At 70.6% G+C, this 57,671-nt stretch carries 50 protein-coding genes and 3 pseudogenes (1 of these 53 only partly in view); 26 read left to right on the top strand and 27 right to left on the bottom strand.

What is annotated here, in order from left to right; genetic code table 11:
* On the top strand, positions 1-84 hold the 3' end of the coding sequence (locus tag FHU36_RS36955; protein ID WP_185088671.1) for a hypothetical protein. It extends 816 nt beyond the left edge of the window; 84 of the gene's 900 nt are visible here — the last part of the coding sequence; its start codon lies off the left edge, out of view; its stop codon occupies positions 82-84.
* 49 nt (positions 85-133) lie between these two features.
* Here FHU36_RS36955 and FHU36_RS36950 read toward each other — a convergent pair whose 3' ends face one another.
* Positions 134-718 (bottom strand): NUDIX hydrolase, encoded by a 585-nt coding sequence (locus FHU36_RS36950; protein ID WP_185088670.1) that lies wholly within the window; start codon positions 716-718, stop codon positions 134-136.
* Positions 719-847: 129 nt separating this feature from the next.
* Here FHU36_RS36950 and FHU36_RS46020 point away from each other — a divergent pair, with 129 nt between their 5' ends.
* The 9 genes from FHU36_RS46020 (at position 848) to FHU36_RS36905 (ending at position 14,772) form a co-directional block, all read left to right on the top strand.
* Positions 848-2,515, top strand: coding sequence for a hypothetical protein (locus tag FHU36_RS46020; RefSeq protein WP_185088669.1), 1,668 nt, complete (start codon positions 848-850; stop codon positions 2,513-2,515).
* Positions 2,516-2,761: 246 nt separating this feature from the next.
* Positions 2,762-4,003, top strand: coding sequence for an alanine racemase (locus tag FHU36_RS36940; RefSeq protein ID WP_185088668.1), 1,242 nt, complete (start codon positions 2,762-2,764; stop codon positions 4,001-4,003).
* An 89-nt stretch (positions 4,004-4,092) separates the two neighbouring features.
* On the top strand, positions 4,093-5,475 hold the full coding sequence (locus tag FHU36_RS36935) for a diaminobutyrate--2-oxoglutarate transaminase (RefSeq protein ID WP_185088667.1): 1,383 nt from the start codon (positions 4,093-4,095) through the stop codon (positions 5,473-5,475).
* A 107-nt stretch (positions 5,476-5,582) separates the two neighbouring features.
* On the top strand, positions 5,583-7,160 hold the full coding sequence (locus FHU36_RS36930; protein ID WP_312892089.1) for a pyridoxal-dependent decarboxylase: 1,578 nt from the start codon (positions 5,583-5,585) through the stop codon (positions 7,158-7,160).
* A complete protein-coding gene (locus FHU36_RS36925) occupies positions 7,157-8,959 on the top strand; it encodes an IucA/IucC family protein (RefSeq protein WP_185088665.1) in 1,803 nt (600 codons plus the stop codon). Before FHU36_RS36930 ends, FHU36_RS36925 begins: the two co-directional genes overlap by 4 nt.
* Positions 8,956-10,329, top strand: coding sequence for a lysine N(6)-hydroxylase/L-ornithine N(5)-oxygenase family protein (locus FHU36_RS36920; RefSeq protein WP_185088664.1), 1,374 nt, complete (start codon positions 8,956-8,958; stop codon positions 10,327-10,329). Before FHU36_RS36925 ends, FHU36_RS36920 begins: the two co-directional genes overlap by 4 nt.
* Positions 10,326-11,594: an MFS transporter gene (locus FHU36_RS36915; protein ID WP_185088663.1), complete on the top strand. Its 1,269-nt coding sequence runs from the start codon at positions 10,326-10,328 to the stop codon at positions 11,592-11,594. Before FHU36_RS36920 ends, FHU36_RS36915 begins: the two co-directional genes overlap by 4 nt.
* Positions 11,591-13,432 (top strand): IucA/IucC family protein, encoded by a 1,842-nt coding sequence (locus FHU36_RS36910; RefSeq protein WP_185088662.1) that lies wholly within the window; start codon positions 11,591-11,593, stop codon positions 13,430-13,432. Before FHU36_RS36915 ends, FHU36_RS36910 begins: the two co-directional genes overlap by 4 nt.
* Entirely contained in the window at positions 13,429-14,772 is a 1,344-nt protein-coding gene (locus tag FHU36_RS36905; protein ID WP_185088661.1) for a glutamine synthetase family protein, read from the top strand. The genes FHU36_RS36910 and FHU36_RS36905 overlap by 4 nt, the downstream gene beginning before the upstream one ends.
* A 21-nt stretch (positions 14,773-14,793) precedes the next feature.
* Here the strand turns inward: FHU36_RS36905 and FHU36_RS36900 are convergent, their stop codons facing one another.
* The 10 genes from FHU36_RS36900 to FHU36_RS36855 form a co-directional block, all read right to left on the bottom strand.
* A complete protein-coding gene (locus FHU36_RS36900) occupies positions 14,794-16,041 on the bottom strand; it encodes an FAD-dependent oxidoreductase (RefSeq protein ID WP_185088660.1) in 1,248 nt (415 codons plus the stop codon).
* A gap of 118 nt (positions 16,042-16,159) precedes the next feature.
* Entirely contained in the window at positions 16,160-17,521 is a 1,362-nt protein-coding gene (locus tag FHU36_RS36895; protein ID WP_185088659.1) for a hypothetical protein, read from the bottom strand.
* Positions 17,522-17,563: 42 nt separating this feature from the next.
* The gene (paaE, locus tag FHU36_RS36890) at positions 17,564-18,646 is read right to left on the bottom strand and encodes a 1,2-phenylacetyl-CoA epoxidase subunit PaaE (protein WP_185088940.1); all 1,083 of its coding nucleotides are present in this window, start codon (positions 18,644-18,646) and stop codon (positions 17,564-17,566) included.
* Positions 18,643-19,146 (bottom strand): 1,2-phenylacetyl-CoA epoxidase subunit PaaD, encoded by a 504-nt coding sequence (paaD, locus tag FHU36_RS36885; protein WP_185088658.1) that lies wholly within the window; start codon positions 19,144-19,146, stop codon positions 18,643-18,645. Before paaD ends, paaE begins: the two co-directional genes overlap by 4 nt.
* Complete coding sequence (paaC, locus tag FHU36_RS36880; RefSeq protein ID WP_185088657.1) at positions 19,140-20,048, bottom strand: 1,2-phenylacetyl-CoA epoxidase subunit PaaC; 909 nt, start codon at positions 20,046-20,048, stop codon at positions 19,140-19,142. Before paaC ends, paaD begins: the two co-directional genes overlap by 7 nt.
* An 8-nt stretch (positions 20,049-20,056) precedes the next feature.
* The gene (gene paaB / locus FHU36_RS36875; RefSeq protein WP_185088656.1) at positions 20,057-20,365 is read right to left on the bottom strand and encodes a 1,2-phenylacetyl-CoA epoxidase subunit PaaB; all 309 of its coding nucleotides are present in this window, start codon (positions 20,363-20,365) and stop codon (positions 20,057-20,059) included.
* Positions 20,362-21,321 (bottom strand): 1,2-phenylacetyl-CoA epoxidase subunit PaaA, encoded by a 960-nt coding sequence (gene paaA, locus FHU36_RS36870; protein WP_185088655.1) that lies wholly within the window; start codon positions 21,319-21,321, stop codon positions 20,362-20,364. The genes paaB and paaA overlap by 4 nt, the downstream gene beginning before the upstream one ends.
* Positions 21,322-21,449: 128 nt before the next feature.
* The gene (gene paaZ / locus FHU36_RS36865; RefSeq protein ID WP_185088654.1) at positions 21,450-23,483 is read right to left on the bottom strand and encodes a phenylacetic acid degradation bifunctional protein PaaZ; all 2,034 of its coding nucleotides are present in this window, start codon (positions 23,481-23,483) and stop codon (positions 21,450-21,452) included.
* A 38-nt stretch (positions 23,484-23,521) separates the two neighbouring features.
* Positions 23,522-24,364 carry a 3-hydroxyacyl-CoA dehydrogenase family protein gene (locus FHU36_RS36860; RefSeq protein ID WP_312892088.1) on the bottom strand — a complete coding sequence of 281 codons (843 nt, stop codon included), beginning with the start codon at positions 24,362-24,364 and terminating at the stop codon, positions 23,522-23,524.
* Positions 24,361-25,104, bottom strand: a complete 744-nt coding sequence (locus FHU36_RS36855; RefSeq protein WP_185088653.1) for an enoyl-CoA hydratase/isomerase family protein — start codon at positions 25,102-25,104, stop codon at positions 24,361-24,363. The genes FHU36_RS36860 and FHU36_RS36855 overlap by 4 nt, the downstream gene beginning before the upstream one ends.
* A 79-nt stretch (positions 25,105-25,183) precedes the next feature.
* Between FHU36_RS36855 and FHU36_RS36850 the strand changes: the two genes are divergently transcribed.
* The 3 genes from FHU36_RS36850 to FHU36_RS36840 all read left to right on the top strand — a co-directional run bounded on the left by FHU36_RS36850 (position 25,184) and on the right by FHU36_RS36840 (position 27,234).
* A complete protein-coding gene (locus tag FHU36_RS36850) occupies positions 25,184-25,798 on the top strand; it encodes a TetR/AcrR family transcriptional regulator (RefSeq protein ID WP_185088652.1) in 615 nt (204 codons plus the stop codon).
* 204 nt (positions 25,799-26,002) lie between these two features.
* Positions 26,003-26,821 carry a phosphoribosyltransferase gene (locus tag FHU36_RS36845; RefSeq protein WP_185088651.1) on the top strand — a complete coding sequence of 273 codons (819 nt, stop codon included), beginning with the start codon at positions 26,003-26,005 and terminating at the stop codon, positions 26,819-26,821.
* A 77-nt stretch (positions 26,822-26,898) separates the two neighbouring features.
* Complete coding sequence (locus FHU36_RS36840; protein ID WP_185088650.1) at positions 26,899-27,234, top strand: putative quinol monooxygenase; 336 nt, start codon at positions 26,899-26,901, stop codon at positions 27,232-27,234.
* A gap of 33 nt (positions 27,235-27,267) precedes the next feature.
* On the opposite strand, the gene FHU36_RS36835 is transcribed toward FHU36_RS36840, so the two are convergent.
* Positions 27,268-27,570 carry a 4a-hydroxytetrahydrobiopterin dehydratase gene (locus FHU36_RS36835; protein WP_185088649.1) on the bottom strand — a complete coding sequence of 101 codons (303 nt, stop codon included), beginning with the start codon at positions 27,568-27,570 and terminating at the stop codon, positions 27,268-27,270.
* Positions 27,571-27,656: 86 nt separating this feature from the next.
* Entirely contained in the window at positions 27,657-28,310 is a 654-nt protein-coding gene (locus tag FHU36_RS36830; RefSeq protein ID WP_185088648.1) for a class I SAM-dependent methyltransferase, read from the bottom strand.
* 196 nt (positions 28,311-28,506) lie between these two features.
* On the opposite strand from FHU36_RS36830, the gene FHU36_RS36825 reads away from it, so the two are divergent.
* Entirely contained in the window at positions 28,507-29,058 is a 552-nt protein-coding gene (locus FHU36_RS36825; RefSeq protein ID WP_185088647.1) for a DM13 domain-containing protein, read from the top strand.
* 19 nt (positions 29,059-29,077) lie between these two features.
* Here FHU36_RS36825 and FHU36_RS36820 read toward each other — a convergent pair whose 3' ends face one another.
* Positions 29,078-29,941 (bottom strand): universal stress protein, encoded by an 864-nt coding sequence (locus FHU36_RS36820; protein ID WP_185088646.1) that lies wholly within the window; start codon positions 29,939-29,941, stop codon positions 29,078-29,080.
* Between the two features lie 137 nt (positions 29,942-30,078).
* Here FHU36_RS36820 and FHU36_RS36815 point away from each other — a divergent pair, with 137 nt between their 5' ends.
* Positions 30,079-30,321 (top strand): hypothetical protein, encoded by a 243-nt coding sequence (locus FHU36_RS36815; protein ID WP_185088645.1) that lies wholly within the window; start codon positions 30,079-30,081, stop codon positions 30,319-30,321.
* A gap of 173 nt (positions 30,322-30,494) precedes the next feature.
* On the opposite strand, the gene FHU36_RS36810 is transcribed toward FHU36_RS36815, so the two are convergent.
* A complete protein-coding gene (locus FHU36_RS36810) occupies positions 30,495-31,085 on the bottom strand; it encodes a DUF6461 domain-containing protein (protein ID WP_185088644.1) in 591 nt (196 codons plus the stop codon).
* 233 nt (positions 31,086-31,318) lie between these two features.
* On the bottom strand, positions 31,319-31,828 hold the full coding sequence (locus tag FHU36_RS36805; protein ID WP_185088643.1) for a hypothetical protein: 510 nt from the start codon (positions 31,826-31,828) through the stop codon (positions 31,319-31,321).
* A gap of 463 nt (positions 31,829-32,291) precedes the next feature.
* Here FHU36_RS36805 and FHU36_RS36800 point away from each other — a divergent pair, with 463 nt between their 5' ends.
* Together FHU36_RS36800 and FHU36_RS36795 are read left to right on the top strand one after the other, a co-directional pair.
* A complete protein-coding gene (locus FHU36_RS36800) occupies positions 32,292-33,470 on the top strand; it encodes an NAD(P)/FAD-dependent oxidoreductase (protein WP_185088642.1) in 1,179 nt (392 codons plus the stop codon).
* Between the two features lie 69 nt (positions 33,471-33,539).
* A complete protein-coding gene (locus tag FHU36_RS36795; RefSeq protein ID WP_185088641.1) occupies positions 33,540-34,439 on the top strand; it encodes an RNA polymerase sigma-70 factor in 900 nt (299 codons plus the stop codon).
* A 144-nt stretch (positions 34,440-34,583) separates the two neighbouring features.
* Here the strand turns inward: FHU36_RS36795 and FHU36_RS36790 are convergent, their stop codons facing one another.
* On the bottom strand, positions 34,584-34,841 hold the full coding sequence (locus FHU36_RS36790; protein ID WP_185088640.1) for a hypothetical protein: 258 nt from the start codon (positions 34,839-34,841) through the stop codon (positions 34,584-34,586).
* A 314-nt stretch (positions 34,842-35,155) separates the two neighbouring features.
* On the opposite strand from FHU36_RS36790, the pseudogene FHU36_RS36785 reads away from it, so the two are divergent.
* Positions 35,156-35,571, top strand: a pseudogene (locus FHU36_RS36785) (YciI family protein).
* Complete coding sequence (locus FHU36_RS36780) at positions 35,571-36,785, top strand: RNA polymerase sigma factor (protein ID WP_185088638.1); 1,215 nt, start codon at positions 35,571-35,573, stop codon at positions 36,783-36,785. The pseudogene FHU36_RS36785 and the gene FHU36_RS36780 overlap by 1 nt, the downstream one beginning before the upstream one ends.
* A 327-nt stretch (positions 36,786-37,112) precedes the next feature.
* Here FHU36_RS36780 and FHU36_RS36775 read toward each other — a convergent pair whose 3' ends face one another.
* From FHU36_RS36775 to FHU36_RS36765, 3 genes are all read right to left on the bottom strand, one after another.
* Positions 37,113-37,775 (bottom strand): DNA alkylation repair protein, encoded by a 663-nt coding sequence (locus FHU36_RS36775; RefSeq protein WP_185088938.1) that lies wholly within the window; start codon positions 37,773-37,775, stop codon positions 37,113-37,115.
* A 135-nt stretch (positions 37,776-37,910) separates the two neighbouring features.
* On the bottom strand, positions 37,911-38,348 hold the full coding sequence (locus FHU36_RS36770) for a DUF998 domain-containing protein (protein WP_246503061.1): 438 nt from the start codon (positions 38,346-38,348) through the stop codon (positions 37,911-37,913).
* A gap of 191 nt (positions 38,349-38,539) precedes the next feature.
* Positions 38,540-38,869, bottom strand: a complete 330-nt coding sequence (locus tag FHU36_RS36765) for a hypothetical protein (RefSeq protein WP_185088636.1) — start codon at positions 38,867-38,869, stop codon at positions 38,540-38,542.
* A 278-nt stretch (positions 38,870-39,147) separates the two neighbouring features.
* On the opposite strand from FHU36_RS36765, the gene FHU36_RS36760 reads away from it, so the two are divergent.
* On the top strand, positions 39,148-41,271 hold the full coding sequence (locus tag FHU36_RS36760) for an NACHT domain-containing protein (RefSeq protein ID WP_185088635.1): 2,124 nt from the start codon (positions 39,148-39,150) through the stop codon (positions 41,269-41,271).
* A gap of 175 nt (positions 41,272-41,446) precedes the next feature.
* On the opposite strand, the pseudogene FHU36_RS46015 reads toward FHU36_RS36760, so the two are convergent.
* The 4 genes and pseudogenes from FHU36_RS46015 to FHU36_RS47100 form a co-directional block, all read right to left on the bottom strand.
* Positions 41,447-41,662 (bottom strand): annotated as a pseudogene (locus FHU36_RS46015) (helix-turn-helix domain-containing protein); the annotation flags it as partial.
* 48 nt (positions 41,663-41,710) lie between these two features.
* A complete protein-coding gene (locus tag FHU36_RS36750; protein ID WP_185088634.1) occupies positions 41,711-42,190 on the bottom strand; it encodes a hypothetical protein in 480 nt (159 codons plus the stop codon).
* Positions 42,191-42,998: 808 nt separating this feature from the next.
* On the bottom strand, positions 42,999-44,858 hold the full coding sequence (locus FHU36_RS45205; RefSeq protein WP_246503060.1) for a WD40 repeat domain-containing serine/threonine protein kinase: 1,860 nt from the start codon (positions 44,856-44,858) through the stop codon (positions 42,999-43,001).
* Complete coding sequence (locus tag FHU36_RS47100) at positions 44,827-45,318, bottom strand: recombinase family protein (protein WP_512699254.1); 492 nt, start codon at positions 45,316-45,318, stop codon at positions 44,827-44,829. Before FHU36_RS47100 ends, FHU36_RS45205 begins: the two co-directional genes overlap by 32 nt.
* 738 nt (positions 45,319-46,056) lie before the next feature.
* Between FHU36_RS47100 and FHU36_RS36725 the strand changes: the two genes are divergently transcribed.
* Positions 46,057-46,290: a hypothetical protein gene (locus FHU36_RS36725; RefSeq protein ID WP_185088633.1), complete on the top strand. Its 234-nt coding sequence runs from the start codon at positions 46,057-46,059 to the stop codon at positions 46,288-46,290.
* A gap of 34 nt (positions 46,291-46,324) precedes the next feature.
* Here the strand turns inward: FHU36_RS36725 and FHU36_RS36720 are convergent, their stop codons facing one another.
* Positions 46,325-46,516 (bottom strand): hypothetical protein, encoded by a 192-nt coding sequence (locus tag FHU36_RS36720; protein WP_221497107.1) that lies wholly within the window; start codon positions 46,514-46,516, stop codon positions 46,325-46,327.
* 8 nt (positions 46,517-46,524) lie between these two features.
* Between FHU36_RS36720 and FHU36_RS36715 the strand changes: the two genes are divergently transcribed.
* On the top strand, positions 46,525-46,779 hold the full coding sequence (locus tag FHU36_RS36715) for an ATP-binding protein (RefSeq protein ID WP_312892115.1): 255 nt from the start codon (positions 46,525-46,527) through the stop codon (positions 46,777-46,779).
* A 13-nt stretch (positions 46,780-46,792) separates the two neighbouring features.
* On the opposite strand, the gene FHU36_RS36710 is transcribed toward FHU36_RS36715, so the two are convergent.
* Together FHU36_RS36710 and FHU36_RS36705 are read right to left on the bottom strand one after the other, a co-directional pair.
* Positions 46,793-47,155, bottom strand: a complete 363-nt coding sequence (locus tag FHU36_RS36710; RefSeq protein WP_185088632.1) for a hypothetical protein — start codon at positions 47,153-47,155, stop codon at positions 46,793-46,795.
* A 158-nt stretch (positions 47,156-47,313) separates the two neighbouring features.
* Positions 47,314-48,543, bottom strand: a pseudogene (locus tag FHU36_RS36705) (IS3 family transposase).
* A gap of 163 nt (positions 48,544-48,706) precedes the next feature.
* On the opposite strand from FHU36_RS36705, the gene FHU36_RS43890 reads away from it, so the two are divergent.
* The 4 genes from FHU36_RS43890 (at position 48,707) to FHU36_RS36685 (ending at position 57,255) form a co-directional block, all read left to right on the top strand.
* Entirely contained in the window at positions 48,707-48,904 is a 198-nt protein-coding gene (locus FHU36_RS43890; protein WP_281394567.1) for a transposase, read from the top strand.
* Between the two features lie 1,091 nt (positions 48,905-49,995).
* Positions 49,996-51,189 (top strand): IS481 family transposase, encoded by a 1,194-nt coding sequence (locus tag FHU36_RS36695; protein ID WP_185088631.1) that lies wholly within the window; start codon positions 49,996-49,998, stop codon positions 51,187-51,189.
* A 229-nt stretch (positions 51,190-51,418) separates the two neighbouring features.
* Complete coding sequence (locus FHU36_RS36690; protein WP_185088630.1) at positions 51,419-51,685, top strand: hypothetical protein; 267 nt, start codon at positions 51,419-51,421, stop codon at positions 51,683-51,685.
* A gap of 647 nt (positions 51,686-52,332) precedes the next feature.
* Positions 52,333-57,255 (top strand): LamG-like jellyroll fold domain-containing protein, encoded by a 4,923-nt coding sequence (locus tag FHU36_RS36685; protein ID WP_185088629.1) that lies wholly within the window; start codon positions 52,333-52,335, stop codon positions 57,253-57,255.
* Positions 57,256-57,671 lie beyond the last annotated feature (416 nt).

The raw sequence follows: 57,671 nt of genomic DNA, 5'->3' as shown, positions 1-57,671 counted from the left end.
ATCTCGCCGGCGGGCGCCCTGGACTGGCGCGGCCACACCACCGTCCGCGCCGTCCAGACCCTCCTCCGCCACGGCCGCCTCTGACCGTCCGCGCCCTCCAGACCCTCCTCCGCCACGGCCGCCTCTGAGGGCCCTACTCCGTGGGCTCGGGGAGGTGCCAGGGCAGGGTGAGCGGGGTGGTGGGGAGGTCGCCGGCGAGCAGGGGCTCCAGGAGGTCGGCGAGGCCGAGGGGGATGACGCGGTCGGCGGTGCGCCGCAGGTCGGCGAGCGGCCACCAGCGGAAGGTGTCGAGCAGGGACCGTTCGAGCTGCTCCATCCCCGAGACGTCCACGGTCGCCTCGGGCACGCGGGCGAAGAAGTAGGAGTCGCGCGCGAAGAAGAGGCCGCCCTCGTCGCTGGTCCAGTGTCCGGAGGTGACGGCGACCACCGGTCCGAACGCCTCCGGCGGCAGCGTGATCCCGGTCTCCTCCAGCAGTTCGCGGGAGGCTGCGGCGGGCAGCGACTCGCCGGGGTGGACCCCGCCTCCCGGCGTGAACCAGGCGTAGGTGGAGTTCTTCACCGGGCCGAGGCCGCGGAACAGCAGGACGTGGTCCTGGGCGTCGGCGAGCAGGACGCGGGCGGTCGGGCGCGGTGTCGCCGCCGGACGCGGTGTCGCTTCCGGATCTGGCGTCGTCGTCAGGGGCGGTGGCTTCTCCGGGTGGGGAGTTGCTGCGGACATGGTCGTGATCATACGGGGCGCATATTCGGACATCCTGCGGCCGGGAATTCGGCCAACCCGGACAAAGAGTCGGTGCAGGGTGGCAAGATCTCCCCCGGGGGTATTCCGCACGAACTCGGGGGAACGTCGTTGTCAGCACTCCCTTCGGCCGCACCGGCGTGGCGCTCGCGCGCCCTGGCGTGGTGGTGGGCGGCCTTCGCGGTGGTGGCGGTGCGGTTGGCGGGGCCGCGTCTCCTGGCGGTCCTGCCCGGCAGGCAGGCGGGCGGCGGCGGATGCGCGTGGTTCGCGGGCGAGACGGCCGAGCCGTGGAAGTGGGAGCTGTCCGGCCTCCTCTCCGAGGTGCAGGCGTGGGTGGCCATGGGGCTGCCGGTCGTGGTGGCCCTCGGCGCGTGGCTGGTGGCGGCCCGGGGAGAGCGGGGCTGGGCCCGGATCTGGGCGGCGCTCGCCGTCGTCGGGGCGGTCGCGGTCGACTACGCGCTCCTGGTCGGGCAGCTCCGGCTGGGCTGGACGCCCGAGGGAGCGGACTGCACGGCGGCCCCCGACGCGGTCCACGCGGTGTCGGCGGGGCAGCTCGGCTGGACGTTCGCGCCCGCCGTGCTGGCCCTGGCCGGGGCGTGGGAGGCGGGCCGGGCGCCGCGGGAGCACTCGCCCGGGGTGTCGCCGTGGCCCGCGTCGCGGTGGTCCGCGTCGTGGTGGCCCGTCTCGACGGCGGCGGTCCTCGGGGTCGTCGCGGTGCTGGTCGCGGCGGGGACCCTGCGGTTACCGCCGGGCGAGCCGGAGCAGTCGCTCGCGCCGGACGGCACTCCCCGGCACACGCTGGCGATCATCGGGGACCGGCTGGCCGTGCTGGACCTGGTGGAGGGCGGCGGGCCGAGGATGCTGGCCGCCCCTGATCCGGCGTTCTTCCAGTACACCGCCATCACGCGCGACACCCGGCCGGGTGGTTACCTCGCCGCGGTGAGCACGGCGGGCGACGGGGCGTTCGGCGGCCGGTCGTCGCGCCTCTACCGGATCGTCATGGACGGGGACGGCGGCGCGGCCGTCGGGGAGCAGGTCGGCGGCGACCTGGCCGGGATGGTGCTCGACCTGGCCGTCTCCCCGCGGGGCGAGATCGCCTACAGCCGCGTCGTGGCCGTCCCGGGCGACACCCTGAGCGTGGCCACCACGTTCGTCGGGCTGGTCGCGCCCCGCCGCGAATGGTCCGCGACCGGCGCGCACGGCGCGGGACGCGCTCACACCGGACCGTTGGGCCTGCACTGGCGCGACGCGGGAACACTGGCTTTCCACGCGGTGCCGCCCCAGGACCGCGCCACGCAGAACCGGGCCGCACAGGACCGCGCCACGCAGGACGGGGCGGCTCAGGAGCAGGCGGCTCAGGCGGGAGTGGGGCGAGGCGGGGCGGGGCGGGTGTTGGCGCTTGACGTGACGCGGCCCGGATCCGACCTGCTCGCGGCCCGTGAGCTGCACGCCCTGGCGGCCGGTGGTGACGGCCTGGGCCTCGGTGTCCCGGGCAGCGCCGCGCTGGCCGTCTCGTGGGCCGGTGACCACACGTGGCACGACCACCGGATTGCGATCGTCGAGCCGGGTGCGCGGGAGCGCCCGGTGTTCGCCTCCGGCGGGGCCACGCTCCAGACCTTCACACTCGACCGGTCGGGCCGCCACCTGCTGGTCTCACTGGCCGGCGCGCGGGCGCGCGGGGCGTCGTACGAGCTCGTCCGGATCGATCTCCGGACCGCCGGCAGCGCGGCACGTGTCGTCTGGCAGAGCGAGCACTCGATGTCCACCCTCGCCTGGTAGGTCGTTTCCTGCTGATTTGTAGCGGCGTGTCCTTGTCACGGCCGCGGCGTCTTGCCAACCCTGGTGAAAAATATTAGGTTAGCCTTACCTAAGCTACGGGTCGTGCCCGCGCCTGGACCGCCGCTGTCGCATACCGCAAGGGGAACCGTGCCTCCTCCGCCCATCGGACCTTCGCCCGCTCCCCCCTTACCCGAGATCCTGACATCGACGCCTGTCGCCGTCGCGTCACCTCAGAGGCAGAATCTCATGACGATCCAGCTTCCGCCCTCAGCCGCCCCCCGCTCCGCCTACCCGGTGGACGTGCTGCCCCCCGAGCTGCGCAGGCTGCTCCGCTACCTGGCCAAGGCCGGCCCGCCCGTCTCGGCCTACGTCTACGACGGAGCCGTCGCCGCCGAACGGGCCCGCGAACTGCGCGCCGCGCTGCCGGACTGGGCAGCCGTCTACTACGCCGTCAAGGCCAACTCCTTCCCCGGCGTCGTCGCGGCCCTGGCCCCGCACGTGGACGGGTTCGAGGTGGCGTCCAGGGCCGAACTGGAGCTCGCCCTGCACGCCCGCCCCACGGACGACGGCCCGCCCGCGGTGGTCGCCGCCGGCCCGGCCAAGTCCGTCCCCGTGCTGACCGCGCTGGTCCGCGAGCAGGTCGAGGCCATCAACGCCGAGAGCCTGCTCGAACTCCACCGGATCAGCCGGATCGCGGTCGCCGAGGGCGTGACCGCCCGGGTGGCGCTCCGCGTCAACCCCGCCGCGATCCCTGTCACGGGCTCCCTGCACATGGGCGGGGTCCCGTCGCAGTTCGGCGTCGCCGAGCCGGACGTGCCCGGCGTGCTGCGCGCGGCCCGGGGGTTGCCCGGCCTCGACCTCGTCGGCTTCCACGTGCACGCCGCCTCGGGCAACCTCGACGCCGACGCCCACGCCGACTACCTGCGCTGGTGCGTCGAGTGGAGCACCCGCACCGCGCGCGAGCACGGCGTAGACCTGCGCCACATCGACATCGGCGGCGGCATCGGCGTCGCCTTCGAGGGCGAGAAGCCGTTCGACGTGGCGCGCTTCGGCGAGCTGGCCGCCCAGGTCGAGCCGCCCGCCGGTGCGAAGGTCGTGCTGGAGCCGGGCAGGTTCCTGGTGGCCGACTGCGGCTGGTACGCCGCCGAGGTGACCGACGTGAAGTCCTCCTACGGCGAGCACTTCGTGGTGCTGCGCGGTGGCATCAACCACTTCCAGCTCCCCACGTCGTGGGACATCGTGCACAACATGGCGGTGCTGCCGATCGACCGCTGGCCCGAAGGATGCCCGCGCCCGACGGCCGAGAACACCGAGGTCACGGTCGTCGGCGAGCTGTGCACGCCGGAGGACACTCTGCTGCGCGACGTGCGGGTGGACCGCGTCCGCGCCGGCGACCTCGTCGTCTTTCCCTACGCGGGCTCCTACGGCTGGGAGTTCGCCATGCACCGCTTCCTGGGCCACCCCGTGGCCGAGCGCCACCTGCTCTGAAGCCTCGCCGCCCCGACGTCACCCGTCGCGGGCGTCCGCACCGCACCTCACCGGGCCGCGTGCCTCTTGACGCCATACGGAGCTCATCCATGACCACATACCCGACCGACCTGGTCACCCTCGAACCCGACGCCGTCCTGCGCCGGCAGCGCGACCGGGAGTCCTCGGCGCGCACCTACGCCCGTTCCTTCCCGATCGTCCCGGTACGCGCGGAGGGCATGGTGATCGAGGGAGCCGACGGCCGCCGCTATCTCGACTGCCTGTCGGGCGCGGGCACACTGGCCCTCGGCCACAACCACCCGGTCGTGCTGGAGGCGATCCGCCGCACCGTGGACAGCGGGGCTCCGCTGCACGTCCTCGACCTGGCGACGCCGGAGAAGGACGAGTTCACCGACGCCCTGTTCGCCACGCTGCCCGCCGGCTTCGCCGACCACGCGCGGATCCACTTCTGCGGCCCCGCCGGGACCGACGCGGTGGAAGCGGCCCTGAAGCTCATGCAGACCGCGACCGGCCGCCGCGGGCTGCTGGCGTTCACCGGCGCCTACCACGGCATGACCACGGGCGCGCTGGCCGCCACCGCGAACGTCGCGGTCAAGGAGCCCGTCGCCGGGATCGCCGCGGACGTGACGCGCCTGCCGTATCCGTACCCGTACCGCTGCCCGTTCGGCGTCGGCGGGGAACGCGGCGCCGAGCTGTCGGCCGCCTACACCGAGCGGCTGCTCGACGACCCGGCGGGCGGTGTGGTCCCGCCCGCCGCGATGATCCTCGAAGCGGTGCAGGGCGAGGGCGGCGCGGTTCCGGCGCCGGACGGCTGGCTGCGCGAGATGCGCCGCATCACCGCCGAGCGCGAGATCCCGCTGATCGTCGACGAGGTCCAGACGGGCGTCGGGCGGACCGGGGAGTTCTGGGCGGTCGAGCACAGCGGGATCGTGCCCGACGCGATGGTGCTGTCCAAGGCCGTCGGCGGCAGCCTGCCCCTGGCCGTGCTCGTCTACCACGAGGACTACGACGGCTGGCTGCCCGGCGCGCACACGGGGACCTTCCGCGGCAACACGCTCGCCATGGCGGCCGGCACCGCGACGCTGCGCCACGTCGCGGACGAGGGGCTCGCCGGGCGGGCCGCCACCGTGGGCGCCCGCATGACGGCGCGGCTGGAGGCGCTGCGCGCCGAGCTGCCCGCGATCGGGGACGTCCGGGGGCGCGGGCTGATGATCGGTGTGGAGCTCGTCGATCCGGAGGGCGCTCCCGACTCGTGCGGGGCGCACCCGGCGGCGCCGCGCACCGCCGCCGACGTGCGGGCTGCCTGCCTGAAGCGCGGGCTCATCGTGGAGCTGGGCGGCCGCTACGACTCGACCGTGCGACTGCTGCCGCCCCTCGTGATCACCGACGAGCAGGCCGAGGCGGTCCTCGACCGGCTGGCCGACGCCGTCGCCGAGGTCAGCTCGCCGCACCTGGCCGGGCGGCGGTCATGACGATCCACCCGACCCGGGATGGCGCGCGTTCGGGCGGCGTGCTGACCGCTCCCACGGAGCCCGTCCAGCCCGCGGTGGGAACCGGGAGCGCGGGGAACGCTGACCGCGTGAACGAGCCTGACCAGCGCAAAGACGTCACCCAGCGAGAAGAGCCCGGCCGGCCCGAAGCGAACGGCACGCCCGAAGCCATCGGCACACCCGAAGCCATCGGCACGCCCGGAGCGAACGGCACGGCGTCGGCGGGCGGGGTGGCCGGGCCGGCGGCCCTGGCGCCCGCCGTGCGCGCCGTCCTCGACGCCCTCGCCGAGGGGGCGGAGCGGCGGGGCGGACCGCTGCCGGCCGGCACGCCCGAGGAGCTGGCGGCCGAGGTGGCCCGGGAGCTCGCCGCACCCGGCGAGGACGCGCTGCGCCGGCTGACGGCGCTGCTGGCGTACGGCAGCGCCGACCCGGCCGACCCGGCCTGTGCCGCGCACCTGCACTGCCCGCCGCTCGCCGTCGCGGTCGCCGCCGACCTGGCCGTCTCGGCGCTGAACCCGTCCCTGGACTCCTGGGACCAGGCGCCCGCCGCCACGGAGATGGAGACGCTGCTGCTGCGGGAGCTGGCCGCGCTGGTCGGCTACCCGCCCGGGGCCGCCGGTGTGGTCACCTCGGGCGGCACCGAGTCGAACCTCATGGGCCTGATGCTGGCCCGCGACCAGGTGCTGGGCCGGACCTCCGGGCGGCCGGTGCAGCTCGGCGGCGTGCCGGCCGGCGGGCCGCGAGCCCGGATCTTCGCCTCCGCCGCCGCCCACTTCTCGGTCCGCCGCTCGGCCGCCCTGCTCGGCCTGGGTGAGGACGCCGTCGTGTCCGTCGCGGTGGACAGGAACCTGCGGATGGACCCGGACGCGCTGGCCGGGGCGCTGCGCGCGTCCGCCGGGCGCGGCGAGGTGCCGGTCGCCGTGGTGGCCACGGCCGGCACCACCGACACCGGGGCGATCGACCCGCTCGGGACGTGCGCTGCGCTGGCCGCCGAGCACGGCGCCTGGCTGCACGTGGACGCCGCCTACGGGGGCGGGGCGCTGCTTTCGGACCGGCTCGCGCCGCTCGTGGCGGGCATCGAGCTGGCCGACTCGGTCTCCCTGGACTGGCACAAGCTCGGCTGGCAGCCCGTCGCCGCCGGGGTGTTCCTGGTGCGCCGGGAGGAGACGTACGAGTCGCTGGCCCGCCGCGCCGTCTACCTGAACCCGGCCGACGACGAGGAGGCCGGGTACCCGAGCCTGCTGGGCCGCTCGCTGCGCACGACCCGCCGCGCCGACGCGTTCAAGATCGCCGTCACGCTGCGCACGCTGGGCCGTGACGGGCTGGGCCGCCTCGTGGACGCCTGCCACGACCTGGCCCGCGCCGGGGCCGAGGCGGTGCGCGCCCACCCCCGGCTGGAGCTGCACGCCGACCCGATCCTGACGGCGTTCCTGTTCAGCTACGTCCCGGGCGACCCGGCCCGGGCCGACCAGGTGAACGCCGGGCTGCGGCGCCGCCTGCTGCGCGAGGGGCGGGCGGTCGTGGGCCGTACCGAGCTGCCGGGCGACGGCCCCGGCCGGGTCCGGCTCAAGCTCACCCTGCTCAACCCGCACACGACCGTGGACCAGGTCGAACGGCTCCTGCACGCGGTCGCGGCGGCCGGTCAGGCCGAGGAGGACGCGCTGTGAACACCTTCGACGGCACGGATCCGCTGGACCTGCCCGATCCGGGGCGGGCGGGTGAGGCGGCCGCCGTGGAGACGCTGCTGCGCGCCTACGTGCGGGAGACCGCGACGCCGGTGCCGCCTCCGGGAGATGAGCTGGTGCTGGACTTCCCCGCCAGCGGGGTCCGGCTGCGGGTCCCGGTCCGCTACCGGTCGGCGACCGGCTGGCACCGCTTCGGCGAGCCTGCCGTGGGCGCGCGGGAGGCGGACGCGGCGCTGGCGGGGGACACGGCGCGGGAGGCGGACACGGCGCGGAAGGCGGACACGGCGCTGGTGGCGGCCGTGGCGGTGCGGGAGACCGTGGTAGGCCGGGGCCTGCCCGCCCATCTGGGGTCCGACGCCGCCGCGCGGGTGCTGAACTCCGCCCGCCGCACCGCCGCCCACCTGGCCGCGCGGCGCGCCGAGGGGCCCGGCGGGCGGGGGCCGACCCCGTTCCTGGACGCCGAGCAGGCGCTGCTGCTCGGGCACCCGTTCCACCCCGCGCCGAAGAGCCGTGAGGAGGCCTCCGACGGGGAGCTGGCCGCGTACTCGCCCGAGCTGCGAGGCTCGTTCCCGTTGCACTGGTTCGCCGCGGACCCGGCCGTCGTGGCGGGCGAGAGCGCCGACGGGCGGACCCCGGCCGAGCTGGGCCGGGATCTCGCGCCGGAGCTGGACCTGCCGGACGGCATGGTGCCGGTGCCCGCCCACCCGTGGCAGGCGCGCGAGGTGCTGCGGCGCCCCGAGGTGGCGGCGCTGGTGGAGGCCGGGCTGCTGCGCCCGCTCGGCCCGGCCGGCCCGGCCTGGCACGCCACGTCGTCGGTGCGCACCGTGCACCGGCCCGGCGCGGACGTGATGCTCAAGCTGTCCCTCGGCATGCGGATCACCAACTCCCGGCGCGACAACCTCCGCTCCGAGATGCGCCTCGGCGTCCGCGCGGCCCGCCTGCTGGCGGCCGGACCGGCGCGGTGGCTGCGCGCCGAGCACCCGGACTTCGCGATCCTGCGCGACTTCGCATGGATCTCGGCGGGCACGGACGGCGAGACCGGCCTGGAGACGGCCGTTCGCGACAACCCGTTCCGGGGCGGCGACCGCGAGGGCCTGTGCGTGGCCGGACTGCTGGCCGAGCGGACCGGCCCCGGCGACGGCTCGCCTCCCCCGCACCGGGCGCTGCTGTCGGCCGCCCTGGACCGGACGGTCCGGGCGCGCGGGCTGCCACCCGGCGAGGCGGCGGCGCTGTGGCTGACCCGCTACCTCGACGTGCTCGCCGTCCCCCTGATCCGGCTGCAGGCCAGGTACGGCGTCGCCCTGGAGCCCCACCACCAGAACACCCTGGTCGCGCTGGACGACGACGGCCTGCCGAGCGCCGGCTGGTACCGCGACAGCCAGGGCTACTACGTGGCCGCCTCCCGCGCCGCCGAGCTGGACCGGCTGCTGCCCGGCCTGACCGACGGCGTGGACCTCGTCTTCGACGACGCGTTCGTGGACGAGCGGGTCGCCTACTACCTCGGCGTCAACAACCTGCTCGGCCTGGTCGGCGCGTTCGGCGCGCTGGGCCTGGCCGACGAGGGCGCGCTGCTGCGCGTGCTGCGCGCGGCCCTGGAGCGGCTGCGCGCCGCCGAACCCGCCGCCAAGGGCCTGCTCGGCCTGCTGTTGGACGCCCCCGCGCTCCCTTGCAAGGGCAACTACCTGACCTGCGTGGACGGCCGCGACGAGCTCGTCGGCGACGTCCACACCCAGTCCGTCTACATCGATCTTCCCAACCCACTCACGGAGGTGGAGCGGTGACCGCCCGCTATGACCTGGTCGGCGTCGGCATAGGCCCCTTCAACCTGTCGCTGGCCGCGCTGTCGGACGGCGTCCCGGGGCTGCGCTCCCTCTTCCTGGACGCCAGGCCGGCCTTCTCCTGGCATCCGGGGCTGCTCATGGAGGGGACGGTGCTGCAGGTGCCGTTCCTGGCCGACCTGGTGACGATGGCGGACCCGACGAGCCCGTGGTCGTACCTCAACTACATCCGCAACCACGACCGGATGTTCCCGTTCTTCTTCTCCGAGCGGTTCCACATCCCGCGCCGCGAGTACGACCACTACTGCCGGTGGGTCGCCGAACGGGTGCCGTCGTGCCGGTTCGACGCCGAGGTGACAACGCTGGAGTGGGACGAGACGGACGGCGCGTTCGCGGTGACGTACCGCTCGGGGGCCGGGACGGCCACGCGGGTGCTCGCCCGGCAGGTGGTGCTGGGCGTCGGCACGGTGCCCGTCGTGCCGGAGCCGCTGCGGCCTCTCCTCACGGAGGTCCACGCGGGCCGGGTGCTGCACAGCGCCGACTACCGCACCCACCGCGACCGGCTGGCCGCCGCCGACGACGTTACCGTGGTCGGGGCCGGGCAGTCGGGCGCCGAGGTGGTGCTCGACCTGCTGCGCAGCCAGGACGGCGCCGGGCGGGGCGGGCCGTACGTGCGCTGGCTGGCCCGCACCCCGGCCTTCGCGCCCATGGAGTACTCCAAGCTCGGCCTGGAGCACTTCACCCCCGACTACATCGGCTACTTCCGCGGCCTGCCCGAGGACCGGCGCGAGCGGCTGGTGCGCGAGCAGTGGCAGCTCTACAAGGGCGTCAGCGCCGAGACGCTCGGCGACATCCACGACGAGCTGTACGAGCGGACCATCGGCGGCGCCGAGCCGCGCGCCGCGCTGCACCCCGGCGTGGAGGTCGTCTCGGCCAGCGCCGGCGGCGACGGCTACGCGCTGACCTGCCGGCACGCCGAGCAGGAGGCGTTCTTCCAGGTGCGCACCTCGGCCGTGGTGATGGCCACCGGGTACGCCGCGGCCCGGCCCGCGTTCCTGGAGCCGCTGGCCGACCTGGTCGACTGGGACGGCCGGGGCCGCTACCAGGTGGACGGCTCCTACCGGGTGGCGCTGGACCCGCGCGTGTCCGGGTCGCTGTACGTCCAGAACGCCGAGATGCACACCCACGGCGTCGGCGCGCCCGACCTGACGCTGGGCGCGTGGCGGGCGGCGACCATCCTGAACGCGGTGGCGGGCCGCACGGTGCTGCCGGTGCCGGAGCGGGCGGCGTGGACGACGTTCGGCGCGCCGCGCGTGCCGGGCCACCAGCCGCGGGGCGTCACGGCGGAGGCCGCCGAGGGCTCGTTGCGGTGACCACGGACGTCACCACCGGCGAGGTCGCGGCGGAGGCGGCCGGGGCACCGGCGGGCCGGCCCGGCCGGCCCGCCAGGGTGGTGCTGATCTCGGTGATCGGGCTGCACCTGGTGGCCGAGACGGCGCTGACGCCGTTCCTGCCGCAGCTCTTCGAGCGGCTGTACGGCATCACCGATCCGGGGGCGACCGGCGGCTACCTGTGGATCTGCCGGATCGTCGGCCTCGCCGCGCTCCCGCTGTGGGGCCTGGCGGCGCGGCGCTGGCCGCTGCACCGGCTGGTGCTGGCCGGGCTGTGCGGCTCGGCCGTGTTCGACCTGCTGCTCGGCCTGGCCCCGAGTCACGCCGCCTACACCGTGCTGTCCGGGGCGGTGGTGGCGACCAACAGCGCCCTGCTGCTGGCGTACCCGGCGTTCATCGCCGAGCACGACGGCGCCGGCGAGCGCGGGGAGGGCGCCCGGCTGGCCGGGATCTGCTCGATCGTCGTCGTGTTCCACCTGTCCACCGTCGTGGCGACGGCCGTGGGCGCCGGGGTGCTGGCGCTGCCCGAGCCGCGGGTGGGCATCTCGGCGTTCGCCGTCCTGGACGTGGCGCTGGCCGTGCTGACCTTCCGCATCCTCGGGCGGCGCGCGGCGAGCAGCGCTGCCGCCGGCCCGGTGCCGGCCGTGCGGGAGGCGCCCCGCCGGGGCGTCCGGTTCGCGGTGCTCGCGCAGGCGGCGCTGGTCGGGGTGATGTTCGACTTCTCGGTGAACGTGGCACGGCCGTTCTTCACCGAGTTCGCCGACGGGCTGGGCGGCGGCCCGGCCGGGTCGGCGGTGTTGTTCTTCCTGCCGAGCGTGGCCGCGCTGGCCGTGCTGCCCGTGGTGCGCCGCTGCCACGGCCTGCTGGGTGACCGGCTGCTGCCGGTCGCCCTGGCGGTCGGCGCGGCCGGGCTCGCCTGGCAGGCGCTGTCGTCGTCCGTGGCGGGGCTGGCCGGCGGGCGGCTGCTGTTCGGGACCGGGCTGGGGCTGGCGCAGGTGGCCGTTGAGCTGTGGGCGTTCCGCGCCACAGGCACGGCCGGACCGGCGTTCACCGCCGTCGAGACGGTCCGCTCCGCCGGGCTGCTGGCCGCGCCGCTGGTCGCCGCGACCGCCGTCTCCCACGACCTGGCTCTGCCGATCGCCGTCGCGGCGGTCGTCCAGGTGTTCGCCCTGGCCCTGTCCGCGCGCCGCGCCGGCGCCGGTCCCGTCCTGCCCTCCCTGACGTACTCCGAGGAGAAGACCCCATGAACCGCCCTGACCGCGACGCCTGGCAGCAGGCGGGCCACCGGCTGCTCGCCAAGGCCGTCGAGGAGTTCGCCTACGAGGAACTCCTCGTGCCCGAGCCCGACCCCGGCTCGGGCCGTCCCGACGCCTACCGGCTGGAGCTGGGCGACGCGTGCTGGACGTTCCGTGCCACCCGCGGCACGTTCGGCGCCTGGCGCCTGGTGGACGGCACGCTCCGGCGGCTGCCCGAACCGGCCGGCGGCGAGGAGGCGGGGCCCGAGCGGCTGCTGCTGGACGCCCGCGAGGTGCTCGGTTGGGACGGCCCCACCACGGCCGAGGTGCTGCGCGAGCTGACCGCCACCCGCCGGGCCGAGGCCGAGCTGATCTCCCGCGCCCTGCCCGCCGCCCGGCTCGCCGACCTGGACCACCTGGACCTGGAGGCGTACCAGGACGGCCACCCCTGCATGCTGCTGAACAAGGGCCGGCTCGGCTTCTCCGGCTCCGACGCCGCCGCCTACGCCCCCGAGGCCGGCGGCGAGGTGCGGCTGCTCTGGGCGGCCGTGCACGGCTCGCTCGCCGACTACTCCGGCGTGCCCGGTCTGGGCGCCGGGACGCTGCTGACCGAGGAACTGGACGACGAGACGCGCAAGCGGTTCGCCGTCGCCCTGGAGGACGCCTGCGCCGCCACCGGGCTGGACCCGGACGGGTTCGCCTGGTTGCCCGTGCACCCGTTCCACTGGGACGAGGCCGTCGAGACGCTGTTCGCCCCGTACCTGGCCGACGGGCGGATCGTGCTCCTCGGCGAGGGGCCCGACCGCTACCGGCCGCTGCAGTCGATCCGCACGCTGGCCAACCTGGACCGCCCGGATCGGCGCAACGTCAAGGTGCCGCTGCTCATCCGCAACACGCTGGTGTGGCGGGGGCTGTCCACCGAGCCGACCAGGGCCGCGCCCGACGTGACCGCCTGGCTGCACGCCGTCCGGGCGGCCGACCCGTACCTGCGCGACGAGCTGCGCTTCCATCCGCTCGGCGAGGTGGCCGCCGTCGCCGTGCGCCACCCGCTCTACGACGGCGTGCGCGACGCGCCGTACCGCTATCACGAGCTGCTCGGCGCGGTGTGGCGCGAACCGGTGGCGGCGCTGCTCGGCGAGGGCGAGCGGGCGCGCACCATGGCCGCCCTGCTCAAGATCGGGTCGGACGGCCGCGCCCTGGTGGCCGAGCTGGTCGGGCGCTCCGGGCTCGCGCCGCGCGCCTGGCTGGCCCGGTTCCTGTCGGCGTTGCTGCCGGGGCTGCTGCACTACCTCTACCGGTACGGCGTGGCGTACTGCCCGCACGGCGAGAACACCGTGATCCTCTACGACGCCGCCGAGGTCCCCGTCGGCATCGCGCTCAAGGACTTCGCCGAGGACGTCAACCTGCTGCCCGACGACCTGCCCGAGTACGCGAGCCTGTCGGCGCGGGCCCGCGGGGTGCTGCTGCGCTGGCCGGCCGGGGACCTGGCGCACTCGCTGCTCAGCGCGGTCTTCGCGGGCCACTTCCGGTTCTTCGCGCCGCTGGCCGAGCGGCATCTCGGCGTGCCGGAGGCGGAGTTCTGGGGGCTGGTGCGCGCCGAGATCGACCGGTACCACGCCCGGTTCCCCGACCTGGCCGGCCGGTCGGAGGCGTTCGGCCTGCTCGCGCCCCGCTTCGACCGGGTGGCGCTGAACCGGGAACAGCTGCTCGGCGGCGGTTTCCACGACCGGGCCGAGCGGGACGAGGGCTTCGACGTGGTCCACGGCACCGTCGCGAATCCACTCGCCGATCCACTCGCCGATCCAGTCGTCCGGCAGAAGCCCGTCGCGCGGAAGGAGGAGGTCCGATGACGGCGCTCACCTACGAGGAGCTGCGCCACCGGGCGGAGGAGGTCATCGTCAGCGTCCCCGACCTGCAGGGCCGCCTGCAGGGCAGCCGCCTGTCGGTGCCGTACTTCCTGGAGGAGGTGGCGCGGCAGGGCTTCGGCGCGTGCGTCTACCTGCTGGCGTCCGACGTGGAGATGGGCACCGGCCCCGGGTACGCCATCGACGCCTGGAACTCCGGCTTCGGCGACTTCGTGCTGCGGCCCGACCCGGCCACGCTGCGCCCGCTCCCCTGGGACCCGGGCACCGCGCTCGTCCTCGCCGACGCCGTCTGGCCCGGCGGCGAGCCGGTCGAGGTGGCCCCGCGCCGCATCCTGCGCACGCAGCTCGACCGGCTCGCCGAACGCGGGCTGACCGCGTTCGCCGGCACCGAGCTGGAGTTCCTGGTCTTCCGTGACACCTACCGGGACGCCTGGGAGCGCCGCTACCACGGCCTGGAGACCGCCACCCGCTACAACGTGGACTACTCGCTGCAGGGGCTGGCCGAGATCGAGCCCGTCGTGCGCCGGATCCGCCGCGAGATGGTGCGGGCCGGGCTGCCGATGGAGACGGCCCGCGGGGAGTGCCACGCCGGCCAGTACGAGATCGTCTTCCGCTACGACGAGGCGATGGCCACCTGCGACAAGCACGTCCTGTTCAAGAACGGCGCCAAGCAGATCGCCGCCCAGGAGGGCGTGGCGCTGACGTTCATGCCGAAGTTCGACGAGGGCGAGGGCAACTCCTGCCACGTCCACCTGTCGCTGCGCGGCACGGACGGCACGGCGGTGTTCGCCGACGAGGCGGCCGGCGACGGCATGGCGGAGCTCATGCGGCACTTCGTGGCGGGCCAGCTCGCCTGCCTGCCCGAGCTGACGCTGCTGATGGCCCCGAACGTCAACTCCTACAAGCGCCTGCGGCCCGGTGCGTTCGCCCCGACCGGCATCACCTGGGGCAGGGACAACCGCACCTGCCCGATCCGCGTGGTCGGCTCGGGCGCGTCGCTGCGCATCGAGCACCGGGTGCCGGGCGGGGACGCCAACCCCTACCTGGCTCTGGCCGCCATGGTCGCCGCCGGCCTGTACGGGATCGAGAACCGGCTGCCGCTGCCCGCCCCGCACGAGGCCAACGCCCTGGCCGACCCGTCGGTGCCCCGGCTGCCGGCGACGCTGGCCGAGGCGCTGCGGCTGTGGGAGGGCGGCGAGCTGGCGGCCAAGGTGTTCGGCGACGCGGTGGTGCGGCACTACGCGCAGGCGGCGCGGGCCGAGCTGGAGGCGTTCGAGACGGCGGTCACCGACTGGGAGCGGATGCGCGGCTTCGAACGCCTGTGAGCGGCGCGGGCCGTCGCCTCGTCACGCGCGGACGGCCGCCCTGCCGGGCCGTCGGGCGAAGCCGGGCGCCTGCTCCGGCAGGAACCCGATGCCGATCAGGTAGGCCGTGACCGACCGGATGCCGGGCACCCGCTGGGTGAGGACCGCGGCGGCCCTGGGCGGCCCGCCGCGCCGGCCCTCGATCGTCGGCCGGACCAGCGTCCGGTGCATCACGCGCTGGATGGCCTGCACCAGCATGGTCGGCAGCAGCCGCCTGCGGCGCACCCTGGCCAGGTCGGCGGACGTGACGCGCCCGCGCAGCAGCGGCCCGGCGAGCAGCCGCGCGGTGGCGACGGCGTCCTGCACGGCGAGGTTGATCCCGACTCCGCCGATCGGCGACATGGCGTGGGCGGCGTCGCCGATGCACAGCGCGCCGGGGACGTGCCAGCGCCGCAGCAGGTTGAGCCGGACGTCGAGGTGCTTGACGTCGTCCATCGACCCGATCTCGCCGAGCCGGTCGGCGAAGCGCGGCAGCACCGCCCTGATCCGCTCGCGGAACGCCTCCACCCCTTCGGCCCGCAGCCGCGCGTCGAGGCCCTTGGGCGCCAGGTAGGCGATCTGGAAGAAGTCCCGCCGCGGGATGACGGCCGCGAAGTGGCCCCTGCTCATGCCGGGCATCAGGGCCCCGGCCTGCTCGTCGCGTGCGCGGGGCAGCCGGAACCACCAGGCGTCCATGGGCACCGGGTACTCCCGGGGGCGCAGGCCCGCCCGCCGGCGGACGACCGACCAGCGGCCGTCGCAGCCGACGACCAGGTCCGCGCGCAGCTCGCCGGTCGTGCCGTCGGGGGTTCGGTAGCGGACCCCGGCCACCCGCCCGGACTCGCCCACCAGGCCGGTGACCTCGGTGTCCATCCGGAGGTGGAAGCGCGGCTCGGCGCGGCCGGCCTCGGCGAGCAGGTTGAGCAGGTCCCACTGGGGGACCATCGCGATGTACGGGTGCGCGGTGCGCAGCCTGCGGAAGTCGGCCACCACGACCCGGCCGCCGTCCGCGGCGGGGAAGGCGGCCTCGTAGAGCCGGCTCTGCGGGAGCGCGGCGAACCTCTCCCCCAGGCCGAGCTGGTCGAGCAGGAGCAGCGTGGACGGGTGGACGGTGTCGCCGCGGAAGTCGCGCAGGAAGTCGCCGTGCTTCTCCAGCACGGTCACCTCGACGCCGGCGCGTGCCAGCAGCAGGCCCAGCACCATCCCCGCGGGCCCGCCGCCCACGACGGCGCACGTCGTGTGTCCGGTCATCGGCCCCACCCTCTTCATCGCCTATTTTTCATCGCTTGTTGAATAATTTCAGCATCGCTCGCCCCCGCCCTCCCGTCAAGCGTGCCCGCTGCATTCCGGGACGCCGCCGCCAGGACTCCTAGCGCTTCTCCCGGTGCTCGACGACCTTCTCGCCCCGGCCCGGAAAGATCATGATCAGCAGGTGCTGTGGGGTCCAGGCGTCGTAGTCGGGCTCGCGGTAGTGCACCCGGACCCGGTAGTGCCCCTTGCCGCGGAAGGCCAGGTTCGGCAGGCCCGCACCGGCCATCGGGTCCATCAGCTCGATCGACCCCGACGTGCTTTCGTAGCCCACCTCGACCACGTGATCCCAGCCTTTCACCTCCACCGGCGGCCGGCGGCGGTATGTCTCGCCGGTCAGGCAGATGTCGAAGTCGGAGTGGCTGAGCACGATCAGGTGCCCGGGGCGGGCCGCCACCAGCTCGTTGGCCTGGGCCCTCTGCAGCAGGCCGCCGCCGTAGGGGTCGTAGTTCGGCTCCGCGGGGTCGCCTTCGATCGACTCCAGCACGCCGTAGTCGGTCGACGTACGCTCCCGGACGACGCGCAGCGGCCTGACCAGCGGGCGGTGCCGGGAACGGTCGCAGATCCGCTGGGCGGCGGCCTCCTCCGCCCGCCACTCGGCCTCCTCCCGCTCCGTCTCCCGCCGGGCCACGGCCGCGGCGGCGGGGCAGATCGGGGCGAGCAGATGGCTGTCGCCGCCGTACGACCGGTAGGCCGCGCACCGGGCCCGGCCGTAGGCGAGCGCGAGGTGGTCGCCGACGGCGGTGAACCGGCCCTGCCCGCGCAGCCCGCACAGGAAGGCCAGGCGTCCGGCCTGTTCCCCCGGCCGGTAGCGGTCTCCGCAGCGGTCCAGCGGCGTGATCGGGCCGGCGGCCAGGTCCGCCACCGGGATCTGCACCAGCAGCCCGAACGCGGCCACCCCTGCCGCCCAGCGCCGGAACGGCCGGGAACGCAGCAGCCGGCGCACTCGATGCCGGGGGATCCGCACCGCCGCCAGCACGCAGAACGCGGCCACCGTGGGCGCGACGTCGGTGTCGAGGAGGAACCACACGCCCTCCCAGCCGCCCCAGCTCTCCAGACAGGCCCGGTCCAGGGCCAGGTCCACCGCGAACCCCGCCGGGCCGAGCCCGTGCAGCAGCAGGAGCGCGCCGGCGGTGACCCGGCCCGCGATCCGCCCGGCGCGCGGCCGTCCCCGCCGGGTCGCCAGCCAGTGCCCGACGAAGGCCAGCACCACCAGCGGCGCCCCGCCGTACCAGAGCGGCGGCACCCATCGGCCGGCCCCCCACAGCAGGAGGGTGGCCTCCAAAGCCGCCTCACGCCCTGGGCAGAAGGCGTTCGCCCAGAACATCATGAACGAGCGCTCCTCCAGGGACAGCGCGTATCCCACCCCGACGCCGGAGACGGCGAGTGCTACCGCCCACCATAATCGTGATCTTGTCGACATGGCCCCACACCGTAGCGGCTCCCGCCGACACCCCCGCCCTGGTCAGACGTCGTAGTCCACCGTGACGGCCTCGGAGACCGGATAGGACTGGCAGGTGAGGACGAACCCGGCGGCCACCTCGGCCGGTTCGAGCGCGAAGTTGCGCCGCATCTCCACCTTGCCGTCCACCACGTGGGCGCGGCACGTCCCGCACACGCCGCCCTTGCACGCGAACGGCAGGTCGGGCCGTACCCGCTGCGCCCCCTCCAGCACGGACACGCCCTCGGGCACCTTCGCCGTCGTGACCCGCCCGTCGAGCATCACGGTCACCTCGCTGCCGGTGACCGGGCCGGTCCGGCGCACAGGGGCGGGCGGCGGCTCGTCCACGTAGAAGAGCTCGTGGTGCACCCGGCCGGCCGGCACGCCCAGCTCGGCCAGCACCTGCCGGGCGGCGGTGACCATGCCGAACGGGCCGCACAGCCACCAGTGGTCCACCTCGGCGACGGGCGTGAGCGCGGGGAGCAGGAGGCGCAGCCGCTCGCCGTCCAGCCGGCCGGTGAAGAGCTCGGCCTCGCGTGGCTCCCGCGACAGCACGTGGAACAGCTCGAACCGCGCCGGATGCGCGTCCTTCAGGTCGGCCAGCTCGTCGGCGAACATCACGCTGCCGGCCGTGCGGTTGCCGTACAGGAGCGTCACCCGGCTCCCCGGGTCGTCCAGGGCCGACGCCGCGATGGACATGACCGGCGTGATGCCGGACCCGGCGGCGACCAGCACGTGGTGGCCCGGCCGGCTCAGGTCGGGGGTGAACGCGCCGGCGGGCGGCAGCACCTCCACCTCGTCACCCGCCGCCAGCTCGCGCACCAGCCAGGTGGAGAACAGCCCGTCCGGGATCTCCCGCACGCCGATCCGCGGGCGGGCGCCCGCCGGGGCGCAGATGGAGTACGACCGGCGCTCCTCCCGCCCGTCCACCACCCGGCGCAGCGTGAGCCACTGACCGGGGCGGAAGGCGTAGCGGCCCGCCAGCTCGGCGGGGACGTCGAAGGTGATGGCCGCGGCGTCGTCGCAGAGCCTGTCGACCCCGGCCACCCGCAGCCGCGCGAAGCCCGCGCGGGCGTGGTCCTCCTGCTGGGCGATGGTCACGGTCAGATCTCCTTGACGTGCTCGAACGGCTCGGCGCAGGCCCGGCAGCGCCACAGCGCCTTGCAGGCCGTCGCGCCGAACCGGGACAGCTCCTCCGTCTCGGCCGAGCCGCAGCGCGGGCAGCGCACCCGGCGGCGCGGCGGGCCGAGGGTGAGCGGCACGGGCCCGGTCGCACGGGCCGGTACGGGGCCGGGTGGCGCGATGCCGGCCTGGGCCAGCTTGCGGCGCCCGGCCTCGGTGATCCAGTCGGTCGTCCACGGCGGTGACAGGCGCGTACGGACCTCCACCTCGGCGTAGCCCGCCTCGCGCAGGCTCGCCGTGAGGTCGGCCCGGATGGCCGCCATCGCCGGGCACCCGCTGTAGGTGGGCGTGATCGTGACGACCACCCGGCCGTCGTCCACCTCGACCTCGCGCAGGATGCCGAGGTCGGCCAGGGTCAGCAGGGGCAGCTCGGGGTCGGCCACGTTCGCGGCGACCTCGCGCGCGGTGTCCCGGGTCGTCACCATGTCGCTCCCGGCAGGGCCCGTGCCACGCTCTGCATCACGGCCAGCACCTCGTCCAGCTCCGCACCGTGCCGCCCGTCCCGGCCGCCCGCCTCCGGGGCCTCTCCGGCCTCCTGGGCGGCCTGTCTCCCCTCGACCGGCACGGCGGCCGGGCGGGTGAGGCCGGCGGCGTCGAGCACCTGGTCCAGGACGGCGTCGAACTCCGCGCGCAGTTCCGACGGATCGACCGCCACCCCGGCCCGCGCCAGGCGCAGCTCCACCTCGTGCGGCGTGAACAGCTCGGCCACGAGCGGCCAGACCGCCGCCAGCCCCTCCTCCATCCGGGACCGCGAGTAGGCCGTGCCGTCGCCGAGCCGCACCACCCAACCGGCCGCGTAGTCGCGGTGGTAGGTCACCTCCTTGACCCCCTTGGCCGCCACCGCCGCCAGCACCGGGTCACGCGACCCGGTCAGCCGGTCGAGCAGGGCGAGCCGCCACGCGGCGAAGACGAGCAGCCTGGCCATGGACCGGGCGAAGTCGCCGCCCGCCGCCTCGGCGAGCCGGACGTTGCGGAAGTCCGGCGCGTCGCGGAGGAACGCGAGGTCGTCCTCGCTCCCCCCGCCGCCGTCCGCCTGCCCCGCGCGGGCGAGCAGCAGCCGCGCCTGGCCGAGCAGGTCGAGGGCGATGTTGGCGAGCGCCACCTCCTCCTCCAGCTCGGGCGCGCGCGTGCACCACTCCTGCAGCCGGTGCGACATGACCAGCGCGTCGTCGCCGAGCATGAGGCAGTACGCGGCCAGGTCGCCGCCGTCCACCCCGGCGGGCACGGTCGTGTCGACGCCGGCCAGCGGATCGGTGAACCCGGTGCCGAACGCCCACCGGGCGTCGCCCTCGCCGCCGAGCGCCTCGTAGGGGTTGTCGTCGGACATCTCGGGCCTCACATGTGCGGGACGTCGTCGGGGATCTCGTAGAAGGTGGGGTGGCGGTAGACCTTGTCGCCGCTCGGCGCGAAGAACGGGTCCTTCTCGTCGGGGCTGGAGGCGGCGATGTGGTCGGAGCGCACCACCCAGATGCTCACGCCCTCGTTGCGGCGGGTGTAGAGGTCGCGGGCGTGGCGCAGCGCCGTCTCGTCGTCGGGGGCCCGCAGCGAGCCGACGTGCACGTGGTTGAGCCCGCGCTTGCCACGGACGAACACCTCGTACAGCGGCCACGACGCCCGCACCCCGCCGCTCACTCCGCCGCTCATGCCACCGCTCCCCTCGCCCGGTCCGCCTGCTTGGCGGCGTGCGCCACGGCGGCCTCCCGCACCCAGGCGCCGTCGTCGTGCGCCGCCCGCCGGACCGCGATCCGCTGGGCGTTGCACGGGCCGTCGCCGCTGATCACCCGTTTGAACTCGGCCCAGTCGAGCTCGCCGAAGTCGTGGTGGCCGCGCTCGTCGTTCCAGCGCAGGTCGGGGTCCGGCAGCCGGACGCCGAGGGCCTCGGCCTGGGGCACGGTCATGTCCACGAACCGCTGGCGCAGCTCGTCGTTGCTGTGCCGCTTGACCTTCCACGCCATGGACCGGGCGCTGTTGGGCGAGTCGTGGTCGGGCGGGCCGAACATCATCAGCGACGGCCACCACCAGCGGTCCACCGCGTCCTGCACCATGGTCCGCTGCTCGGGCGTGCCCCGCATCATCGTCATCAACAGCTCGTAGCCCTGCCGCTGGTGGAACGACTCCTCCTTGCAGATGCGGATCATCGCCCGCGCGTACGGGCCGTACGAGCTGCGGCACAGCGGCACCTGGTTGCAGATCGCCGCGCCGTCCACGAGCCAGCCGATCACGCCCACGTCGGCGAAGCTCAGCGTCGGGTAGTTGAAGATCGAGGAGTACTTCTGCCTGCCGTCGATGAGCATCGCCGTCAGCTCGTCGCGGTCGGCGCCGAGGGTCTCCGCCGCGGAGTACAGGTAGAGGCCGTGCCCGGCCTCGTCCTGGACCTTCGCCAGCAGGATCGCCTTGCGCCGCAGGGACGGCGCCCGGGTGATCCACTCGCCTTCGGGCTGCATCCCGATGATCTCCGAGTGGGCGTGCTGGGAGATCTGGCGGACCAGCGTCCTGCGGTAGCCGTCGGGCATCCAGTCACGCGGCTCGATCCGCTGCTCCCGGGCTATGGTCCGGTCGAAGTGCTCCTCCAGCCGGCTGGTCTCCTCGGCCGCACTCACCTGACATCACCGTTTCCCCTACCGGCTTACCTACTGGCTTCCCTACTGGCTTCCCTACCGACCATTCGTTCAGTATTAGTGTGCGCCGACAGCGCCCGCCCAGGCAAGTCCCGGGCGGGCGCCGGCCGCTACGGGACGCGCTTGGCGACGAGCGTCAGCACGTCGTACCTGGCCACCGAGGAGCCGTCCTGCTTGGTCACGTCGGCGTCCCAGCGGACCTCGCCGTACGCCGCGTCCTCGCGCGGGTCGATCTGCTTGGCGGTGAGCGTGACGGTCAGCTCGTCGCCGGGGTAGACCGGGGTGAGGAAGCGGAGGTTCTCCAGGCCGTAGTTGGCGAGCACCGGCCCCGGGTCGGGATGCACGAACAGGCCGGCCGCCAGCGACACGATGAGGTAGCCGTGGGCCACCCGGCCGTCGAAGAACGGGTTGGCCCGCGCCGCCTCCTCGTCCATGTGGGCGTAGAAGGTGTCGCCGGTGAACTCCGCGAAGTGCTCCACGTCGGCCAGGCTGACCGGGCGCGGCCCGCCGACCACGGTGTCGCCGGGCCGCAGGTCCTCCAGGTGCTTGCGGAACGGGTGCTCGTCCGTGACGGACCTGCCCGCTCCCGGCACCCACCGCCCGGTCACCCGCGCCAGCATGTCGGGGCTGCCCTGGACGGCGGTGCGCTGCATGTGGTGCAGCACGCCCCTGACGCCGCCCATCTCCTCTCCCCCGCCGGCCCGGCCGGGACCGCCGTGCACGAGCATCGGCAGCGGCGAGCCGTGTCCCGTCGACTCCTTGGCGGCCTCGGGGTCGAGCACGAGCAGGCGGCCGTGCCACGGGGCGGCGCCGAGCACCACCTCGCGGGCGAAGTCCGGGTCGCCGGTCACCACCGAGCCGACCAGGCTGCCCTGGCCGCGAGCGGCCAGCTCGACCACCTCGGCGGCGGAGCCGTACGGCAGCAGCGAGCTGACCGGCCCGAACGCCTCCACCTCGTGCGGCTCGGCCAGCCCGGCGTCGTCCACCCGCAGCAGCACCGGCGACACGAACGCGCCCCGCTCGGGGTCGGCGTCCACCACCTCGACCCGTTCGGCGTCGCCGTACACGGTCGTGCCCGCCTGCATGAGCGCCTTGAGCGAGCGCCGGACCTCCTCGCGCTGCCCGAGGCTGGCCAGCGCGCCCATGCGCACCTCGGGGTTGGCGGGGTTGCCCACCTTCACCCGTGCCAGGCGGGCGGCGGCCGCCTCGGCGACGGCGTCCATGAGGTGGGCGGGGACGAAGGCGCGGCGGATCGCGGTGCACTTCTGTCCCGCCTTGACCGTCATCTCGGTGACGAGCTGCTTGACGAACAGCTCGAACACCTCGCCGTCCGGCGTGGCGTCGGGGCCGAGGACGGAGCAGTTGAGCGAGTCGGCCTCGGCGTTGAAGCGCACCGAGCGACCGGTGATCGACGGGTGGGTGCGCAGCTTCTGCGCCGTGGCCGCCGAACCGGTGAAGGCCACCAGATCCTGTTCGGTGAGGTGGTCGAGCAGGTCACCCGGGGCGCCGCAGGCGAGCTGGAGCGCTCCCTCCGGCAGGATGCCCGACTCGACGATCAGCTCGACCAGCCGCGCGGTCAGGTAGGCGGTCTGGCTCGCGGGCTTGACCAGCGACGGCACCCCCGCCACGAAGGCCGGGGCGAACTTCTCCAGCGGCCCCCACACCGGGAAGTTGAACGCGTTGATCTGGACGGCCACGCCCCGCAGCGGCGTGTAGAGGTGCAGGCCGGCGAACGAGCCGCCCTTGCCCAGCGGCTCGACGGCGCCGTCGAGGTGGACCGTCGCGTTGGGCAGCTCACGCCGCCCCTTGCTGGAGTAGGAGAACAGCACGCCGATGCCGCCGTCCACGTCGAACTTCGAGTCGCCGAGCGTGGCTCCCGTCCGGGCCGACAGCTCGTACAGCTCCTCGCGGTGCTCGCGCAGGTGCGAGGCGAGCGCCTTGAGCAGGGCGGCGCGCTGGTGGAAGGTCAGCTCCCGCAGCGCGGGACCGCCGACGCCCCGGCCGTACGCGAGGGCGGCCCCGAAGTCGACGCCGGCCGAGGAGATCCGGGCGACCTCCTGCCCCGTGACCGCGTCCAGCAGCGGCGCGCCCTCGTCCCGCGGGACGTGCCACGAGCCGGCCACATAACTCCGCAGCGGTGCCATGACAGACCTCCATGTCGGTTCGGTTCGGAACGAGCGGGTCAGGGCCAGGTGTAGAAGCCCTGGCCGCTCTTGCGGCCCAGCTCGCCGCGGGCCACCTTGTCGCGCAGCAGCCGCGGCGGGGCGAAGCGCTCGCCGAGCGTGCGGTGCAGGTGCTCGGCGATCGCCAGCCGCACGTCGAGGCCGACCAGGTCGGTGGAGCGCAGCGGCCCCATCGGGTGCCGGTAGCCGAGCTCCATCGCCCGGTCGATCGACTCGGCGTCGGCTACCCCCTCCTCCAGCATGCGGATCGCCTCCAGGCCGAGCAGCACGCCGAGGCGGCTGGTGGCGAACCCGGGCGAGTCCTTGACCACCACCGGGGTCTTGGCCAGCCGGGCGACCCAGCCGAGCGCGCGCTCGCGGGTCGCCTCGGACGTCTCGGGGCCGACGACGATCTCGACCAGCAGGGAGGCGGGGACAGGGTTGAAAAAGTGCATGCCGACGAACCGGCCGGGCACGCGCAGCGCCGAGCCCAGCTCACCGATCGGCAGGGAACTGGTGTTGCTGGCCAGCACGGCCGTGCCGGCCACGACGTCCTCGGCCGCCGCGAGCACCCGGGCCTTCAGCCCGGCCGTCTCGGGCACGGCCTCCACGACCAGCTCGGCGTCCGCGGGCAGTCCGGCGACGCGGGTGACGAAGGAGATCCGGTCGAGCACCTTGGCGGGGTCGTCGGCGAGCCCGCCGCGTTCGGCCGCCTTGCGCAGGCCGGCCGCCACGCGCTCGCGGGCGCGCCCGGCGGCGTCCGCGTCGCTCTCCACCACCGTCACGACCGCTCCGGCCGCGGCGAGCACCTGCGCGATGCCGGCCCCCATCCGGCCGCCGCCGATGACCCCTGCCACCGTCACGAGGACCTCCTCCGCTCCAGGAACGCGGTCATCCGCTCGCGCTTGTCCGCGCTCTCCAGGAGCACGGCCTGCGCCAGGTCGTCGGCCACCGGGTGCGCCCCCGGGGCGCCGAGCACGAGCTTGGTCAGCCGGAGCGCGGCCGGCGAGGACTTCGCCATCCGGTCGAGCAGGGCATGGGCGTGCGCGGCCAGCTCCGGGCCGGGGACCACCTCGGCGACCAGCCCGAACCGCTCGGCCTCGGCGGCCGTCAGCCTGCGGCCGCCGAGCAGCACCTGCTTGGCGACCGACCCGCCCACCAGCTCGGCGAGCCGCCAGCAGGCGCCGGCCGCCGCCATGATGCCGAGCGCCGGCTCGGGGTTGCCGAAGACGGCCTCGGGGGTCGCCAGCCGGATGTCGCAGGCGTAGGCCAGCTCCGCGCCGCCGCCGAGCGCGTAGCCGTCCACGGCCGCCACGGTCGGCAGCGGCAGCCGGGCGATCCGGTCGAACAGCCGGCTGTTGATGCCCTGCAGCGCCTCGTCGCGCCCGCGGTCGAGCAGCTCGGCGATGTCGGCCCCGGCGGCGAAGACGCCGTCAGCGCCGGTGAGCAGCAGGAGGCGGGGCCGCCGTTCGAGCGCCCCGCACACCTCGTGCAGCTCGCGGACCATGGCCAGATTGATCGCGTTGCGCGCCTGCGGACGGTTGAGAGTCACGGCCAACCGGTCCGGCCGCTCGTCCACGAGCAGCGTCTCGAACTCGCTCATCCCTCCTATTATTAACCGTCCATTCGGTCAGTTTTCAAGGCCGGTACCGGCCTCTGAGGTCCGCTGGGATACTCGTAGCGTGCCACCCACCCGAACCACTCCCGCCCGGCGCGGGCGCCCCGGCTACGACCTCGAGTCGCTGCTGTCCGTCGCGGTCAAGGTGTTCAACGAGCGTGGCTACGAGGCCACCAGCATGGAGGACCTCTCCCGCAAGCTCGGCATCACCAAGTCGGCGATCTACCACCACGTGGCGAGCAAGGACGAGTTGCTGCGCATCGCGGTGGACCGGGCGCTCGACGGGCTGTTCGAGGCGGCCGCCGAGACGACCGTCATGAGCGGCAAAGCCATCGACCGGCTGGAGTTCCTGGTCCGGCGCAGCGTGCACGTGCTGGTCGACCGGCTGCCGTTCGTCACGCTGCTGCTGCGCGTGCGCGGCAACACCAAGGCCGAGCGGGCGGCCCTGGCCAGGCGCCGCGAGTTCGACCGCCTGGTGACGGAGCTGGTGCTGCAGGCGGAGGCCGAGGGCGACATCCGCCCCGACGTGGACCCGGCGGTGACCGCCCGGCTGCTGTTCGGGCTGGTCAACTCCCTGACGGAGTGGTACCGGCCGCGTGGCGGCATGGGCGCCGACGCCCTCGCGGACGCCGTCTGCAAGATCGCCTTCGACGGTCTGCGGCAGCCCGCCGGCGACTGATCCTCCGGTCGCCGCGGGCACCGGCGGCCGATCACCGTGCACGGGCAGCCTCGCACGCGGCGTCCTGTGGCGCTGCGGGCGGCCGGACGGCTACGCCGGCCGGCCCCTCCGGGGAGGGGTCACTGTCGTTCAGGATATTGACGACCTGTCGGGCACGGCTGTCAATCTGTTAGATGTGACCCGGCAACCGACCACCTTCTGACCATGGGTGACGCATCCGCGGTCACCCAGCCGTACCTTCCCGTGTTCCGGAACGTTCCGGCGGCGGGTCCCGGCGTCTGCCGCGTCTGCCACTCGGGGCCGAACGAACGCCGCGCGCTCAAGGCGCCGTACGAGATGTGCGCGAGCTGCCGCCGCACCACGGGCGGGGTCTTCCGGCACACGCCGCACGTGGTGCCGGTCTCGCTGTGCGCGCGGCGGGGCGACGGCACCCAGCTGTACGACATCGTCGCCCGTCACCGGGGCCCGGTGTCCCCGTCGGGCGGCCCGGACCGGTCCACGTTCCTCGCCGCCACGCTCGCCCGGTTCCACCGCGCCCACCGCGCCTGCCTGACGCGGGCTGCCGGAGGCGAGTTCACGCTGGTCACCACGGTTCCCGTCACCCGGACGGACCGGCCCGTCGAGGCGTTCCACCCCATGCTCCGCGTCGTCGGCATGGTGCGCGACCTGATGCGCCTGCACCGGCCCGTCCTGCTGCCCGGCGACAGCGAGAGCGCCCTGGCCCGCCTGGCCGGGCGGGAGTCCGACGATCGGGCCTTCCACGTCATCGGCGGGGTCGGCGGCGCGCGCGTGCTGCTGGTGGACGACCTGTTCGTCTCCGGCGCGCGGGTGCAGAGCGCCGCCTCCGCCCTGTTCCGAGCGGGCGCGCGGGCCGTGGTGGCGCTGGTGGTGGCCAGGCTGGTGGATCCGTCGTCCAACGTCACGAGCGCCCGCGTCTGGGCGCGGGCCTCGGCTGAGCGGTTCGACTTCGAGCGGTGCTGCCTGTGCGGCCCGGCCGCCGGCTGCCTCGACCGGCCCGCCTGACCACGTCCGGCACGGCGCCTGCGTTAGCCTCGGACTGGCCGCCCGTCCTGCACGCCCGCCGAGGAGCACCGACACCGATGATCTTCATTGCCGCGAAGTTCCGCGTCCTGCCCGAGCACGCCGACCGCTGGCCCGAGATCTCCGAGGAGTTCACCGCCGCGACCCGCGCCGAGCCCGGCTGCCTGTGGTTCGACTGGTCGCGCAGCCTGGCCGACCCGACCGAGTACGTGCTGGTGGAGGCGTTCCGCGACGACGAGGCGGGGGCCGCCCACGTCCGGTCCGAGCACTTCCGCCAGGCTCAGCGGACGCTCCCGCCGTACCTGGCGGAGACGCCGCGCATCGTGAACGCGAGCGTGCCGCAGCAGGACTGGTCGCTGCTCGGCGAGCTTGAGGTCCCGGCCGACCGCCCGTAACCGCCGATCCGCGGCAGCCGGCCGGCTGCCCGGTCAGCCTCGGTCGCGGGCAGCGCCGCTGAGGACGCGGTCGATACGGGCGGCCAGCTCGACGTCCTTGGCCGTCACCCCGCCCGCGCTGTGCGTGGTCAGCCGGAACCTGATGCCGTCGCCGGTGCGCTCGATCTCGGGATGGTGGTCGAGCGCGTTCGCCTCGTTCATCACCGCCTCGCTCAGCCAGCCGTAGCTGTCGCGGGTGATGCGCACGTTCTTGACCAGCGCGTCACCCTCCCTGCTCCACGCTTCCAGAGCCTCCAGTGCGGTGTCGACGTCGGCGTCCGCGAGGCGCTCGGCCATGATCTCCCCCTGGGGTTCGCTGTGCGCTCCACGTGGAGGGCTACCACCACCGCGCCCTTTCACACCCCGCCGGCCGTCCGGGGCCGTCACGCGCGGGGCCGGACGGCGCGTACGTAGAACAGCAGAGGCGGCAGGTCGCCCTCGCCCTCGACATGGAACCCGGCCCGCGGGATCAGCTCGCCGAGCAGGTCACGCGGGCTGTGCCGGTGGGCGGCGCCGCCCACCAGGCTCAGCAGCCCGGCGAGCAGGCGGTTGGCGGGCCGCCGGAACTCCGCGACCAGCAACCGGCCGCCGGGGCGCAGGACGCGGAACATCTCCCGCACGGCGGCCCCGCGCTCCGCCTCGGGCATGTGGTGCACGGCCAGGCTCGTCACCACCACGTCGAACGACCGGTCGGGCAGGTCCAGCGCCTGCCCCTCCCCGACGACGTACGAGCAGTTCTCCGGTGCCCGCCGGCGGGCGTACTCGACCATCGACGGAGACGGGTCGACGCCCACCACCCGCCCGGCCGAGCCGATGAGCGGGGCGAGCACGCGGGTCAGGTAGCCGGTGCCGCAGCCCACGTCGAGCGCCCTGTCCCCCGGCCGTGCCCCGGACAGCGCGGCCAGCCGCGTGAACACCTCCCGCCGCCGCCCGGCGAACCCGATCGACGCGAGGACGTCGTAGGCGCGGGGGTGGTTGATCGTGCCCTCGGCGTGCCCCTGCCGGGCGTGGTCGTGCAGCAGCTTCCCCAGGCCCATCACGAGCCTCCTTCCCGAACAGTTCGTCCGGCCCTGCCCGGTCCGTCCGGCAGGCCACGGGGGTCACCCTCATTTCTGCCCCACAACGCCGCGCCCAACAGGAACGGGAAATCGCCGCCGGTGGCGCGCGTCTTCCCGCCGACGCCGTAACCGCTGTGTAAGGTCCGGCCACCGGTTTCTGTGGTCGCCTTGAGGCATGAAGTTTCTCAGGCACCCCGTCGTGTTGACCGCCGCCGGCTTGGCCGCGTTGGCGTTCGCCGTCGCGATGTACCTGTTCCAGCCCTGGCGGCTGTTCACGACCGTGACAGTGGACGAGGCGTTGCCCACGGTCTCGTCGGCTCCGGACGTTCGGCCGCGAGCCGGCACGGCCACCCCGCCCGCGCCATCGGCGAGCGCGTCCTCCCAGGGGGTGGAGGAACTCGCCACGGGGGCGTTCGTCACGCACGAGCACGCGACCACGGGCACGGCGAGGGTGCTGAAGCTCCCGGACGGGACCCGCGTGCTCCGCGTGGAGAACCTGAAGACGTCGGACGGTCCCGACCTGCGGGTCTGGCTGAGCGACCAGCCGGTCACGAAGAGCTGGTTCAACCTCGACGACGGACGCCACCTCGAACTCGGCCACCTGAAGGGCAACAGGGGCAACGCCAACTACGCCATCCCGGCCGACGCCGACCTCGGCACGCTGACCAGCGTGACGATCTGGTGCAAGCGCTTCAGCGTCTCGTTCGGCGCGGCGGCGTTGCGGTAGCCGACCCCGTGGCCGACGGTCAGCGGCGGACCACGATGACGGGCGCTCGCGCATGGTGGAGAACGGCATGAGCCGTCCCGCCCAACCCGGGCAACGCGCGTGCCATGCGGTGCGAGGCTCCCACGACGACGAGGTCGGCCTCCTCCGACGCGTCGACCAGGGCCTCGGCCGGCTGCTTGTGCACCACCCGCTGGACGACCTCGACGTCGGGGAACTTCTCCCGCCACCCGGCGAGGGCCTGTGCCAGCAGCAGCGCTTCGTCCTGCCCCACGGCCTCGACGTCGTGGACCACCGGCTCCACCACCCAGGGCGTCACGGTGCCGGGGTGCGTCCAGGCGTGCACGGCCCGAAGGACGACATCCCGTAGCGCCGCCTCGCGGAAGGCGAAGTCCAGGAGGGCTTCCTGGCCGGGCAGCCCGGTCACGCCCACGACGACCACGCCGAGGTCGGCGCCGAGGGGCTGCCGGACGACGGCCACCGGGCAGGTCGCCCTGGCGGCGACACGGCGGCTCACCGAGCCGAGCAGCAGTTCGGCGAATCCGCCGTGCCCCCGGTTGCCGACCACGAGCAGCTGAGCCCCCTCTGCTGCCTGGAGGAGCCCTTCCGCCGCCCCGCTGGGCACGACCTCCGTGGTGACCGGCACCCCAGGCCTGTCGGTCCGCGCCTGGCTCGCCACCTGCTCAAGCTGCTCGCGGGCGGCGGCCTCCGCCTCGACCTCCCAGCCGGCCGGCTCGGGCACGAGCAGCGCGTCAGGCGTCCACCGTGCCATGGCATGCACGATGCGCAGCGGGGCGCCACGGAGCGCGGCCTCCTGCCCGGCCCAGCCCACGGCCCGCAGCGAGGACTCTGATCCGTCGAACCCGACGACGATCGGCCCTGTCATGGTCATCACCTCGCACACCCCTGGCGCTGGAGCTCCTCCCAGGGGGTATCGCCGTTCTGAGCCGGATTAGGGCCCCGACCCGGTCATGGGCGAGGTCGCGGTGAGTAGATCGCGTATCAGGCCCCACGGGGACGTTCGTGGCCTACGACCTGCCGAAGGACCCGCACCCCTCCCGGGTGGTCCTCGGCCGCGTCACCCCGGACATCCGGCGCATCGTCTACACCTGGCGGGACGGGAGCTGCAGCGAGGTGACGCTCGTCCCGGTGGCAGGGCTCGGGCACCGCTGGTTCGCGTTGCGCGCGGACGCGGATCGCAGGCTGCGCACGATCACGACGATCGACGACCGGGGCGGGTCGAAGATCTGGCCGGCCGGCCCCTGACAGCCGACGACCTGGCCGTCGACCCAGTGGCCGGCCGGGGAGACGAGGAAGGCCACGACGTCGGCGATGCCGGCCCGCGTGCCGAGCCGCGGCCTCGTCATCTCACCGTCCAGGAGCAGGCCGGTGGCGGTGGGGCCGGGTTCTGATGCCTGGCGGGGAACGGCGGATCCGGCTCACCACGGGGTGGGAAACATCCAGGACTTGGGCTCGGGAACGGTGCCCCACAGGTAGGTGGACTCCTCCAGCAAGCGCGGCGTCAGCGTGATCCCGGTGAGACGCTCGGTCAGGAGGAACATCGGCCCTTTGCTGGGATCGGTGAAAGGAGGGTAGGTGGAGTCGATCAGATTCATGGTCTCCACGAGCTCGTCCGGGATCTCCTCCGCGTACCCCTCCTGGGCGATGAAGCAGAACCGAAGTTTGCGGTCCTCGACCCAGAAGAAGTGGTCCAGGCCCTTGATGCTGAGGACGTAGTGGGAGACGACGCGGGTGCCCGCCGACAGCGGCATGATCAGTTCTTCGGAGATGCAGTGCCAGTCGGGCTCGACGACGAACGCCCAGTCGCCGATGGCCGTGACGCCGAGGAACGCGCCGGGCTCATCGGAGGACATGCGGTCAAGTTCGCGGTACGTCATCGGGGTGAAGTCCGCCGGACGGCCACCGAGCCGGACCACCACCTCCTCGGGCGTCAGGCCGCGGACGTAGGTGAAACAGCCGCCGTCCGCCGCGTCGGAAAGCCAGGCGTACGTGTCAGGGGTCGGGAACATTGCGCCATGTTCGCAGCGCCGACCGACACAACGAGCATCACACCGGCCCGCAAGCAGCGAGCACCGACGACAACGGGCGGGACCTCCTGAGACTGGATACCCGCCCGTTCCTGTGTCGTTCACCCTGGGCTCGCAGCCCATGCTCACCGAGGGGAGATTCGCCCTGCTCCCGGTGCTCGTCCCGTGAGGAGTCTCATCCCGGCGACCGAGTGCTCCTCATCCGAGGAATGCGATCAGTCCCACCACAGGACGACGGCCAGCCCGCGCTCCGCGGCCCCGTCGTAGAAGCCGAGCAACGCGGTGAGGTGCCGGACCATGTACTCCCGAGAGAGGTCCACATCCGGAAACAGCTCGCGGAGCACGGCCGTGATCTCCCCGTCGGACGATGCGAGGGCGGCCGGCATCACCGACCCCATCCGATGCAGCAGCGGCGCCACCACCGCGACGGCATCGGGGTCCAGAGCTGCGACCGGATGCTCCCACACGGTCTGGGGGTGGTTCCGGTACGCCGGATTCACCTCGCCATCCCCGGCCAGCGCACGCCGGAACGCGGCCACGACGCCAGGGCCGGCACAGACCAGCTCGCCAATGCGCAGCAACGGCCCGGGCGTCCAGTCCAGATCAAGGTGATCCTCTGGAGGAGCCATCTCGAAGGAGCACAACCGGTCCAGCTCATCGACCGACGTCCGGCAGGAGTCCAACAACTGCCCAGGAATCCGGGCCATCTGCTGCGTCACGGCCATGCCCAACAGCCTGACAGGCCTCGGCTCATGGTCGAATGCGACTTGTCTTCGCAACGTCAAGGGCGCCCCGCTGCGCTGCTCACCGGGCGCGCGGGCCGGTCTTGGGATCGAGCTGGTCGCCGACCTCACCACCTGGTCACCGGCCGGCGCAGCAACCGAACGCGCCGCCTGATCATCCTGCGCGCACCGACGCGATTTCGGGACGCCCAGCAGTGGGTCCGGACCGGCGAGGTCGCGTACCCGCGTGACCAGACCGCTCGAAGGTCGCGATCTGGCTCTTCGAGATCGACGCCGCCCCGGCGGGTAGCCGACGGGGCCTCCTCGGTCGACCGATGTGACGGGGCACCGAGGGTGGCGCGTCATGTGATGTGGTTCACATCGGCGACCTGTCACGTCTGGTGCGGGTTGTTTGTCCCATGGGCGTCACCGCACCGAAACCGGTGCCCGACCTCGGGAGAACGAGATGAACAACGGCCACCGCATCGTCGTCCTCGGCGCCGGCTACACGGGCATGTTCAGCGCCATCCGGCTGGCCCACCGCACCCGCCGGACCGGCGTGAAGATCACGCTGGTCAATCCTTCGAGCCGGTTCGTCGAGCGGCTGCGGACGCACCAGATCGCAGCCGGGCAGGAGCTGGCCGACCACCAGATCCCCGGCCTGCTCGCCGGGACCGGCGTCACGTTCGTCCAGGGCGCCGCCACCGCCATCGACCCCGAGGCTCGGCAGATCACCGTCGACGGTGCCGAGACCCTCGAGTACGACACGCTCGTCTACGCGCTGGGCAGCTCGACCGACACCAGCAAGGTCCCCGGGGCCGACATCCACACGTTCACCCTCAACAACCCGGAGATCGCCGGCCGGTTCGCCGAGCAGCTCACCGAGATCGCCAAGGTCGGCGGCACCGTCAGCGTCTGCGGCGGCGGCCTGACCGGCATCGAGGCGGCCACCGAGATCGCCGAGAGCCACCCGAGCCTGAACGTCACGCTGATCAGCTTGGACGAGCCCGGCGGCATGATGGGCGCCAAGGCCCGCGCCTACCTCTACCGCGCGCTGGACCACCTCGGCGTCACCCTGGAGACCGGCGCCCGCGTCACCAAGGTGCTGTCCGACGCCGTCGAGCTGGCCGACGGCCGACTCGTCCACTCCGACGCCTGCCTGTGGACCACCGGCGTCAAGGTGTCGCCGCTCGCCGCCGACGCCGGGATCGCCACCGACGACCGCGGCCTCATCCTGGTCGACGCCACGCTGCGGTCTGTCTCCCACCCGGAGATCCACGCCGTCGGCGACGCCGCCGCCGTCCGCCTGTCCTGGGGGCAGATTCACGGCACCTGCCAGAGCGGCCTGCCCACCGCCCAATACACCGCCGACACCATCGCGCGGCTGCTGCGTGGCAAGGCCGTCAAGCCGTTCCGCTTCGGCTATTTCCACCAGCCGGTCAGCCTCGGCCGCCGCGACGCGGTCATCCAGTTCACCAGGGCCGACGACACCCCTGGCCGCTGGTACCTCACCGGACGGGCCGCCGTCGCGTACAAGGAGATGGTCAGCGGCAGCCCCCTCAAGACCTACCGGCTCAGCAAGCACCTGAACGTCACCACCATCGTCTCCAAGGGCGGCCGAGCCACCCGCAAGCTCGCGGCATGACGGGCACCGACTCCCAGCGCCGTGATCTCGGCCTTGCCGCCCAGGTCCCGGCGCTGGGAACATGAGCCGATGGTCGTGATCGACGACAGGGCCGAGCAGGACCCGTACCTCGAACACCGGCGGCTGCTGTTCGCCACCGCCTACCGCATGCTGGGCAGCGTCACCGACGCCGAGGACGTCCTCCAGGACGCCTGGCTATCCTGGAGCACCGCCGACCGCGACGCGATCCACCACCCCAAGGCCTACCTGGTGCGAACGGTCACCAACCTGTCGCTGAACCGGCTCACCTCCGCGCAGGCCACCCGCGAGACATACGTCGGCCCGTGGCTCCCCGAACCGCTCCTGACCTCCCCCGACATCGCCGCGGAGACCGAGTTGGCCGAAACCGTCTCCATCGCGATGATGGTGGTCCTGGAAACCCTCAGCCCCGTCGAACGCGCCGTCTTCCTGCTCCGCGAGGTCTTCGGCTACTCGCACGCCGAGATCGCCGAGGCCCTCGAACGCCCCGAGCCGACGGTCCGCCAGATCGCCCACCGCGCCCGCGAGCACGTCCAGGCCCGCCGCCCCCGCTTCGACACCGACCAGGCCCAGCGCCGGAAGGTCACCGCCCAGTTCATGGAGGCTTGCGCGGGCGGCGACCTGAACGCCGTGATGGAACTGCTCGCCCCCGACGTCACCGCCTGGTCCGACGGCGGCGGCAAGGTCACCGCCGCTCGCCGCCCCCTCCACGGCACCGACCACGTCGCGCGCTGGCTCCTCGGCTTCCTGGCCAAGCCCGAGCTGGCCGCCCTGACCATGGAGCCCGCCGCCATCAACGGCGAGCTCGGTATCCTGGCCACCCTCGACGGCCACACCGTCGGCGCCCTGTCGTTCGACCTCGTCGACGGCCACATCCACAACCTGCGCTTCCAGGTCAACCCCGACAAGCTCAGCGGCCTCACCCCCGACAACGGCCTGGCGTCCCCCTGATGCCGAACGCGGGCCACGGAGAGATATCCCCGTCGGTCAGCGGCCACCAGGGCGGTTACGACATGCGGGAGATCGTCAACGCGACCCTGTATCAGGGCCGGACCGACTGCCGGTGGGGAACTTCCTGCCGCACGACCTGCCGCCTCACACGCGGTCCTCGTCGGCCCCCACGAGCAATCTCATCGACAGCACCGCAACGCCTGCGCCCCACCACCCCATGCAGGACAGGGAGCCATCAAGATCGGTAAGCGTACGGTACGTGCCAGTGCCGGTCTGCTCAGCGCGGCGACCGATCGGGATCAGGGTGCCGTCGAGGATCACGTACGCCAGCCCCTCGACCTGGGCACGGTCGAGAGCGTTTCCGGCCTTCGGCGACTTCTTCCGAAAGTTCCGGAACGCCACGGGCGGCGTCCAAGAAATCCCCATCGCCCGAACTATTTCGCTGAGATCACCTCACTTGAGCGCGTCCCAAATGCTTTTCCCCAGATCTGTGTGAGCGTCGCCGCCTTCCAAAGATGCGACGATAAACTTTCCGATCAGCAGGGCGTCCGCGTCAGCCATCACTCAGGGGCCGCTCTGACGAGCGAAACGCAGGCCGGAGGGATCGGCCGCGTCGCGGCGAGAGATTTCTCCGGGGCCGTGTCGATCCGCGCGCCGCTCGTTCGACGTGTGGGTGCGAGGGCCGAGAGGCGGCCCCGCCGGACGAGGAGAACGCGATGCCGAAGTACCTGCTGATCATGCGGGGCACCGACGAGTCGAACGCGGCCATGATGGCCAACATCGACGAGATGATGGCCACGACCCGCCAGTACATCGAGGAGATGGTCAAGGCCGGCGTTCTCCTCGCGGCGGAAGGGCTGGACGATCCGGGCCAGGGCGTCGTGGTCGACTTCAGCGGCGAGGCCCCGGTGGTCACGGACGGGCCGTACGGCGAGACCAAGGAACTGTTCGGGGGCTTCTTCCTGCTCGACGTCGCCTCGAAACAGGAGGCGGTCGAGTGGGCCAAGCGGGTCCCGGCGGCCCCGGGGTCCAAGATCGAGGTCCGGCGGGTGCCCGGAAGCGACGAGGTCCCGCAGGTCGACAAGTGATCATCAAGGACTGGGCCGGTCGCGAGAGCAACGGCCAGATCTGATGGGTACGGCCGATGTCGAGGCCGTCTGGCGGATCGAGTCGGCGCGGATCGTCGCCGCGCTGACCCGGTTCACCGGCGATTTCGGGCTGGCCGAGGACGCGGCCCAGGACGCGGTGGCCGAGGCGCTGGTGTCGTGGCCGCTCGCCTCTCCGGCGAATCCGGCCGGCTGGCTGATGGCCACGGCCCGGCGGCGGGCGATCGACGCGATCCGCCGCCGGACCGCCCTCCAGGACCGATACGCCCTGCTGGCGGCCGACTTGGCGGTTGACGAGGAAATCGATCCCGACAAGATCGATGATGACGTGCTGGCGCTGATGTTCATCAGCTGCCACCCGGTGCTCTCCCCCGAGGCCCGGGTGGCGCTGACCCTGCGCGTGGTCGGCGGGCTGTCCAGCGAGGAGATCGCCCGCGCGTTCCTCGTACCCGTGCCGACCGTGCAGGCCCGCATCACCCGGGGCAAGAAGACGATCGCGGCGGCCGGGGTGCCGTTCGAGCTGCCGCCGGCAGCCGAGCGCCGGGAGCGGCTGGGCGGCGTGCTCAGCGTCCTCTACGTGATCTTCACCGAGGGGTCGACGGCCACGTCGGGCGACCGGCTGCTGCGCCCCGACGTGGCGTACGAGGCGATCCGGCTGGCCCGCACGCTGGCCGCGCTGCAGCCGGACGAGCCGGAGGTGCACGGCCTGCTGGCTTTGTGCGAGCTGACAGCCGCGCGTTTCCCGGCCCGGACCGGCCCGGACGGTTCGCCGGTCCTGCTCGACGAGCAGGACCGGCGGCGGTGGGACTTCTCGGCGATCCGCCGCGGGCTGGCCGCGCTGGCCAAGGCATCGACGCGCGGCCTCGGCCCCTACGGCCTGCAGGCCGCGATCGCCGCCACCCACGCGTCGGCGCCCTCGGTCGAGGCGACCGACTGGGACCGAATCGTGGTGCTCTACGAGGCACTCGGCCGGGTCGCACCCTCGCCGGTGGTCGAGCTCAACCGGGCCGTCGCCGTTGCCATGGCCTCGGACCCGGCGCAAGCCCTGGCCATCGTGGACGAGCTGATCGCCTCGGACCGGCTCCCCGGTTCGCATCTGATCCCGACCGTACGCGGTGAGCTGCTGGCCCGACTCGGACGGCGAGCGGAAGCGCGCGCCGAGTTGGAGCTGGCGGCCCGGCTGTGCGCCAACCAGCGCGAACGCTCAGTGCTGCTGCGCAAGGCGGCCATGCTGAGCTGACTTCTCCAGCTCGGCCAGCCGGGAGTCAAGCGCGGCCCCGAGGCCGTCGACCGCATCGGCCCCGACGGCCGAATCCCCGAATGCGGACGGCGGGAGCCCGGCGAACACGGGAAGAGGCCTGCCCACGGTCGGCGCATCGTGGCGCTGATCAACATCCATTCAGCAGATCGTGTCAGGACTTCAAGCATTGCGAGGTAGTTAAGGGCCGTACATCATCGGTGTCGACTGCGGCCCGCAATGGGCCCACGAGCACGACAGCCGAGATCGACGCCCTGTTCGCCTCCGATCGTGATCTGGTCGAGGCCATCGGAAACGTCGCCCGCCTGATCACCCAACCGCAGTCGAGGCCGCGGTGGACGCTCGGCGCACCATCTCGGTGATCCAGATGGGCGCGAACGGAGACGTGCAGTTCGGGGGAGTCGGGTAGTCCTTGAGCACCTCCAGCCGCTCACCGATGTCGATGGCACGGGCACGGTGCTCGGCGTGCTCGATCCCGATTTGCGCCAAACAGTGGTTCATCGCCCACTGCAGGCGATCCGGGGCGTCTTTCATCTCCGCCTCGATGACGTCGAGCAGTCCTGCGAGGTCGAGGCCCTCGGGCTTCTTGGCCACGCGTTCGGTGGTCAACGCCCAGCCGGCACTCGCGACCACTGGATCCGGATCGGCGGACCAGGCCAGGCGCAGCTCTTCTGCGTGCGGGTTCTTCTTGACCACGTAGTTCACGAGCCAGTCGTGCACCTTGGGGGTACGCGCCTCGCGCACCATGACGTCCAACTCGTCTCGCTCGAACGCCTTCGGGCGGCAGATCAGGATCGCCAGCAGCCTCGCCGCGGTGTCAGCCGTCTTCCAGAGCCGGCGCGCGAGTTCGGGCTGCGTCTTCAGCCGCTTCGCGAGCGCGCGCAGCTTGCTGAGGTTCACACCGTGATCGTCACCGTGCCTCTTGTTCACCTCGCGTGCCTTCGGGTCCTCGAGCGCGGCCAGTTCGGCCATCACCTCGGCTACGGTCGTCTCCGTCACCTCAGCCTCCTGCCATCATCCGAGTCGCTCGCGCAGCGGGTGCCATCCGGTGTTCGCCCACGTAGGTCCGCCGTTCGCCGGTGGGTCGAACGTACCGCGTCGGCGCGCTCACCGGCGCTGCGCGCCGGTGGTTTCGCTCGGTTTCACTCTGTCGCCGGTTGGCGGCCGATGATGCGCGGCGAGGAGCGACGCCCATGCCAGTGCGAGGGCGATCGCGACGGCGAAGGCGACGTTGGCCGGGCGGGATCCCTGCAGGGCGAAGATCAAGCTCCAGGTGGCGAGGAAAGCCGCGCCGGTCACGCCGCTGAAGGCCGCCCAACCGGTACGGCGGGCCGCGGCGAACCGCCGGGCGAAGACGAAGCATGCGGCGACGAGCGCGAGAAAGGCGATTCCGGCGACCAGCAAGTGCACCGCTGCGTGCCAGCTCATCGCGGTCGGAGGGCCCTTCGGAGTACCCGGCGGGAAGCCGTCGGCGGGGTCGGCGGAGAAGTACGCAGGAAGACCATGCACTGCCACAGCAGGCCCGCCGGCTTGACGAACGCCCATGTCGAGGCGTCGCGTCCACCAGAGGACCCGGCGACCGCGCTCCTTGCCGGATCAGCAGACGGGCGCACAGCGGCAGGCTGAGCAGGACCACGTCCACCGCCATCCCGCAGAGCAGCCCGTAGCGGCGGCCGCGCGGCACCGTCCAGATCTGGGAGAAGTCTGTCTCGAGGACCAGCAGCATCATCCGCCGGTCAACCCGAACCGGGACTCGACGCCGATCGCCGAGCGGCGAGCCAGTGCCCGCACTCGTGCAGAGCCGTCGAGACCAGGACGAACGGCATGAGCAGCAGCGCGCTCAGCCCGACGTCGTCGAGCAGGAACGCGTCCTGGGCCGGGCTCGGGAACAGGGACGGCGAGGCGGCGAAGACGGCCAGGCAGAACAGCGCGAGGACGGCGTACCAGGCCCAGGCCACCGGCCCGAAGAAGGGACGGGCCACGCGCCGGTTCACCCCCGCCATCCAGCGCCGCATCTGGATCGGCGCGGTGCGCACGGCCCGGCGTTCCACGTCCGGCCCGGTCATCGACGAAGCCCAGTTCGGCGAGGGTCGCCACGAACGACGGCAGGTCCACGGGCTCACCGGTCAATGCCTCGGCCTCGGCGGCCTCCTCCGCGGTCGCGCCGCGCAGCAGAGCCACTCGCTACCCCCTGCCGTTACCGGTCAAAGACCCACAACCGGCGACGAGACATGGCTGGCCGACATGCCGAAAGCGGTGCAGTGAGTTGTGTTTCAGATGGTCCCTGGAGACTTTCACCCCCTTTACCGCGATGGAAGGTCGCCCGCATGTCACGATCACTACGATGGCCGCCATGGTGGGTGGCGAGCGGAAGTGGCGGGCCCGGCTGTTATGGCTGTCCATGGTGCTCGCGCCGGTCGTGGTGTCGGTGGCCGCCAACCAAGTGCTCAACGACGGTGTGTGGAGCGGCTCTTGGCTCGCCGGCACCATCGTGGCGGCGGTGTTGGCCGGGCTGATCGTCGAACGGGCGGGGCGCGTGCTCGCCCCCGCCGCCGGGACCGTCACCGAGACCATGCGGGAGCTCGCCCAGTTGGTCCACGAGCGCTGGAGCGATGAGGTGGTGACGCGTTCTCTGGGCGATCCGCCCATCCCGGTCTCCTGGCACATGACCCGCCGAACCAAGCTCATGGATCACCCGCACCTGATCGCCGACCGTGAGCCGGCGGTGTCGGGCCGATCGGACGACATTGCCGCGCTCGCCGTCGCCTTCCGCTCGCTGCGCCGTCGCCGCCTGGTCATCACCGGAGGTCGGGGCACAGGCAAGACCACGCTGGCCATCCAATTGATGCTGGAACTGATCCGCACGCGTGCTGACGACGACCCGGTCCCGGTGCTCCTGCCCGTCGCCGACTGGGACATCGAGGCCCATCCTCGGTTTCAGGACTGGGTGGCCGAGCGGGTGCGCACCGACTACGCCGCTTTGCGCACGCCGGGCAACCAGCAAGACGGCGCCGACATTCTGGCGGCCCGTGGCTCGATTCTGGCCATTCTCGACGGTTTCGACGAGCTGCCAGAGCCCGCCCGCGCCAAGGTGATCGAGAAATTGTCCAACACGCTCATGGAACGCGATCAGGTGATCATCACGTCGCGTACCACCGAGTACGGCAACGCGGTCACCGCCGCGCGGCGCCCGCTCAAGGCCGCCGCCGTCATCGCGCCGAAAGCGCTGACCCCCGACATCGTGGCGGACTACCTGAGCGCCGCTTTGCCCGCGCTTTCCTCGGCCTCGGCGTGGACCAAGGTCCTGCGCGCCCTCAGGGAGGGCGACGCGCCGGCTCTGGCCGATGTCACCTCCACCGCCTTGGGCCTGTGGCTGGTCCGGGCGGTCTACATCGACCAGCCGGACGCCGACCCGGCTCCGCTGGCGACCGAGTACGCCGACGACGCGCGGGCCCTGCGAGCTCACCTGCTCGACCATGTCCTTGGTGCGTTGCTGAACGCACGCACCACGATCCGGCCAACAGTATGGGATCCGGCCAGCATCACCGAATGGACGAACCGTCTGGCACGTCTGCAGGCCGAATCCGGCGGTCATGACCTGGCCTGGTGGCGGCTGACCGACCAGGCGCTGTCCGCCTCCCGAACGCGGCGTGCGCTCGCCCGTACCTGGATCGGCGCCTTGAGCGGTCTGGTGTTCGCACTCCCCGCCGCGTTGACCGCCATGCTGACCTATGGGCCGGTCTTCGGCGCGGCCTTCGGCACCTTCTTCGGCCTGTCCGCGATGCAGGCCGCCCGCACTCCCGACTTCGCTCCGCTGCGCGTACGGCAACGGCTGCAGGACTTCACCCGCGGTCTCTTGTCCGACGTACGGATGATCTTCCTCATCCTGCCGGTCGGCGTCGGACTGCCGGCGGCGGGCTACAACGCGTTGGTGCACGGCTGGAAGATGGGCCTGGCCAGCCTGATCTCAGCGCTCGGGGTCGGCTGGGTGAGCCTGCGGGTCTCGCGGCTGCAGGACAAGAAGCCCACCGAAGCAGACGAGAATCGGCTCCCCCCGTTCACCGCCGCCGTCACCCCGCAATCCACCTGGCGGGTCAACCGAAGCCTCGTGGGTCTGCACTTGATGAACGCACTGCTCCTGGGGGCCATCGTCGGCTTCGCTGTCGATTTCATGAACGAGGCGTCCATCGTGCCGCCTCACCCGTCCGCGGCCGTGGACGCGGGGATGGGCATCATCTTCGGCATGGCATTCGGCCTGGTGAACAAGCGCCAGCACATGTGGCTGATGTCCACCATCGCCCTGGTACACCTCGGGCCATCGGGCCGGCTGCCGTTTCGCTTGATGCGCTTCCTGCACGATCTGCACCACCTGGGCGTCCTGCGGACCGTGGGACCCTTCTACCAGTTCCGCCACGCCGAACTACAAGATCATCTCGCCGCCACCAAGGCGAGCGGTCACTCCCGCTGACAGGCCCCGTCTCTCCCGACCCGGCCCACGGGTGACCGCTCGTTGGGTCAGGTCTGAGCCTGCTGGTGAGATCGTTCGTCGGTGCGTCCGCGGTCAACATCCGCAGTTCCCCGGCGTGGCGAGGTAGTCGTAAACCGTGGCCTTCACGGGTCTGATGGGCATCGGTTGCGGGGAGATCGCGCTCGACAGCCCGATGCGCCGGCACCTGGGGACTCCACCCGATGCGATGCAGCAGATACGACACCCCGCGCGAGGTGTAGCGGATGTGGAACAAGGTGGCGATCAGATCGGCCACCCGCGCCAACGTCCAGCGCTGATCCTCGTTGTCCCAGCCGTGTGCCGCCGGGCCGCCTCCGCCGGCGACGCTCCCTGAGCGACATAACCCAGCCAGCCGCCACCGTAACTACCCCCGAACGACTGTCACTCCTACCTTTCAACCTCAATTGCTCGCGGCAGCCTCTACACTGACCACTGACTCCTCTTTGGTAGACGACTGTTTTATCCGCTCCAAGGCTTTGGGGACATACTCGAAGTAAGCAGGATTGTACGGACGAACAGCCAAATAGGCATTCACCCATTTCGATGAGTCCATCGACACGAGGGTCGGCCGGTTGTCCGCAGAGATCCTCCACCCATGGCGCTCTAGAATCCTCACGGCTTCATTAAGCGCATCACCTTCCTTCTTGGCTCCGATATCGACTACCACCGTGTTCACAACATCGACTCCTCGGTCCACAACGCCCTCACTTGTGGCCTCTGCAATGACCTTGCCGATGCTACGCACGTCCTTGAGGACGGCCGGATCAACCTGGTGCCTATTGGAGACGCACCCTGAGAGGATTAGGCTAGCACCAAGGAGGACGACCGCCAGCCCCCTGCACCCCGTACGGCCAACGCCCTTTTCTTTGGTACGCATCATTCTCCAAGCACCGCTCAACTAAAGGCCCGTCCCGCTCTCACGCATGCCCGGTACTCGTCAGCCACGCCTCCGGGCTCCCAGGCCGCCGCCAGATACGCAGCTCGCCCTACGGCAACCATCGAATTCGTCGTAATCAGCGGACCGCCTGCCATCCAGGTGCGATATTTTCTGAACACCAATGCATCTGGATCCCTTAGATACTCTTTGAGGCCTACCGTAACCCCCGAGCAGTCACAATAGGTAACAGCGGCTTCGCGATCGTCCGGGTAATGCTTCTTCCTCTTCTTTGCCGAACCACATCGATAGCAAAACGAGGATTAATCAGCATATTGGCCATGGCCGAAGCACTACATTTCTTCTTATCGGCATACTTGTCGCCATATTCCTTGATTAGCATCACTCTCGCTTTATAAGCCTCCAGCTAGGCGATTCCGATCGAAGCACCCCATGTTCCTCCGTGAATTTATTCACGACGAACGATACCAAATCACCCAGCAGCCTGCGCCGCCTATTCCCTGCGACCCTTTCATATACCAGAACGGCCGTCAGGACTTTCTCATCGATTCCGCATTTACGACTCGCCTCCCTTATATACTTTGAATAGCAAAGAAGCCCTTGGGTGGCCGCGCCGACAGTACTCACCCTGCCATCGTCCGTCTCCGTAACCGATGCCCACCGCACCCGTGAAGGTGACGGTTTACGACAACCTCCAAACAGCGGGACCTGCGGATTTTGACCGCGATCGGCAACGGAGAGCTTGTAACCCTAGGGTGATACCCCCGCATCGGAACGGTTCAGTTGCACCCCGCTAAGACCACGTACGGTGTCTGATGCGCGGGGAGAGCGCCATGTACACCTGCAGAGCAGCGCGGGTAGTCAGCGGCTGACCGAAAGGCTGCCTGGTGGCGAGGTCCCACAACTGCACTGTTCCGTCCTCCTCGATGCTGGCGGCCACCAGGAGTCCGTCGGGGGAGCACACCGCGCCGACGTGACCGTTGGTGGGGGCGGTCAGGGGCTGACCGACGAGCCGACCGGTGGCGATGTCCCACAGCAATACCGTGTTGTCCTCGCTATTGGTGGCCAGCAAGGAGCCGTCGAGGGAGAAGCCCACGTCCCAGACGGTGTTCGTGTGGCCGGACAAGGGCTGGCCGATGGGCTGGCCGGTGGCGGCGTCCCACAGCCGCGCCGTCCAGTCCCTACTGCCGGTGGCGAGGATGCGACCGTCGAAAGAGAACGCAATCCTCAGCACGTGGCCGGTGTGGCCGGTCAGGGGTTCACCGACGAGCTGGCCGGTGGCGGTGTCCCACAACCGCACCGTCCTGTCCAAGCTGCCGGTGGCGAGAAGGCGACCGTCGGGAGAGAACGCCACTCCCGCCACGCACTCGGTGTGGCCGGTCAGAGGTTCGCCGACGGGCTGGCCGGTGGCGGTGTCCCACAACCGCGCCGTTGTGTCCGTGCTGCCGGTGGCGAGAAGCCGGCCGTCGGGAGAGAACGCCATACGGAACACGGTGCCGGTGTGGCCGGTCAGAGGCTGACAGACAGGGCGGCCGGTGGCCGGGTCCCACAACCGCAGAGTTCCGTCCCCGTTGACGCTGGTGACGACGACGTACTTCCCTGGCTCGAGCGCTACAGGGATGTCGGGCTCGGTGTAAAGCAAGGTGGACGCGTTCACTGCCGACGCGGGTCCGTGGTCGAGTTGTCGTAATACCTTGGCGAGGCCGGCAGCGTTCGGGTACCGCTGGCTGGGGTCCTTGCGGAGCAGGGTCAGCACGAGGTCGTCCCAGGCGGGTGGGATGCCCTGGGCCACCGAGCTGGGCGTGGGGGGCTCCTGGGTGAGGTGCGCCGACAGGTAGCCCACGGTGTCGAGGGCGTGGAAGGGCAACCGGCCTGTGATCAGCTCGAAGAGCAGGCAGCCGAGCGCGTACAGGTCGCTGCGTGGTTCCGGGAATCCGCGTGCCTGTTCAGGGGCCATGTAGGGGGGCGTGCCCACGATGAAGCCGGTCCGGGTGAGCCGGTCCGCAGTCGCGTAGGGGTCGGCCGCCCGCGCGACGCCGAAATCGAGAACCTTCACCATGCCGGAAGGCGTGATGAGGACGTTAGAGGGCTTGATGTCCCGGTGCATGATGCCCGCGTCGTGCGCGTCGGCAAGTACGTCACATATCTGCGCCCCCCATCGGGCCACGTCCGGCAAGGTGATGGCCCCTCCGCGCAGCATCGCGTCCAGGCCCTCGCCTCGGACCAGCTCCATCACCAGGAACGGGACCCTGTTGTCCCCTGCGCCGGTCTCCCCGAGGTCGTGGATGGTCACGATGTTGGGGTGCTGCAGCCGGGCGGTGATCCGTGCCTCACGCAGGAACCTGGCGCGTGCATCGTCGCCGCGGCTTCCGCCGCCGGCGAGCAGGGAGATCACCTTGACTGCGACGGGCCGGCCCAGTGTCTCGTCCTGTGCCTCCCACACGTGCCCCATTCCACCCTCGCCGAGCTGCCGCACCAACCGGTAACGGCCCCCAAGGAGCTGGTCTCGCACTGTCACGCCTCCCTCGGTTTCGAATCTTCGAGCTTTTGTCGAGCCGACCGGGGCGCGGTCCAGAACGCGGTAGACGGTGGCGCGGCCGATGGAGATCACTTCCATCAGGTCAGCGATGGTGTACTCGCCGGTGGGGTGCATCCGCACCAGTTCGGCTTGCCGGCGGCCGGTGAAGCTTGGGCTGGCGCCCCATGAGCATGCCCCGGGAGCGGGCGATCGCCATGCCCTCCCGGGTGCGCATCTTCAGCATGTCGGCTTCGAACACGGTGAGCATGTTGAAGAACATCTTCGACATCGGGTCGGCGGGTCGTAGATGCTGCCGCCAAGCGACCGGCGGATGCCCCGGGCAACCAGGGTGTCGCCGATGTCGCGGGCATCGGGGACCGCGCGAGCGAGGTGGTCGAGCTTGGGGACGACCAAAGTGTCGCCGTACGGCAGCCAGAGCCTGGTCAAGGCCGGGGCGGGTGCGGTTGGTTCCGGTCAGGCCCTTGTCGAGATAGATCCGGTCGGCGGGGACGCCGGGAGTACGAAGGATCTCGCGTTGGGCGGTGAGATCTTGCAGGATGGTTGAGCATCTGGCGTAGCCGATGACCCCTCCCACTGGGGGATCTTATCGCTCAGCCCCCCATCACCGGACAGTTTCGCGGACTGTCTATCTGAGACGCGGGGACGGCTTGTCGAGCTGTATTCCCGTGATGTCCGTGGCCGCACGTCCGGGTGTCCGGCTGAGGGACCTCCAACGGGCGCTCGACGGCGAGTGGCGCGATGCCTGCTCCAGGCCGCCAAGCAGGTCGATCAGGCCTGCGGTGACATCGCCGACAGGCCCACGGCGATACGCCGGCGAGCGAGGTGCCGAGCTCACGGAGCCTGGAGATCGTCGCGCGCCCCTTCTCGGCGAGGCCCACAACCATCGCGCGGGCGCCGGTGGGCGACACGTGGCACTCGACCAGTCCCGCGGCACTGAGTTGCGCACCATCAACGTGATCGTCGGAAGTCCATCAACCACCCACCGAACCAGCACGACAAGAGCACGGCAGAAACAGCGACATCAACCGTGGCACGTCACAGCTGGGAGATGCCCCTCTCGGCGGCCATGTGCGCGACCGGCCGGCACGCGATCAACCAGCAATCGCCGGCCCTGGAAGGTCAGCCGGGCGTCATGGTGGGACATGAAGCCTCCGTGCGGTGCAGATTCGACACCTTCACCACATCGGAGGCTTCTCTCTTGATCAAGCCTTTCCGTTGACAACGCTCGTGGTCAATACACGCAACTCCTGGTAGGCGTGGGGCGTGGTGAGCAGCACGTGTCCTCATCGCCCCTACGAGGGGTCGCAACATCGTGCACCGCGACTCGACCCGGCACGCGCGGTCGAGTTGGCCACCGTCCTGGGCAGCGACAAGGTCGACCAGGCTCTGGGGCCTGGCGGCCGCGGCCGGACGCTTCGCCGACGACGACCTGCTCTCGATCCTGGAACACATCGCGGCGAGCCAGCCCGCAGGCGAGGTCGTCCGTGCGGATGAGACCCACTCCGTCCAGAGCGGCACCATCGGCTGGCAGGCCCTGGGCCAGTAACGAGTCCCCACAAGGCGACAGAGACCGGGCGCGGTCAGTCGCTGACGAACCACAGATACAGGTGCGTTTCCCCGCTCGACGACCCGGCACAACTCGCGGGTCTGCCCGACCCAATCACCACCACAGGCGCGGGAAGCCGGTCGAGTTCCGCCAGCAACAGCGGCACCTGCCGCTGGTTGAAGACCGTGTCCCCATAAGGAGTCAGAGCCCAGAGCATCGGGAACACCGGACCTCATCGTCATCGACGACATCGGCCTGCTGCCTGTCGGCGAGGACGCCGCCGAGGCGTTGTACCGCATCATCGACGCCGCCTACGAACGATGCTCCATCGCGGTGACCAGCAACATCCACCCCTCAGGCTTCGACACGATCACGCCCAAGACCCTCACCGGAGCCAGGACTGATCGCCTCATGCACCACGCTCGCCTCGTGACCACCACTGGCGACTCCCACCGCCTCGCCGGCAAAGGCGTGGTTCCCTTGCACTGACAGCCCCAACCCCTCAGGAACACCACTGGCCGCAGGCATGGATTTCTGATGGCCACCAGCATGGACAACCAACGACCGCCCGCCTGGGCATCTCGATGACCGTTGACAGTCGGGCTGCTGAAGGGTGGTTAGTCGCCGCCGTCGCCACCATCTCCACCGAAGCCTCCATCGCCCCGGCCCCGCCGTAGCCGGCGCCACCCTCGGACTGGCGGTACTTCCTCACAAGGTTGTCAATTTCCCGCGCGCGCTTCCGCTGATACCGCCTCAAGCTCCTGGTGTTGTACACGTTGCTGTTGCTGTTGCTGGAACTGCCGCCGGAGCCGTCCAACGCCCAGATGACCAAACCGATCAACACCAGTACCGCTAGAACTTCCACGGTCCACCTCCTCCAGCCACCAAATCGGCGGCCTTGCACTGAGCTGGTATCCGCATCATCACACAGGCACGCCTAGTCGCAAGGTTGGATTGCGCTCGACAAGGCGAACTGTGACGGGACTGTCAACGGGGCTTCCCCTTTGAATGCGGACACCGATTTCAGGCGGCAGATCTCAGGTTATCTGCCGTTTTCTCGTAGGCGATCGGGCTGAGATGGCCGAGTCGGGAATGCCGCCGGACCGTGTTGTAGCGGGTGATCCAGCGGGACACGGCCAGGCGGGCGGTGCGGGCGTCGGGCCAGCGGGGCGCGCCCTGCAGCGTCTCCCGCTTGAGGGTCGCGTTGAACGACTCCGCCAGCGCGTTGTCGGCGCTGGTGCCGACCGCGCCGCGCGAGCGGGTGACGCCGAGCCGGCGACAGGCCCGCGCGAACTCCCGCGAGCAGTATTGCGCCCCGTTGTCACTGTGAAACACCGCGCCGTTCAGGCGGCCGCCCTGGGTATGCGCCGCGGCCTGCAGCGCGTCGACGACGAGCTCGGTGCGCATGTGATCGGCGATCGACCAGCCCGCCAGTCGGCGCGAGCACAAATCCACGACCATGGCCAGGTAGAGGAACCAACCGTCACCCACGGGCAGGTAGTGATGTCGCCGGCATAGCGGGTGTTCGGGAGTTCGGCGGTGAAGTCGCGCTGGATCAGGTCCGGCACCGGCGCCGCGTCCGGCTCCGGAATCGTGGTGCGGACCTTCTTACGCAGCCGCAGCCGCAGCCCGGCGATGCCGTGCTCGCGCATCACTCGCTCCACCCGCTTGTGGTTGACCACGATTCCGGCCGCGCGCAGCTCGCCGTCATCCGGGGCGAGCCGTAGGTGCCGTCATGCTCGGCATGGATCCGCCGTACCTGCTCGGCCGACTGCTCATCGGCCTGGTGGCGGGCCAGCCGCGCCGCGGCGCCCTTCAGCCATCGGTAGAAGCCCGAGCGTGACACCTGCAGCACCCGGCACAACCGCTTCACCCCGTAGAGCGCCTTGTGATCCTCAACGGACTGGAAGCGGTTCACCAGTTCGTCTCGCCCGCGAAAAGTTTGGCCGCCTTACGCAGGATGTCCCGCTCTTGCTCCAGCTCCCGGATCCGCGCCTTGAGCTGCTTGTTCTCCTCTTCCAGCACGTCACCCGAAGGTACGTGCCCGACCGACGCGCCCTGACCGGCAGCGGCACCGCCGGCCGCACCTTGCCTGCCCTCACTCCGAGCCCGCGCGGTCCGCACCCACACCCGTAGCGTCTCGCGGCTGACTCCCAGATCCCGCGCGATCGACGTGATCGTCCGGTCCGGCCTCGACAGCACCAACGCCACCGCGTCGGCCTTGAACTCGGGCGGGTAGTTCTTCATCACCATCAGGGACATCTCTTCCCCTGGACCTCAAGATCCGGTCTCCAAGGCGTCCACGTTCAAGGGGGAACGCCCCGACTACCGCGACCTGATCGTGGCCACCCACCACACGCTGGGCACGCCCCTGCTCTGGTGCTGGGACAACCTCAACGTGCATCTGATCGCCTAGCTGACCACGTTCGCCGAGGCCAACGCCGACTGGCTGCGCATCTACCAGATGCCTGCCTACGCCCCTGAACTGAACCCCGACGAGGGCGTCTGGTCGTTGCTCAAGCGGGCCATGGGCAACTTCGTCGTCGCCAACCTGCCAGGGCTCGTCCGGATCATCAAGCGCAAGCTCAGAAGATCCAGTACCGGCCGCACCTGATCGACGGCTGCCTGGCCCCAGGCCGGCCTCACGATCGAACATCCCTTGAAAACATGACCGGCTCTACGAATTCAACCTGTGTGGCACCGGAGACGAGATGTCAATCACACAGTCGGCGGTAACAGCGGACCCTTTATCGGCCCTCCTGATTCTTTCGCTGCCACTCATCAACTAAACAGCACACCCCTCCTATCACCCATACCATTCCTGCTAGCGGCACGAGATAGTAGCCGATCTGAACCGCGCCAGGATCATCGCTTTCTATGAGGTAGAAGGAAGCGAGCGCCACAAGTACACCAAGACCCCACAGAACGTAGAACGCGAACCGCAATCTGCTCATTGGATACACCTATTAAGCGTCTGGATGCGCAGCCCAGAAGTCGCAGACATTGCTGGGCCTGTAATTATATGCAATGCACCTAAAGTTCACACCGTAACCATTACTCTCGTTCATTGCGTGGCTGAGATCTGCGGCCATAAACCCTGCCGTCGAAAGCGTTGCAGCACAAACGATACCTGCCGCCGTCGGCGCCGCCCTTCATCGAGGCTCGATCGCATCTCGAATGCCGTTGAGCATGTCGTCTGTCGTCGCGGCGCTCTTGAGCGCCGCCCTTCATCGAAGCGAGTACGGCATCAGCCGCGAGTCGGTACGCAAGGCCAGTCGCGTCGCTCTCCAGCGTCGCCCTTCATCGAGGACGGCATCGAGCAGTGGTCCGTCACCATGAACCAGTACGCCAGTCGCGGCCCTCTCCCACGTCGCTCTTCATTGAGGTAGTGCGGCATGCGGGGAAAGCACAGGTGGCATGGCGCCGCCTCGCCGTTCGAGGCTTGGTCAGAAGCTCTATCCTGGCCCACACTTGGCCCACAACCCGCGAGCTTCAAAGAGAACGGGCGGGACTCCGTGAGACTGGAGACCCGCCCGTTCTTACGTCGTTCGCCCTGGTCAGCGGCCGGAACCGCTGACCAAGATCGTGTGCCCCCTGTAGTGTGCTGGTTCAGGACATAGGAAACCCATGTCGCAGGACATAGGAAACTTCAACAGAGTGTGTCTCGGGACATAGGCAACTGCCGCGGTCAACAGCGTGGGCGGTGTGTCCAAGGCCAGAGTTGTCATCACCGCCGTTGTCGTCGAGGGCCGCTCCCAGGCGGAGGTCGCCCGCGCCTACGGGGTGTCGAAGGGCTGGGTGTCCAAGCTCGTCGCGCGCTACCGGTCCGAGGGCGAGGCGGCGTTCGAGCCCCGATCACGACGACCGCACATCTCACCGAGCGCGATCGACGCCGACACTGTCGAGCTGATCGTCCGGCTCCGCAAGGAACTCGCCGAGCAGGGACTGGACGCCGGCCCGGACACGATCGCCTGGCACCTTGCCCACCATCACGGGCGGACGGTGTCGCGGGCCACGATCAGCCGCTACCTCACTCGCCGCGGCCTGGTCGTGCCCGAGCCCAAGAAGCGGCCCCGCTCGTCCTACATCCGCTTCCAGGCAGCGCTGCCGAACGAGACCTGGCAGGCCGACTTCACCCACTACCGGTTGGCCGACGGCACCGACACCGAGATCCTGTCCTGGCTGGACGACCACTCCCGCTACGCCCTGTCGGTGACCGCGCACGCCCGCGTCACCGGCCCGATCGTGCGCGACACCTTCCGCACCGCTGTCGCCGGCCACGGCGTGCCCGCCTCCACACTGACCGATAACGGGATGGTCTTCACCACCCGGCTGGCCGGTGGTCGCGGCGGCCGCAACGCCCTCGAACACGAGCTACGCCGCCTGCACGTGCGGCAGAAGAACTCCACCCCCCACCACCCCACCACCTGCGGCAAGGTCGAACGCTTCCAGCAGACGATGAAGAACTGGCTACGCGCTCAGCCCGGCCAGCCGGCCACCCTGGCCGACCTGCAAGCGCTGCTCGACCGCTTCTGCGACGCCTACAACCACCACCGCCCGCACCGGTCCCTGCCACACCGCGCCACCCCGGCAGCCGTCTACGCCGCCTCGCCCAAGGCCCTGCCCGACGGCAGCCGCGACGCCGACACCCACGCCCGCGTCCGCCACGACCGCATCGACCCCTCCGGTGTGGTCACCCTGCGCATGAACAGCCGGCTGCACCACATCGGCATCGGACGAACCCACGCCCGAACCCACGTCATCCTCCTGATCGACGACCTGCACGTCCGCGTCGCCAACGCCGTCACCGGAGAACTCCTGCGCGAGCTGATCCTCGACCCCACCCGCGACTACCAACGCCAGGCAAACCCCAACAAGACGAAACCCCCGAACCCGTAGGTTCGAGGGTTTCCGATGTCCTGAGACATCACAGTGTGCCCCCTGTAGGATTCGAACCTACGCACCCGGCTCCGGAGGGGGTTGCAGAACACGTCCATCCGATGCCTTTGACCTGGGCGGATACACGCGAAGTCCGACCTTGATAACGCGCCGGTCCACGACAGGTCCACGATTGACCTCAAAGCCAGGGCTCAAGGGTTCTCGGCTGGGGTTGGCCAAAGCGAACGACATGATCGACGCGCGGGACCGCCTGATCCCGCCCGACCAGCTTCTGCAGGTGGCGGCTCTGCTCAACGTGCTGCGCATGGACGACGCGATGGCCTGCCAGGACGCTCCGCCGGAGACGGACTCCGCCGCCGCTTCGCCTACCTGGTCGGTACGCCGACGGGCACACCAACCGGTGTATCAGGCCCCGGCCGACAGGTGGAAAGGCGTCGACCTGTCGGCCGGGCCGGCGGAGACGGTGGCGCTGGTCATGCTCGGCCGGTACGTCTAGCACCTGGCCGTGCACCGCGACGACTACTGGCTGCGGCTGGTGGACGCGGTCCCACGAGGAGCGCTTCGGCGGTGTCGCCGAGCGGGTCACCGATTGGGTTGCTGGTGTCGGCGGGCGGCCAGGTCGACGACGCGGCGCCCGGCGGCCACGATCTCGGCGGTGCGGGCGTACGCACGGTTAGTGAGCTGCTTGTCCGTCCACGGTGCGCGCGGTCGGCCCGACGGGGTGACGCCTTCGCGCGCGCGGCCGCGGCGGTGGCGAGGTGGTCGCGGACCATGCCGGACAAGGTGAGAGCGGCGTCAACGGCCATCAGACGAGCGGCGTCCAGTCCGGCCGGGATCTCGGCCATGCTGAGCAGTTCGGTGACGCTGCCCCCAGCTCGGATGACCTCGGCGACCGGTTAGGCTGCCCGGCCGGCGGACTCCTCGCCGAGCAGGCCGAGACGGTACAGCACTCCTTGCCGGCCGAGCTGCAGGTGACGACGAGGCCGTAAACCAACAGCTGCAGGACGAGCAGGGTGCGACGCTCGACTTCCGGCAGGTCGGGGGTCAGCCGCCACAGTGTCGCCAGCGGCACCGAACTGCCAAGGGACGTCGCGGACGCTGATGCGTCAGCCCAGAGATCATTCGGTAATTCCAATTACCGATATGGAGCGGATGAACAATGCATCGGTTCTACTTATGTGGACGTTACGTGCATATCGTGCCATCCATGGTGATCTTTCTCATATTGCCGACGTAGGAGTAACACCTAAAGATCAAGACCGACAATCCAACTCACTGGGATTGAAGGTGTTTGTGAACGAGTTAGATAGCTCAACGGGTTCCAGACGGAACCCCAGACGAGGGCTCGCGACAGCAACGGTGCTAACGGTGACAGCATCGCTACTGGTCGTGGGCTCCGTCACCGAGGCCGCGGCCAATCCTGACCCGGGGGCCGCCAACAACCTTCCGGCCCCCACGGTGACGACCTTCCCGCGTCCAAAAGATCCAGACGCGCCACTGCGGGCCGCAGTCGCAGAGGCAAGAAAGCAGAACAAGCCGGTCGCAGTGGAGGCCGCATATACGGAGACCTCCCGTACATGGGCGTATCCGGACGGGCATCTGGGCACCGAATCTTACGGTGGTCCAACTCAACTGAAGCAGGGCGACGGCTCGTGGGCTTGGATCGATCCAACCCTCGTCGATCAGAACGGAGTGCTGCGGCCCAAGCTGGCCAAAGCGGACGTGCGCGTGTCGGCGGGCGGCTCCGGCCCGTTCGCGACCATAAACCTGGACAAGGAACGTTCGTTCGGGCTGTCGTGGCCAACGGCGTTGCCTCGCCCGCAGATCAAGGGCAACGTGGCCACCTATGTGGGCGCCGCAGGACCGTCGGCGGACCTCGTCGTGACAGCGCTCCCGACCGGATTCCGGCACGACGTGGTCCTGCGCGAACGCCCGAAGGGTCCGGTCGAGTTCCGCATCCCGGTGGTCACTGACAACCTCAAGTTGAGCCTGACCAAGAAGGACGGGCTGAAGCTGACCGACGGCAAGGGCAAGACTGTGCTGTCGGCGCCGACACCGCTGATGTGGGACGCGGCGGCCGCCACTCCATCCGCTGGTCAGCCGGGCCGCCAGGCGGCGGTCGAGACGAAGGTGGAGGCTAAGGACGACGGCGCCGGTGTGCTGGTGCTCAAACCGGACGCCAAGTGGCTGGCAGATCCGGCCACCAAGTACCCGGTCACCGTGGATCCCACCACCACCCTGGGAGTGACTCAGGAAGTCGGAATCCGCTCACCCCGCAACCAGAGCTCTCCTGGATCGGTCGGCCGATACACCACGAGCTCATGCTCGGGTCCAGGCTGTACGCCCGTCTACACCGAGGTGTTCAGCCGGGCGCTGATGGCGTTCGACACCTCCTCAATCGCGAACCGCCAGGTGGTCCAGGCCACCATGCAGTTGCAGTTGCGCAGCGACGTCACCACGTGCAGCGAGTTCCAAGGAATCGCCGCGCTGCGCATCACTCAGGCGTGGGTAGCCGACAGTACGTTCTGGGGTAACCAACCGGCCACCACGGCAGAGGAACGCTCCACGGTCAGCCCCTGTACGCTGCCCAAGACGACCGGGTCGGTGTGGAGCTGGGATCTGACCACGATGACCCGGCTGTGGGCCACCGGCACCCCCAACCACGGGCTGATGCTGCAGCTCACCCAGGAATCGCCCATACCTGCGAACTTCGCCGAGAGCTTCTCCTTCTGGGCGCAGCTGTGGGGACAGAATGTCCCCAAGCTCAGCGTCGACTGGGTCCTGCCGCCGGAGATCCCCACCGTCACCGCGGAGTCCATCGACTCCATGGACGGCAACGACGCGATCGCCCGCAGCACCAACGTCAAGGTGACCTACAAGTCCAGCGTTCCTGAGGCGAAACCGCTGGACTACACCGTCACCGTCAACGACTCCACCATGCCCCCGCCGGCGACCGAACTACCCGCGGGCGAGAACGCCTACTGGAAGCTGGACGAGACCTCCGGTGCCACCGCCGCCGACTCCTCAGGCAAGAACAAGCCCGCCACCCTGACCGGCGCCTACACCCGCATTCCGGGGCAGCTCGGCCAGGCAGTGACGTTCACGGGCGGCCATGCCGCCACCAGCAGCCCAGTCATCAACACCGACGACAGCTTCACCGCTACCACCTGGGTCCGGCTGAACAGCAGCACCATCGAGCAAACCGTCATGTCCCAGATGGGCGTCAACCAGCCCGGCTTCACCGTGGCTTACAACACGTCCGACGCTGCCGAATACGATCAGCGCTGGATCCTGTCCATGATCAGGGACGACGTCACCGGCAGCATCCACGAGACCGTGGTCCAGTCCGAGGACCTGGCCAAGATCGGCGAATGGACGCACCTGGCCGCGCAGTACGACAAGACCGCCGGCAAGATCCGCCTTTACGTGGACGGAGTACTGTCCTCCGAACGCGACCACACGGTGGGCTGGAACGCCCAAGGCGCGTTTGAGATCGGCCGCGCTCGTGTCCTCGCTGACAACCTCAACGGATCTGTGGACGACGTCCACGTCTATCAGCGGGCACTGACCGCAAACGAAATCCGCACCCTGGTCGGCGTTCCCGGTACCACAACCCACAACAACATCCCCTCCGGCCAAGTGCTCGACAAGCTCTTCGCCCTCGACAACCCGGCCAGCTTCAAGTTCGTTGTCAAGGCCTGCCGTTCCGGGGTCACCCCGCCCTCCTGCAATGAAAGCCCGGCCTACCGAATCACCAGCGACGCCCCCATGCTGCCGACCGACACCGAAACCGGCACGGCCGAACCCATGCAGCCGATCCTGTCGGGCGTGGTCAACCGGCCTTCTGGGGGACCAGTCCTGGCAAAGTACTACCTGTACGACAACACGGGGGCACCGGTCGGATCTGCGCCCATCGGCACCCGCACCGTCAGTGGTGGCGTCCGGGCCTCCTTCCAGGTCCCGGCGAACACGGTCCAACCAGGCACTACCTATAAGTGGCAGATGACGGCCTGCGCCGCCCTCCCCTCATCCACCGAGACCGGATCTGTATCCGTCAGCGCGGTCAACGAGGTGTGTACGTCCAAGACCACACCCATCAGTTTCAGCACCCCTGGCACTCCCCCGCCGCCAGATCCTGTTGGCACTGTCCGCCAGGTCATACTCAGCCGGGACAGCTTCGTTGTCAAAACAGCTAAAGCGGATCCCGCAGCCTGCGATGGCGCAGCGTGTACGTTGGCTGACAGTTCAGCTATCCAGGTTGGCGGTCAGGGTACCGACAGCCAACTCACTGCGCTGAAGATCAATGCGGGCGAGATTCCCAATGGGGCGATTCCTGTCGAGTCTCTGCTCGACTTGGGCTCTGCTACGTGTTCAGGCGGGGCGTGCCCAGCCGATGCGAAGGTGACAATCACCCGACTTGATTCACAAGTCGCAGCGGGGACCAAAACGACCGATCTGGTCGAAACTGCAAATGCAGACTCTAAGTACACGATAGATGCAGAACAACCCAAAGTGGATATTACGGGCGACGAGCAGACGTGGCTTCTGCTAAAATCGGACAGTGCTACACCCATTACCCTCGGAGAAAGCACGGCTCCGACCCAGCCCTCCCTCATGGTGACCTACGCACCGCCAGGCCCTCCGAGCAAGGTGCAGGACCTGCGCAGCCAAGCAGGCGATGGCGGCGCGGTAGCCACGTGGGCAGTGCCTGCGAGTAACGGGTCCATGTCACTTCTCGATGGGTACGATGTTGAAGCAGTCGATCCCAGCGGAAATGCGGTCCGCACATTACAGACCACGGAGCCCTCGGCCACAATAACTGGGCTGACCAACGGCACCGCGTATACGATTCGTGTTGCAGCCCGCACAAGTTTCGGTCGCGGTGATTGGGAATCAACCGCAGTGACACCCAAAGCCGTTGTAGTTCCCCCGACATCTAACTGCACGGCGCCGACGAGGCAGAATCTTACGGTAACGATCGAAGAGTATTACTACCGTCAGGCCGGCGTTGTAGACGGGAGCTACCCTAACGTCTGGGCCAGCACCTACAGCTCCAATATCTCTCCGAAGGACCGAACCGCCTCCGCCTCTGCACTCGATCCGCTCAACCCCGCTGCAGCTAAGCTTGCACTTACGAATCCAGCCGTGGTTGCCGAAAGCGAAGAGCTTAAGAGGAGTAAGACGAGGAGGGAGAACACAACGGTCTCTCTTACTAATGTTCTCCCATACAATGCGCCAGACGGCACAGTTACACTTCGGGGGACGCTGGAGCGCAGCTGGACCGATGTGCTAACGGACACAAATGGCGGAGAGTTCCCCAAGCCAACCACGATGACAGAGGAGTACGACTTCTCGTTCACCGATTGTGGAGCCGTACGCCATGTATCCGTGAGCCCAGAGATCGACACGAGCGGCATGGATTGGATTCTCGACGGATCCGAGGACGAGGCTAACGGGAATGCCGGCGGGAGTCGCGGTCCAGACGGCAACGTAGTCAGTGGCGCAACGCATAAATGCGCTAATTACGTCTGCCGATTCGACAGTCACGGTTCTATTTCACCTACATCCGGTATGAAGCTGACAGCAGGAGGCGTTCTTCGATACAGAGGGTATCGAAACTGGCTAGTCAACGGCCCGACCGAGATGCAGATCGAAGAGCTCCGAGGCTGGGCCATTGTCAGCTACACTTCAGGCTTCAAAAAGAATAAGAAGAATAAAGCTCTGATCAAAAACGCTACTATCAGGGCGAAGACGACCGCCGCCTTTATGTTCACGTCAGGCACTCTCTCGATAGACGCGAGCGGAGTGCCGGGAGGTGGGTTCTCCACCACCAAGGACACCGCCTCGTTCGAGATCTCAGGATCCGCGGGGACAGCAAAGGTGATGATTCCCCCACCGGATCGTATCCGCTCATTCCCAGCAACCTGCGATCTCCCGCTATGTTCATTCACTGCCATGAGGCATCTTGTAGAGGCTCAGGTCAATTTCAAAAAGGACGGATGGGATCTAGGTGACCCTCTAACCATTCGGTCACCGTGGGGTCATGCCACTACCAAGGAAATCTAGCAGCCAGTAGGCACGTAACGCACGGTGGGGGTCGCTCAACACGAGCGGCCCCCAACCATCGTCCAGAAAGAAGGTAAAGATGCCCGACGCAGTACGGATCGCCAGGACAAACATATGGGCGCAAGTCGGAATACACATTCTTAGCTTTGCGCTATATTTCACGATCATCGCAACAGAGATCGATGACTTGTGGGTGCGCTACATCATCCCACTCTCGGCTTTCACCGTCTTACCGATCGCGCTGCTTGCCCTACTTGCATGGCGGTTCTCGTCACCAAGCCAAGCGATCTGGATTAGCACTTTTATCGTTGAAGGCATCGTTGGCATATGGTCACTATTACTCGTCGCCACCAAGAACGTCGCAGCGATACTTGACCTTCTGCTTGCAGTCCTAGTTATATACAATCTTTCGCGTC

This window comes from Nonomuraea muscovyensis, from assembly GCF_014207745.1.
Classification (GTDB): Bacteria; Actinomycetota; Actinomycetes; order Streptosporangiales; family Streptosporangiaceae; genus Nonomuraea; species Nonomuraea muscovyensis.
Note: the sequence above shows the minus strand (reverse complement) of the source record. Positions and strands in the feature narration are given on the sequence as shown.

Coding starts and splice junctions, on each gene's coding strand:
- FHU36_RS36935 (WP_185088667.1), top strand. CDS start 4,093: ATGACCACATACCCGACCGACCTGGTCACCCTCGAACCCGACGCCGTC.
- FHU36_RS36905 (WP_185088661.1), top strand. CDS start 13,429: ATGACGGCGCTCACCTACGAGGAGCTGCGCCACCGGGCGGAGGAGGTC.
- FHU36_RS36855 (WP_185088653.1), bottom strand. CDS start 25,104: ATGAGCGAGTTCGAGACGCTGCTCGTGGACGAGCGGCCGGACCGGTTG.
- FHU36_RS36770 (WP_246503061.1), bottom strand. CDS start 38,348: ATGGGCGTTCGTCAAGCCGGCGGGCCTGCTGTGGCAGTGCATGGTCTT.
- FHU36_RS36795 (WP_185088641.1), top strand. CDS start 33,540: ATGGTCGTGATCGACGACAGGGCCGAGCAGGACCCGTACCTCGAACAC.
- FHU36_RS36760 (WP_185088635.1), top strand. CDS start 39,148: ATGGCCGCCATGGTGGGTGGCGAGCGGAAGTGGCGGGCCCGGCTGTTA.
- FHU36_RS36780 (WP_185088638.1), top strand. CDS start 35,571: ATGGGTACGGCCGATGTCGAGGCCGTCTGGCGGATCGAGTCGGCGCGG.
- FHU36_RS36685 (WP_185088629.1), top strand. CDS start 52,333: ATGGAGCGGATGAACAATGCATCGGTTCTACTTATGTGGACGTTACGT.
- FHU36_RS36750 (WP_185088634.1), bottom strand. CDS start 42,190: ATGATGCGTACCAAAGAAAAGGGCGTTGGCCGTACGGGGTGCAGGGGG.
- FHU36_RS36830 (WP_185088648.1), bottom strand. CDS start 28,310: ATGGGCCTGGGGAAGCTGCTGCACGACCACGCCCGGCAGGGGCACGCC.
- FHU36_RS36895 (WP_185088659.1), bottom strand. CDS start 17,521: ATGTCGACAAGATCACGATTATGGTGGGCGGTAGCACTCGCCGTCTCC.
- FHU36_RS36910 (WP_185088662.1), top strand. CDS start 11,591: ATGAACCGCCCTGACCGCGACGCCTGGCAGCAGGCGGGCCACCGGCTG.
- FHU36_RS36840 (WP_185088650.1), top strand. CDS start 26,899: ATGATCTTCATTGCCGCGAAGTTCCGCGTCCTGCCCGAGCACGCCGAC.
- FHU36_RS36950 (WP_185088670.1), bottom strand. CDS start 718: ATGTCCGCAGCAACTCCCCACCCGGAGAAGCCACCGCCCCTGACGACG.
- FHU36_RS36690 (WP_185088630.1), top strand. CDS start 51,419: ATGATCGACGCGCGGGACCGCCTGATCCCGCCCGACCAGCTTCTGCAG.
- FHU36_RS36805 (WP_185088643.1), bottom strand. CDS start 31,828: ATGGCCGTGACGCAGCAGATGGCCCGGATTCCTGGGCAGTTGTTGGAC.
- FHU36_RS36940 (WP_185088668.1), top strand. CDS start 2,762: ATGACGATCCAGCTTCCGCCCTCAGCCGCCCCCCGCTCCGCCTACCCG.
- FHU36_RS36800 (WP_185088642.1), top strand. CDS start 32,292: ATGAACAACGGCCACCGCATCGTCGTCCTCGGCGCCGGCTACACGGGC.
- paaB (WP_185088656.1), bottom strand. CDS start 20,365: ATGAGCGGCGGAGTGAGCGGCGGGGTGCGGGCGTCGTGGCCGCTGTAC.
- FHU36_RS45205 (WP_246503060.1), bottom strand. CDS start 44,858: ATGCACCCCACCGGCGAGTACACCATCGCTGACCTGATGGAAGTGATC.
- paaD (WP_185088658.1), bottom strand. CDS start 19,146: ATGGTGACGACCCGGGACACCGCGCGCGAGGTCGCCGCGAACGTGGCC.
- FHU36_RS36845 (WP_185088651.1), top strand. CDS start 26,003: ATGGGTGACGCATCCGCGGTCACCCAGCCGTACCTTCCCGTGTTCCGG.
- FHU36_RS36820 (WP_185088646.1), bottom strand. CDS start 29,941: ATGACAGGGCCGATCGTCGTCGGGTTCGACGGATCAGAGTCCTCGCTG.
- FHU36_RS36835 (WP_185088649.1), bottom strand. CDS start 27,570: ATGGCCGAGCGCCTCGCGGACGCCGACGTCGACACCGCACTGGAGGCT.
- FHU36_RS36810 (WP_185088644.1), bottom strand. CDS start 31,085: ATGTTCCCGACCCCTGACACGTACGCCTGGCTTTCCGACGCGGCGGAC.
- FHU36_RS36765 (WP_185088636.1), bottom strand. CDS start 38,869: ATGACCGGGCCGGACGTGGAACGCCGGGCCGTGCGCACCGCGCCGATC.
- FHU36_RS36825 (WP_185088647.1), top strand. CDS start 28,507: ATGAAGTTTCTCAGGCACCCCGTCGTGTTGACCGCCGCCGGCTTGGCC.
- FHU36_RS36775 (WP_185088938.1), bottom strand. CDS start 37,775: ATGGCCGAACTGGCCGCGCTCGAGGACCCGAAGGCACGCGAGGTGAAC.
- paaZ (WP_185088654.1), bottom strand. CDS start 23,483: ATGGCACCGCTGCGGAGTTATGTGGCCGGCTCGTGGCACGTCCCGCGG.
- paaC (WP_185088657.1), bottom strand. CDS start 20,048: ATGTCCGACGACAACCCCTACGAGGCGCTCGGCGGCGAGGGCGACGCC.
- FHU36_RS36900 (WP_185088660.1), bottom strand. CDS start 16,041: ATGACCGGACACACGACGTGCGCCGTCGTGGGCGGCGGGCCCGCGGGG.